This window comes from Bradyrhizobium sp. AZCC 2176 (assembly GCF_036924645.1).
Taxonomy (GTDB): Bacteria; Pseudomonadota; Alphaproteobacteria; order Rhizobiales; family Xanthobacteraceae; genus Bradyrhizobium.
Genome location: NZ_JAZHRX010000001.1, coordinates 3941321 through 3993491 on the forward strand (window position 1 = coordinate 3941321; position 52171 = coordinate 3993491).

General features: G+C 59.8%; 79 protein-coding genes and 1 pseudogene (2 of these 80 cut by a window edge). 57 read left to right on the plus strand and 23 right to left on the minus strand.

Translation table 11 applies throughout. From position 1 onward, the window contains the following. The 13 genes from V1288_RS18490 to V1288_RS18550 all read left to right on the plus strand — a co-directional run. On the plus strand, positions 1-209 hold the 3' portion of the coding sequence (locus V1288_RS18490) for a hypothetical protein (protein WP_334358388.1). Its footprint begins 163 nt before the window's first position; the window shows 209 of its 372 coding nt (coding positions 164-372); the start codon falls outside the window, past its left edge; the stop codon is at positions 207-209. Continuing rightward, positions 206-436 (plus strand): hypothetical protein, encoded by a 231-nt coding sequence (locus tag V1288_RS18495; RefSeq protein WP_334358389.1) that lies wholly within the window; start codon positions 206-208, stop codon positions 434-436. The genes V1288_RS18490 and V1288_RS18495 overlap by 4 nt, the downstream gene beginning before the upstream one ends. Continuing rightward, a complete protein-coding gene (locus V1288_RS18500; RefSeq protein WP_334358390.1) occupies positions 426-617 on the plus strand; it encodes a hypothetical protein in 192 nt (63 codons plus the stop codon). The genes V1288_RS18495 and V1288_RS18500 overlap by 11 nt, the downstream gene beginning before the upstream one ends. Beyond that, positions 601-1107, plus strand: a complete 507-nt coding sequence (locus V1288_RS18505; protein ID WP_334358391.1) for a siphovirus Gp157 family protein — start codon at positions 601-603, stop codon at positions 1105-1107. Before V1288_RS18500 ends, V1288_RS18505 begins: the two co-directional genes overlap by 17 nt. After that, positions 1107-1817, plus strand: a complete 711-nt coding sequence (locus V1288_RS18510) for a Rad52/Rad22 family DNA repair protein (protein ID WP_334358392.1) — start codon at positions 1107-1109, stop codon at positions 1815-1817. The genes V1288_RS18505 and V1288_RS18510 overlap by 1 nt, the downstream gene beginning before the upstream one ends. Continuing rightward, on the plus strand, positions 1798-1998 hold the full coding sequence (locus V1288_RS18515; protein ID WP_334358393.1) for a hypothetical protein: 201 nt from the start codon (positions 1798-1800) through the stop codon (positions 1996-1998). Before V1288_RS18510 ends, V1288_RS18515 begins: the two co-directional genes overlap by 20 nt. 73 nt (positions 1999-2071) lie before the next feature. Next, on the plus strand, positions 2072-2446 hold the full coding sequence (locus tag V1288_RS18520) for a hypothetical protein (RefSeq protein WP_334358394.1): 375 nt from the start codon (positions 2072-2074) through the stop codon (positions 2444-2446). Further along, positions 2439-2765 carry a DUF968 domain-containing protein gene (locus tag V1288_RS18525; protein ID WP_334358395.1) on the plus strand — a complete coding sequence of 109 codons (327 nt, stop codon included), beginning with the start codon at positions 2439-2441 and terminating at the stop codon, positions 2763-2765. Before V1288_RS18520 ends, V1288_RS18525 begins: the two co-directional genes overlap by 8 nt. Then, positions 2749-2910 (plus strand): hypothetical protein, encoded by a 162-nt coding sequence (locus V1288_RS18530; protein WP_334358396.1) that lies wholly within the window; start codon positions 2749-2751, stop codon positions 2908-2910. The genes V1288_RS18525 and V1288_RS18530 overlap by 17 nt, the downstream gene beginning before the upstream one ends. Beyond that, positions 2907-3110, plus strand: a complete 204-nt coding sequence (locus tag V1288_RS18535) for a hypothetical protein (RefSeq protein ID WP_334358397.1) — start codon at positions 2907-2909, stop codon at positions 3108-3110. The genes V1288_RS18530 and V1288_RS18535 overlap by 4 nt, the downstream gene beginning before the upstream one ends. Positions 3111-3119: 9 nt before the next feature. Next, complete coding sequence (locus V1288_RS18540) at positions 3120-3437, plus strand: hypothetical protein (RefSeq protein WP_334358398.1); 318 nt, start codon at positions 3120-3122, stop codon at positions 3435-3437. Positions 3438-3440: 3 nt separating this feature from the next. Beyond that, positions 3441-3818 (plus strand): hypothetical protein, encoded by a 378-nt coding sequence (locus tag V1288_RS18545; RefSeq protein ID WP_334358399.1) that lies wholly within the window; start codon positions 3441-3443, stop codon positions 3816-3818. A gap of 202 nt (positions 3819-4020) precedes the next feature. After that, positions 4021-4542, plus strand: a complete 522-nt coding sequence (locus V1288_RS18550) for a hypothetical protein (protein WP_334358400.1) — start codon at positions 4021-4023, stop codon at positions 4540-4542. 211 nt (positions 4543-4753) lie between these two features. Here the strand turns inward: V1288_RS18550 and V1288_RS18555 are convergent, their stop codons facing one another. From V1288_RS18555 to V1288_RS18605, 11 genes are all read right to left on the minus strand, one after another. Continuing rightward, positions 4754-4942 carry a hypothetical protein gene (locus V1288_RS18555; protein WP_334358401.1) on the minus strand — a complete coding sequence of 63 codons (189 nt, stop codon included), beginning with the start codon at positions 4940-4942 and terminating at the stop codon, positions 4754-4756. Next, positions 4939-5190, minus strand: a complete 252-nt coding sequence (locus tag V1288_RS18560; RefSeq protein WP_334358402.1) for a hypothetical protein — start codon at positions 5188-5190, stop codon at positions 4939-4941. The genes V1288_RS18555 and V1288_RS18560 overlap by 4 nt, the downstream gene beginning before the upstream one ends. Further along, positions 5187-5840 (minus strand): recombinase family protein, encoded by a 654-nt coding sequence (locus V1288_RS18565; RefSeq protein WP_334358403.1) that lies wholly within the window; start codon positions 5838-5840, stop codon positions 5187-5189. Before V1288_RS18565 ends, V1288_RS18560 begins: the two co-directional genes overlap by 4 nt. Before the next feature lie 98 nt (positions 5841-5938). Beyond that, positions 5939-6343 (minus strand): hypothetical protein, encoded by a 405-nt coding sequence (locus V1288_RS18570; protein ID WP_334358404.1) that lies wholly within the window; start codon positions 6341-6343, stop codon positions 5939-5941. Positions 6344-6873: 530 nt separating this feature from the next. Further along, positions 6874-7089, minus strand: a complete 216-nt coding sequence (locus V1288_RS18575) for a hypothetical protein (protein WP_334358405.1) — start codon at positions 7087-7089, stop codon at positions 6874-6876. A gap of 258 nt (positions 7090-7347) precedes the next feature. Then, positions 7348-7710: a hypothetical protein gene (locus tag V1288_RS18580; RefSeq protein ID WP_334358406.1), complete on the minus strand. Its 363-nt coding sequence runs from the start codon at positions 7708-7710 to the stop codon at positions 7348-7350. 144 nt (positions 7711-7854) lie between these two features. Next, the gene (locus tag V1288_RS18585; protein ID WP_334358407.1) at positions 7855-8148 is read right to left on the minus strand and encodes a hypothetical protein; all 294 of its coding nucleotides are present in this window, start codon (positions 8146-8148) and stop codon (positions 7855-7857) included. A gap of 270 nt (positions 8149-8418) precedes the next feature. Next, the gene (locus V1288_RS18590) at positions 8419-9303 is read right to left on the minus strand and encodes an ArdC family protein (RefSeq protein ID WP_334358408.1); all 885 of its coding nucleotides are present in this window, start codon (positions 9301-9303) and stop codon (positions 8419-8421) included. A 630-nt stretch (positions 9304-9933) separates the two neighbouring features. Beyond that, positions 9934-10449, minus strand: a complete 516-nt coding sequence (locus tag V1288_RS18595; protein WP_334358409.1) for a hypothetical protein — start codon at positions 10447-10449, stop codon at positions 9934-9936. Between the two features lie 148 nt (positions 10450-10597). Beyond that, positions 10598-10870: a hypothetical protein gene (locus V1288_RS18600; RefSeq protein WP_334358410.1), complete on the minus strand. Its 273-nt coding sequence runs from the start codon at positions 10868-10870 to the stop codon at positions 10598-10600. A 94-nt stretch (positions 10871-10964) separates the two neighbouring features. Then, positions 10965-11189, minus strand: a complete 225-nt coding sequence (locus V1288_RS18605) for a hypothetical protein (protein ID WP_334358411.1) — start codon at positions 11187-11189, stop codon at positions 10965-10967. Positions 11190-11563: 374 nt separating this feature from the next. On the opposite strand from V1288_RS18605, the gene V1288_RS18610 reads away from it, so the two are divergent. The 34 genes from V1288_RS18610 (at position 11564) to V1288_RS18775 (ending at position 36107) form a co-directional block, all read left to right on the plus strand. Further along, positions 11564-12040 (plus strand): hypothetical protein, encoded by a 477-nt coding sequence (locus V1288_RS18610; protein ID WP_334358412.1) that lies wholly within the window; start codon positions 11564-11566, stop codon positions 12038-12040. A 703-nt stretch (positions 12041-12743) separates the two neighbouring features. Then, positions 12744-13046, plus strand: a complete 303-nt coding sequence (locus V1288_RS18615; RefSeq protein ID WP_334358413.1) for a hypothetical protein — start codon at positions 12744-12746, stop codon at positions 13044-13046. Next, complete coding sequence (locus V1288_RS18620; protein ID WP_334358414.1) at positions 13043-13285, plus strand: hypothetical protein; 243 nt, start codon at positions 13043-13045, stop codon at positions 13283-13285. Before V1288_RS18615 ends, V1288_RS18620 begins: the two co-directional genes overlap by 4 nt. Beyond that, complete coding sequence (locus V1288_RS18625) at positions 13272-13475, plus strand: hypothetical protein (protein ID WP_334358415.1); 204 nt, start codon at positions 13272-13274, stop codon at positions 13473-13475. The genes V1288_RS18620 and V1288_RS18625 overlap by 14 nt, the downstream gene beginning before the upstream one ends. Before the next feature lie 101 nt (positions 13476-13576). Further along, positions 13577-13900 (plus strand): hypothetical protein, encoded by a 324-nt coding sequence (locus V1288_RS18630; RefSeq protein ID WP_334358416.1) that lies wholly within the window; start codon positions 13577-13579, stop codon positions 13898-13900. A 50-nt stretch (positions 13901-13950) separates the two neighbouring features. Further along, positions 13951-14268 (plus strand): hypothetical protein, encoded by a 318-nt coding sequence (locus V1288_RS18635; RefSeq protein ID WP_334358417.1) that lies wholly within the window; start codon positions 13951-13953, stop codon positions 14266-14268. 94 nt (positions 14269-14362) lie between these two features. Next, positions 14363-14569 carry a hypothetical protein gene (locus V1288_RS18640; RefSeq protein WP_334358418.1) on the plus strand — a complete coding sequence of 69 codons (207 nt, stop codon included), beginning with the start codon at positions 14363-14365 and terminating at the stop codon, positions 14567-14569. Further along, complete coding sequence (locus V1288_RS18645) at positions 14532-14780, plus strand: hypothetical protein (protein WP_334358419.1); 249 nt, start codon at positions 14532-14534, stop codon at positions 14778-14780. The genes V1288_RS18640 and V1288_RS18645 overlap by 38 nt, the downstream gene beginning before the upstream one ends. A gap of 8 nt (positions 14781-14788) precedes the next feature. Then, positions 14789-14968, plus strand: a complete 180-nt coding sequence (locus V1288_RS18650; protein WP_334358420.1) for a hypothetical protein — start codon at positions 14789-14791, stop codon at positions 14966-14968. A gap of 117 nt (positions 14969-15085) precedes the next feature. Beyond that, on the plus strand, positions 15086-16414 hold the full coding sequence (gene terL, locus V1288_RS18655) for a phage terminase large subunit (RefSeq protein WP_334358421.1): 1329 nt from the start codon (positions 15086-15088) through the stop codon (positions 16412-16414). Then, positions 16411-18432, plus strand: coding sequence for a portal protein (locus V1288_RS18660; protein ID WP_334358422.1), 2022 nt, complete (start codon positions 16411-16413; stop codon positions 18430-18432). Before terL ends, V1288_RS18660 begins: the two co-directional genes overlap by 4 nt. A gap of 145 nt (positions 18433-18577) precedes the next feature. Continuing rightward, positions 18578-19450 (plus strand): hypothetical protein, encoded by an 873-nt coding sequence (locus V1288_RS18665; protein ID WP_334358423.1) that lies wholly within the window; start codon positions 18578-18580, stop codon positions 19448-19450. Between the two features lie 35 nt (positions 19451-19485). Further along, positions 19486-20670: a phage capsid family protein gene (locus V1288_RS18670; protein WP_334358424.1), complete on the plus strand. Its 1185-nt coding sequence runs from the start codon at positions 19486-19488 to the stop codon at positions 20668-20670. A 62-nt stretch (positions 20671-20732) separates the two neighbouring features. Next, on the plus strand, positions 20733-21149 hold the full coding sequence (locus V1288_RS18675; RefSeq protein WP_334358425.1) for a hypothetical protein: 417 nt from the start codon (positions 20733-20735) through the stop codon (positions 21147-21149). A 51-nt stretch (positions 21150-21200) separates the two neighbouring features. Continuing rightward, positions 21201-21398: a hypothetical protein gene (locus V1288_RS18680; RefSeq protein ID WP_334358426.1), complete on the plus strand. Its 198-nt coding sequence runs from the start codon at positions 21201-21203 to the stop codon at positions 21396-21398. A 48-nt stretch (positions 21399-21446) separates the two neighbouring features. Next, entirely contained in the window at positions 21447-21788 is a 342-nt protein-coding gene (locus tag V1288_RS18685; protein WP_334358427.1) for a hypothetical protein, read from the plus strand. After that, complete coding sequence (locus V1288_RS18690) at positions 21788-23203, plus strand: hypothetical protein (RefSeq protein ID WP_334358428.1); 1416 nt, start codon at positions 21788-21790, stop codon at positions 23201-23203. Before V1288_RS18685 ends, V1288_RS18690 begins: the two co-directional genes overlap by 1 nt. Beyond that, positions 23200-23394: a hypothetical protein gene (locus tag V1288_RS18695; protein ID WP_334358429.1), complete on the plus strand. Its 195-nt coding sequence runs from the start codon at positions 23200-23202 to the stop codon at positions 23392-23394. The genes V1288_RS18690 and V1288_RS18695 overlap by 4 nt, the downstream gene beginning before the upstream one ends. Positions 23395-23397: 3 nt before the next feature. Then, entirely contained in the window at positions 23398-24150 is a 753-nt protein-coding gene (locus V1288_RS18700) for a hypothetical protein (RefSeq protein ID WP_334358430.1), read from the plus strand. Between the two features lie 3 nt (positions 24151-24153). Continuing rightward, on the plus strand, positions 24154-25605 hold the full coding sequence (locus tag V1288_RS18705) for a hypothetical protein (protein ID WP_334358431.1): 1452 nt from the start codon (positions 24154-24156) through the stop codon (positions 25603-25605). Continuing rightward, positions 25605-27761 carry a hypothetical protein gene (locus V1288_RS18710; RefSeq protein WP_334358432.1) on the plus strand — a complete coding sequence of 719 codons (2157 nt, stop codon included), beginning with the start codon at positions 25605-25607 and terminating at the stop codon, positions 27759-27761. The genes V1288_RS18705 and V1288_RS18710 overlap by 1 nt, the downstream gene beginning before the upstream one ends. Before the next feature lie 191 nt (positions 27762-27952). Next, a complete protein-coding gene (locus V1288_RS18715; RefSeq protein ID WP_334358433.1) occupies positions 27953-28933 on the plus strand; it encodes a hypothetical protein in 981 nt (326 codons plus the stop codon). Between the two features lie 3 nt (positions 28934-28936). After that, entirely contained in the window at positions 28937-29281 is a 345-nt protein-coding gene (locus V1288_RS18720) for a hypothetical protein (RefSeq protein ID WP_334358434.1), read from the plus strand. Next, on the plus strand, positions 29278-30552 hold the full coding sequence (locus tag V1288_RS18725) for a hypothetical protein (RefSeq protein WP_334358435.1): 1275 nt from the start codon (positions 29278-29280) through the stop codon (positions 30550-30552). The genes V1288_RS18720 and V1288_RS18725 overlap by 4 nt, the downstream gene beginning before the upstream one ends. Further along, on the plus strand, positions 30549-31109 hold the full coding sequence (locus V1288_RS18730; protein WP_334358436.1) for a hypothetical protein: 561 nt from the start codon (positions 30549-30551) through the stop codon (positions 31107-31109). The genes V1288_RS18725 and V1288_RS18730 overlap by 4 nt, the downstream gene beginning before the upstream one ends. A gap of 410 nt (positions 31110-31519) precedes the next feature. Continuing rightward, positions 31520-31870 (plus strand): hypothetical protein, encoded by a 351-nt coding sequence (locus tag V1288_RS18735; protein WP_334358437.1) that lies wholly within the window; start codon positions 31520-31522, stop codon positions 31868-31870. Between the two features lie 129 nt (positions 31871-31999). Beyond that, complete coding sequence (locus tag V1288_RS18740) at positions 32000-32266, plus strand: hypothetical protein (RefSeq protein ID WP_334358438.1); 267 nt, start codon at positions 32000-32002, stop codon at positions 32264-32266. A gap of 63 nt (positions 32267-32329) precedes the next feature. Further along, on the plus strand, positions 32330-32623 hold the full coding sequence (locus tag V1288_RS18745; protein WP_334358439.1) for a hypothetical protein: 294 nt from the start codon (positions 32330-32332) through the stop codon (positions 32621-32623). Positions 32624-32626: 3 nt separating this feature from the next. Next, positions 32627-33058 carry a hypothetical protein gene (locus V1288_RS18750; protein WP_334358440.1) on the plus strand — a complete coding sequence of 144 codons (432 nt, stop codon included), beginning with the start codon at positions 32627-32629 and terminating at the stop codon, positions 33056-33058. Positions 33059-33064: 6 nt separating this feature from the next. Then, complete coding sequence (locus V1288_RS18755; protein WP_334358441.1) at positions 33065-34099, plus strand: endo-1,4-beta-xylanase; 1035 nt, start codon at positions 33065-33067, stop codon at positions 34097-34099. A 9-nt stretch (positions 34100-34108) separates the two neighbouring features. Further along, positions 34109-34324 (plus strand): hypothetical protein, encoded by a 216-nt coding sequence (locus V1288_RS18760; RefSeq protein WP_334358442.1) that lies wholly within the window; start codon positions 34109-34111, stop codon positions 34322-34324. Next, positions 34321-34545 (plus strand): hypothetical protein, encoded by a 225-nt coding sequence (locus V1288_RS18765; RefSeq protein WP_334358443.1) that lies wholly within the window; start codon positions 34321-34323, stop codon positions 34543-34545. The genes V1288_RS18760 and V1288_RS18765 overlap by 4 nt, the downstream gene beginning before the upstream one ends. Positions 34546-34569: 24 nt before the next feature. Further along, positions 34570-34800, plus strand: coding sequence for a hypothetical protein (locus tag V1288_RS18770; protein ID WP_334358444.1), 231 nt, complete (start codon positions 34570-34572; stop codon positions 34798-34800). A 200-nt stretch (positions 34801-35000) separates the two neighbouring features. Beyond that, positions 35001-36107, plus strand: coding sequence for an SGNH/GDSL hydrolase family protein (locus V1288_RS18775; protein WP_334358445.1), 1107 nt, complete (start codon positions 35001-35003; stop codon positions 36105-36107). Here V1288_RS18775 and V1288_RS18780 read toward each other — a convergent pair whose 3' ends face one another. Genes V1288_RS18780 through V1288_RS18800 form a run of 5 tightly spaced genes read right to left on the minus strand, consistent with a single transcriptional unit; the run spans position 36108 to position 37578 of the window. Continuing rightward, positions 36108-36596, minus strand: coding sequence for a hypothetical protein (locus tag V1288_RS18780; protein WP_334358446.1), 489 nt, complete (start codon positions 36594-36596; stop codon positions 36108-36110). Between the two features lie 4 nt (positions 36597-36600). Further along, the gene (locus tag V1288_RS18785; protein WP_334358447.1) at positions 36601-36783 is read right to left on the minus strand and encodes a hypothetical protein; all 183 of its coding nucleotides are present in this window, start codon (positions 36781-36783) and stop codon (positions 36601-36603) included. Continuing rightward, positions 36780-37037 carry a hypothetical protein gene (locus V1288_RS18790; protein WP_334358448.1) on the minus strand — a complete coding sequence of 86 codons (258 nt, stop codon included), beginning with the start codon at positions 37035-37037 and terminating at the stop codon, positions 36780-36782. The genes V1288_RS18785 and V1288_RS18790 overlap by 4 nt, the downstream gene beginning before the upstream one ends. Then, positions 37034-37282 (minus strand): hypothetical protein, encoded by a 249-nt coding sequence (locus V1288_RS18795; RefSeq protein ID WP_334358449.1) that lies wholly within the window; start codon positions 37280-37282, stop codon positions 37034-37036. The genes V1288_RS18790 and V1288_RS18795 overlap by 4 nt, the downstream gene beginning before the upstream one ends. Further along, positions 37279-37578 (minus strand): hypothetical protein, encoded by a 300-nt coding sequence (locus tag V1288_RS18800; protein ID WP_334358450.1) that lies wholly within the window; start codon positions 37576-37578, stop codon positions 37279-37281. Before V1288_RS18800 ends, V1288_RS18795 begins: the two co-directional genes overlap by 4 nt. 62 nt (positions 37579-37640) lie before the next feature. Between V1288_RS18800 and V1288_RS18805 the strand changes: the two genes are divergently transcribed. Continuing rightward, the gene (locus tag V1288_RS18805; RefSeq protein ID WP_334358451.1) at positions 37641-37874 is read left to right on the plus strand and encodes a hypothetical protein; all 234 of its coding nucleotides are present in this window, start codon (positions 37641-37643) and stop codon (positions 37872-37874) included. Between the two features lie 41 nt (positions 37875-37915). Here V1288_RS18805 and V1288_RS18810 read toward each other — a convergent pair whose 3' ends face one another. The 5 genes from V1288_RS18810 to V1288_RS18830 form a co-directional block, all read right to left on the minus strand. Then, a complete protein-coding gene (locus V1288_RS18810) occupies positions 37916-38188 on the minus strand; it encodes a hypothetical protein (protein ID WP_334358452.1) in 273 nt (90 codons plus the stop codon). Positions 38189-38362: 174 nt separating this feature from the next. Beyond that, positions 38363-38995, minus strand: coding sequence for a hypothetical protein (locus tag V1288_RS18815; RefSeq protein ID WP_334358453.1), 633 nt, complete (start codon positions 38993-38995; stop codon positions 38363-38365). Positions 38996-39031: 36 nt separating this feature from the next. Next, complete coding sequence (locus V1288_RS18820) at positions 39032-39418, minus strand: helix-turn-helix domain-containing protein (protein ID WP_334358454.1); 387 nt, start codon at positions 39416-39418, stop codon at positions 39032-39034. A gap of 8 nt (positions 39419-39426) precedes the next feature. Then, a complete protein-coding gene (locus tag V1288_RS18825; protein ID WP_334358455.1) occupies positions 39427-39765 on the minus strand; it encodes a hypothetical protein in 339 nt (112 codons plus the stop codon). Beyond that, positions 39758-40309: a hypothetical protein gene (locus tag V1288_RS18830; RefSeq protein ID WP_334358456.1), complete on the minus strand. Its 552-nt coding sequence runs from the start codon at positions 40307-40309 to the stop codon at positions 39758-39760. Before V1288_RS18830 ends, V1288_RS18825 begins: the two co-directional genes overlap by 8 nt. 310 nt (positions 40310-40619) lie before the next feature. On the opposite strand from V1288_RS18830, the pseudogene V1288_RS18835 reads away from it, so the two are divergent. Next, a pseudogene (locus V1288_RS18835) lies at positions 40620-41108 on the plus strand (flavin reductase family protein); the annotation flags it as partial. Positions 41109-41259: 151 nt separating this feature from the next. Here the strand turns inward: V1288_RS18835 and V1288_RS18840 are convergent. Further along, positions 41260-41682 (minus strand): GFA family protein, encoded by a 423-nt coding sequence (locus tag V1288_RS18840; protein WP_334358457.1) that lies wholly within the window; start codon positions 41680-41682, stop codon positions 41260-41262. An 83-nt stretch (positions 41683-41765) separates the two neighbouring features. Continuing rightward, positions 41766-42464 carry a winged helix-turn-helix transcriptional regulator gene (locus tag V1288_RS18845; RefSeq protein ID WP_334358458.1) on the minus strand — a complete coding sequence of 233 codons (699 nt, stop codon included), beginning with the start codon at positions 42462-42464 and terminating at the stop codon, positions 41766-41768. Positions 42465-42696: 232 nt separating this feature from the next. Here V1288_RS18845 and V1288_RS18850 point away from each other — a divergent pair, with 232 nt between their 5' ends. The 8 genes from V1288_RS18850 to V1288_RS18885 all read left to right on the plus strand — a co-directional run. Next, positions 42697-43212, plus strand: a complete 516-nt coding sequence (locus tag V1288_RS18850; RefSeq protein ID WP_334358459.1) for an SRPBCC family protein — start codon at positions 42697-42699, stop codon at positions 43210-43212. 193 nt (positions 43213-43405) lie between these two features. After that, positions 43406-44398, plus strand: coding sequence for a L,D-transpeptidase family protein (locus V1288_RS18855; RefSeq protein ID WP_334358460.1), 993 nt, complete (start codon positions 43406-43408; stop codon positions 44396-44398). Positions 44399-44813: 415 nt separating this feature from the next. After that, the gene (locus V1288_RS18860) at positions 44814-46067 is read left to right on the plus strand and encodes an SMP-30/gluconolactonase/LRE family protein (protein WP_334358461.1); all 1254 of its coding nucleotides are present in this window, start codon (positions 44814-44816) and stop codon (positions 46065-46067) included. A gap of 281 nt (positions 46068-46348) precedes the next feature. Next, on the plus strand, positions 46349-47383 hold the full coding sequence (locus V1288_RS18865; RefSeq protein WP_334358462.1) for a helix-turn-helix transcriptional regulator: 1035 nt from the start codon (positions 46349-46351) through the stop codon (positions 47381-47383). Positions 47384-47449: 66 nt separating this feature from the next. Further along, on the plus strand, positions 47450-47869 hold the full coding sequence (locus V1288_RS18870; protein ID WP_334358463.1) for a hypothetical protein: 420 nt from the start codon (positions 47450-47452) through the stop codon (positions 47867-47869). Between the two features lie 241 nt (positions 47870-48110). Continuing rightward, positions 48111-50378, plus strand: a complete 2268-nt coding sequence (locus tag V1288_RS18875) for an acyl-CoA dehydrogenase (protein WP_334358464.1) — start codon at positions 48111-48113, stop codon at positions 50376-50378. Next, entirely contained in the window at positions 50378-51661 is a 1284-nt protein-coding gene (locus V1288_RS18880; protein WP_334358465.1) for an acetyl-CoA C-acetyltransferase, read from the plus strand. The genes V1288_RS18875 and V1288_RS18880 overlap by 1 nt, the downstream gene beginning before the upstream one ends. Before the next feature lie 2 nt (positions 51662-51663). Beyond that, positions 51664-52171, plus strand: partial view of a 3-hydroxyacyl-CoA dehydrogenase NAD-binding domain-containing protein gene (locus V1288_RS18885; protein WP_334358466.1) — the beginning only. 1586 nt of this gene lie beyond the right edge of the window; only the first 508 of its 2094 coding nucleotides appear in the window; it begins with the start codon at positions 51664-51666; its stop codon lies beyond the right edge, outside the window.

Consider the following 52171-nt stretch of genomic DNA (forward strand, 5'->3'; position numbering starts at 1 on the left):
ATTGCTTCTTTGCGGAACGTTGGTCGCGGGAGCCGTGCGCGGCGATCGGCGCCATGGTCGGGATGACTCATCGGGAGGTGGCGCGGGTGGCCGAACGCGTCGCCTATCTGAGCCCGGAGGATCATCTTTTGCGCGACGACATGGATTTGCTGACCGTCAGCATTGCGGAGCGCGTTCTTCGCCGCAAGCGCGGCGGGGGTCACCGATGACCAAGTTGACGCTCCAAGAATGGGACGAACTGATTGGGCGTCACCTGCACATGATCGAGGCGGGCGCGGAAATCTGCGAACGCCACGCCCAACATCTATTTGGCGTGCCGGATTGGCCAACCCGCGCTGCGGATCAAATGGCGCGTGTCGAGTCCACCTTGGGCGTAGCTCTAACCCGGATTTGCAAAGCCCGGCAGGAAATGGAGCGGAAACCCCGTGTCGGTTGAACTGATCCATAGCGAATTGAGCGACGCTGATTGCAAGCGCGTCATCCGCATGATGGCCGACGCGCGGGCGCTACATAACGAACTGACGCGGGCGCAGATCAGGGGCGTCTATCAGAACATCGAAATTATTCGCGACATCCTGTCTCTCATGCTGGACCGGGCCGATGGCAAAACCAAATGAACAGACCGCGATCAATCTAACCCAGCAAATCGAGGCATTGCTGCGGGAATATCCCGACCTCGCCGACGACGAAATTTTGCTCGCCGATATGCTGGAAGGTCAGACCGATCTGGCCAATGTGCTGACCTCGCTGATTGTCGCCCTGGACGACGCCAAGGCCTTGCGCGACGGCACCGCCGGGCGCCTGGAAGAATTGACCGCGCGGAAAGCCCGGTTCGGCCGGCGCATGGAATTTGTGCGTAGCCTGATCCTGCGGATTATGGAAGCCGCGCAACTGCCCAAGGTCGAACTGCCCGAAGCGACGCTATCGCTGCGCAAAAATCAGCAAGCCCTGATCGGCGAGGGGGACGGTGATCTGCCCGACGAGCTTTGCAAGATCAAGCGCGAGCCGGACCGCAAGAAAATCAAGGAAGCCATCCAGGGCGGGCGCGAGGTGCCGGGCTTCACTCTCAACAACGCGCCGCCGTCGCTCACTGTGCGGGTGAAGTAATGCGGGACATCATTGAAATCTGCGACCAATTGGCAGCGCCGTTCCCGATCGAGGAAATTTCCTGGCGCGTTGGGCCGACCAACGAGAAAAGCCGCAAGCAGGATGAACCGTTGCGCGGGCAGGCGCTCTGTTATGTAGATGCGCGCACCGTGATGGAGCGGTTTGATAGCGTCGTGGGGGTCAACGGCTGGGCATGCCACTACACGCCGGGCGTCGGCACGTCGATCGTGTGCAACATCGCCATTAAGTTTCCGGTCTACAACGGCGAAAATCTGGTTGGCTTCGATTGGGTGTCCAAGGCGGACGGCGCCGGGCCTTCCGACATGGAAGCGGAAAAGGGCGCGCTGTCGGACGCCTTCAAGCGCGCTGCCGTGCGCTGGGGCGTTGGCCGGTATCTGTACGATGTCAAAGCGCCGTGGCTTGAACTGGACAAGCGCGGCAACAGCGCATTCATCCGCCCGGCAGATCACGGCCGACTCGCCCAACTTCACGAAGAATTCGCCCGCAGGGCCGGTTGGGGCAGTCATGAGGGCGTGGCGGCCTATCGCGTGTTGCTCGCCGATATCAAGCAACTGACAGCACAGAGCGCCGCCAACTTTAGCGCCGAACATCGCGCCCTGATTGAGCAGATGCCGGTTTCGATGCGTCAGCATTTGCTGCGGGAAATCCAAAAGAAAGCGGAAGGGACCAATGGCCGAAAAACCGACTAAGGGCGTGTTGTTCTTTTCCGATCGGGAGCCGCACATAACCGGCTATCTCGTCATCGGCAATGAGCATTTCGAACTCGTTGGCTGGCATTCGACCAAAATCCGCGCCGATCTATCCGTGAAGAAAACCGGCGAAAGACAAGAGGATTTGTTCGATGGGGATCGAAGCGGCGAAGGCGGTTGAAAACGCCATAACGTTCGAAGCCAAAAAGGACGGGCTGCAACAGCGGCAGTCCGGCGATTGGACCTTGCGGCTTGTGATCGCTGGCGCCGACATGGACGATCGTGTCTCAAAGGCGCCGATGGGCACGCGCTACCAATGCGTGATTGTCGAAATCAACGACGACGAAACGCCGCGCGATCACAAGGCCGAAGAACGCGACAAGTGGCGAGCGCTGGGCGCTACAAAGCAGGCCGGCATTCGCTGCAAAGAGCCGACGTTCTGGGCGTTTCTCGTGGAGGAAATGAACTGTTGCGCCTGGAGCGAAGCCGAAGCGGCCGAAGCGGTGCGCGACATCTGCCGCGTTGCCTCGCGCGCCGATCTGGACAAGCCCGGCCATTCGTTGGAACGCGTGCGCTGGTTCGATCTGGATAATCAATATCAGGCGTGGAGGATCAGGGAAAATGGTTGAACCAAATTTCCGCGATCCGCGCCAGCATGATGACGACTATCTGGATTACATCCGGCGGCAACCCTGTTGCATCTGCGGCGAGAACACCACGGTAGAAGCCGCACATTTGCGCGTCGGTTCGATCAATGACGGCAAGCGCTATACCGGCATGGCCGAAAAATCTTCGGACAAATGGGCGCTGCCGCTGTGCGGCAAGCACCACCGCGAACAGCACTCAATGAACGAGCGCGAATTTTGGGCGAGCTATGGGCTCGATCCCTTTGCGCTGGCGATGACCTATCACAAGCCAGCGAGGGGGCGCGATGAAGGTGGAGCTTGACCGGAGGACCAGTGACGGCTTGCGAATGGTAACGCTCACGGCCAACGACAGCGCGAAGCTGCCGGAAACAATTCGCGCCTGGATCAAGATGCTGCAAATCGCAGAACGCTGGCTGCAAGAGGGAAAGCGGAAGGACAACCCATGAAACGCCGCTATTCGATTTTTGGCCGTGAATATGGCTCGGACCGCGATGTCGAACTGGCGCAGTGCGACAACAATCCGCAGGCCGTTATGGATGGCCTGATGCGCAAGACGCTGACGATTAAGCACTCGGTTTTGGAGACTTCCAAAAAGCAAAGCCGGGTTCGGAAATATACGTGGCTGCGGATCGTAGAAAATTCGTGAGGGCCGCCAATGGCCGGAATGAAAGACAAGCTAGGCGATATGCCTTTTGCGCCGCCGCCCGTGCGGGCGTTTGACGGGAGCACCTATCACCCAGGCGCCGACTACGTTCGCCTAAACGGCCAATTGCAACGCGTCGCCGCGCTGATGGAGGACGGCAGATTCCGCACATTGCGAGAGATTGCGGACGAAGCCGGCGGCACGGAAGCCAGCGTTAGCGCGCGGCTGCGGGATTTCCGGAAACCGAAATATGGCGCTCGCGAGGTGCAGCGGGAGCGCGTTGCAGGGGGGCTTTACCGGTATCGGCTCGTGCCAATCGAACGGCGGTAGACCGTGCGCGAAAAGCCGAAGCTTGGCTATTTCCCTTTCCCGTTGCTGGCGTGGCTCGATATCGTCGCCGATCTGGACGCGGAACATGAGCGCGCGTTGATGCGCCTTGTCATCCGCTACTGCGTCAAGGGCTTCCTTCCGAACGATGACAACGCGCTGGCGGCGATCGTCGGCGTTCGGCCGCGCGTGTGGCTGCGGATGCGCCAGCGGCTTGCAATCAAGTTTCCCCAGGACGGTTGGCGGTGGCCGGAAATCGACACGCGAATCGCCGACGCGCAAAAAATATCGGGGATAAGATCGGAACTCGGAAAGGTCGGAAGAACGAAACAATTACTTCCGAAACATGGCTTTTCGCTGCCGTCAAAAGCACGGCGAAATTGACTCAAGCATTTGAAATCATTCGAAGCGGCTCGGGCTATTGCCCAGGCAATTGCTCGGGCTGTAGCCGTGGCATGCCTGGGCAATTGCCTGGGCTAATATAGTACCTAAAACAATTACCAGTCTTTCCTACTGCCGCGCGCGAACGGCTTGGCAATTTGGCGGTTGAAGCGTAGTCGTAACCATTACGCCGCTGGATTTGCTGATGCCGCAAAAGTACGACGACACGGCAGGCCCGACCATTGAACGTATCGCCCGCGCTGGCGCGTTTTTCACCGTGGCCGGCCGCTCACGTTCCGCCCGAAAAATCACCATGCTGGACGACGCTCTGGGGCGGGCCTGGATGCGTCGAAATATTTCGGCCGAAGAGTACAGCGCTCTAAAGAAATACGCCCTGCACTGGCTCGCTGGCGGCTTGCAGGGCCATTTGGGCAGCGTCGATCTAAACCGAATTCTCGCATTCGATCCCGGCAGCATGTCCGGGCTAGCCAAAACGGAACGGCAAGCAGATCACAGGCGGCTCTATTGGGCCGCGCACGATCAGTTAGGCGCCCGGCCGGCATTCGTCGCCGATCATATCGCTTGCATGGATAGTTCCGTTCCCCAGGTGGCCGCGATGCTGGGCTACCGTTCCCCGTCACGCGGTCGCGCCAAGGTGATCGAGATTTTGAGCGATGCCGGGTTTCGATTGATGAAATTTTGGGACGATATCGCAAGGGGGCATTGACAAAGGGACGTTTTGCGCGATGTTTGGATTAGTTTCGCGTCGTGCGGCCGAAAGGCAGCCCTGGTAGTCCTTAGTCCCCTTTGGCGTTACCTAGCGCGAAATTAAAAAGGCCGGGAGCGATCCCGGCCTTTTGCATTCGTGGGTAAACTTCTCCCGAAAAACTGAGGGCGGCGCTCGGGCCTTCGCCGCCCTCTTTTTCATGACAGAACAGTCAGTCCTCTTCGATGTAGCCGGGCGGCGGTTCGATCCGCTGTAGCAGGGTGGCATCTTTGAGATCGATGCTAAAATCTGCGCCGATAAGCCAAATTTCTTCGCCGGATTTTTGAACTACCGTGACTTTGCGCTGCTCTTTGAACACGAGAGCCCAATAGTAGCCGTCAGGCGGGGCGGGGTGGGTCATGACAAATCCGCCGCCGCTATCTTGTGCTTGACCATGAGGCGGACCAGAAGCGCGACGACTTTGGGCACGGGATATTCGCCGCTAGCCCAACTGCGCACGGTGCGACCGCGCACGGCAAGCAGGCGGCCAAAGCCTTCTTGGGAAATTTTCAGTTTGCCGTTGATATCGACAGCGGCGCGAAATTCGTCCGTTGTCATGTGGATGACTTCCGGCTTTTTGGGCGCGGCCTTCTTTTTCGCTTTCTTCATTCCGGTTTCCTTTCTTTGAGGCGATCAATCAGGCGCAGAACGCTCTGTGAATGCCATTTGCCGCCGGTTGGCGTGGCGATGTCGCGCGCGTTCAAAATGCTGGCGATACGGCGCGATGACAGGTTGATGAAGGGCCAAACGACTTCGCGCAGGCCTTCCGCGAATTCGGCCGCCATGTCCGAGTTAGCCTTGGCTTGCGCGGCATTGCCCAGGACAGTGCCGCGCGCCTTGGCGGCGGCTAGCGCGTCGCGGGTGCGCTCGGCGATCTGGGCGCGCTCCTTTTCCGCCATAGCGGCGTAAATGTGCAGCATGAACGGGTCAACGTTTAGGCCTAGCTGCGTCACGATAAACGGAACGCGCTTTTCCATCAGCGTCGAAATAAAAGCGACGTTGCGCGACAAGCGGCAAAGCTTGGCAACGATAACCGGGCATTTGGCTTTCTTGGCCGCCTTCATTGCAGCGGCCAACTCCGGGCGTCGCTCCAAGGCATCAAAGCCTTTCGCGGTTTCGACTTCGATATGAGTCGCGCGGATGTCAAAGCCTTCCGCCGCGCAAAACCGCGTCACGGCGGCTTGCTGGGCTTCCAGGCCTAGGCCGGATCGGCCTTGGCGCTCGCGTGACACGCGGTAATAGGCAACGGCGGAATGCATTTGGTCCCCTTTAGTTTAGCTGGCTTGGTTTAGGCTGGTATAGCCTAGGCTGTCAAGGTCTAGGCAAGAAAAAACCCGGCCTAAGCCGGGTTGTTAGATCAGATGCCCCAGGGCGCGGCGTCATAGCCGGGGAGTCGGCGAATAGCCTCTTTCCGGATTTGGTTGACGATTTCAGCGGCTAGCGTGTCCTCGTAATCGTCGGACTCGCAGGCCTGATAGTCGAAGCAATCGCAAAGCTTGAGGATGACAAGCGCGTCGGGCAGCGGGTTAACCTGCTTGAACCGCAGGGCCTCGCCGATGTCGCCGAAATGCTCCTTTGTGCGCTCGCGGTAGCGCTCGCCGACGCCGCGCGCGTTTTCATCGATCAGGATGTTAGCGATTGCCTCGGCATTGTTGAGGACGACGCGGACGGCGTTGCCGTTGACGCGGTAATGAACGCCATGGCGGACGGCATAGGAAACCAACGTGTTGATATGCAGATCGCTGCAAAGATAGGCCGACATTCCAAAAATTCCCCTTGGCTTTGCGCTGAATTGCGCAAGGCCTAATATAGGCTGTAAAAACCTAGGCTGTCAAATCCTAAATCAGGAGGGCTGACAAAATGGCTTGCTTGTCGCTTGGCTTTCTACAGCAACTCCTGATTTGGCTTGTGATCGCCGCTGCGATTATCGCCATTATCAAGCTTGCCGTTCCAGCGCTAACCAACCTAATCGGGCTGCCATGGGTTGGGCAAATCGTCATGATTATTTGCTGGGCCATAGTCGCCATCATGGTGATCTATTTCATTTTCGCTTTGCTCGGCTGTCTAGTCGGGAGCGGTCCCCCCTTTCGACTCCGGTAGCCAAGTCGAAGATTTGCCGCCCTATCCGCCGCCGCCGCCGCCGATCTGTACGGGTTGCTAATGCCCTGGCTTAAAGACCCTGAAACCGCGCCAGTGTTCTGGATGATAGCGGCGGGTTGCCTGCTATTGCTGGCGCTCGCGTTCCTGATCCGCTGAAAAGAAAAAGCCCGGCTCTAAGGCCGGGCTTTGTGCTTAGGAGTAGGAGAGAATTCGCGCCACCTTGTGCCGGTTATAGGTGTGGTTTCGGCCGATGTCGCGGCGGGTTTGCTTTCCGGTCCCGCCGCAGGAAAAGCAGGTGCCGGTTTTGCTGCACTTGCCGTTGATGACCGGTCCCCAGGAATAGGTGCCGGTCCCCCGGCATTTGCAGCAGGTGCCGGGCTTGGAATTCGGTTGAGCCAGATCGTACATTTGCGTTCCCCTTGTGTGATCGAATAAGCCGGTTATAGGAGATTACCGCCTAGGCTGTCAACCCCTAGCAAGGGGAAAGCGCAAAAAAATAGCCCGGCATTTCTGCCGGGCTTTTTGTTGGATCGATCTGCTAGCAGCGGTCGCCATACCATTGCAGCCGGGACGAAATCGACATGAACGGGTAATCCCTGGCATCTGCCGTTCGCAAGCGCCAAAGGTAATAGGCGTGTATGTGATGAAAGTGATACATGGCAGAACTCACGGGACGTAACGGTAAACGCGACAATCGACGAGGGCATAAACCCCGTTATGGGCGCGGCGCTCGTTGTGATGAAAGAACCATACCGGACCGGGTTTGATTTCATCGGTCGGGACCAATCGAGACTTGAGCAAGGCCGGGTCTAATCCGCCGCTATAGTCCATATAGCCGGTCCCGAAATAGAATGAACCGCTGGCGCCCTTGCATGTGGTTTGGATGTCGGCGCCCCAATCATGGGTAAACCGGCGATATTCGCCGTCCGGCATGATGACGTAATCGCCGACGCGCGGTCCCTGGACGCCTTCCCAGGCGGTCACGCGCGCGGCCAGAATGTTTTGGTCGCGTTGGTCTAACTGGCTCATAGGTCTAATTCCCCTTGTTTATGGCTGTCGCCGAAAAGGCCGAATTCGATCGGCTGTTGTGGTTGGTTGGCTTTGAGCGGAGCGGCAGCCCTGCGCTTAAGCAGGGCGCCGACATCGGGCGCCGTTTCCGGCAGATCGGGCTGATTAGAACGGAATGTTTGCGATGGCATATCGCGCCGCGTCCCGTTGTTCGCACTTGCGCAAATCGAACTCGTTTCCGGCCATGCGAAAATCGGAAATCGCGAATTGGCAGGATTGCTTGAAGCGCTCGCGAGCTTCAAACGCCGCGCGCTGGAACGCTGACATCTCGCGATAACCGCGCGCGTCGTAATAGGCCTTGGTTGACGTGGCCACCTTGAAGGCGCCACCGCCGCCGTTGCGCTGGTATTGATCGGCCTTGACATAGGCCAATTCCCGCATGGCGTTGTGATCGAACATTGAACTTTCCCCTTTGGCGTGATTGCCAAGACGAATATAGGCAATTACAGCCTAGGCTGTCAAGGCCTATAGAGGGGATTAGGCATAAAAAAATCCCCGGCAAAAACCGGGGATTTGTCGCGCGCGGCGCGGCGCGCTTTAGAAATACCGCGCCACTAATGAACCGTGGCGTTAGGCGGTCGCTTTAGGAACGCTTCGATTAGTTTCCGCATGCGTTCCAGATCGGCAAGGCGCCGTTGGATGGCTTCCTTTTCGCTCATTGCGTCCCCCTTAAGCGGCAATGGCGAGCGGAGCGGCGAGCGCTTGCGAGCGGAGATAATCCGCCGCCTTCTGCGCTGCGCTCGCGGCGGTCATGAACGCCTTTGCGTCGTCTTTGAGAAGCGCAATCCAATTGCCAATGTAGCCGGAATGCCGCAATTCGCCATCGATCGAAAATTCAGCGCAAAGGAACGCGGCGGTTAGTTCGGCAACGAGTTCTTCCGCCGCATAGGCGCGATCCCCGAACCGCTTTCCGAAAGTGCGATCTAGGCGCGACTCGGCGCCCGTCCAATGGCCCAATTCGTGGAACGCGGTCGCATAGTAGGACGCGGCGGTTTTGAAGCTTTCGAACGTCGGCATGCAAACCCGATCATGCGAGGGCGAGTAAAACGCGCGATCCCCGCCGGTTTCGGAATAGTTCGCGCCGGTCGCGGCAATGAACTCTTCTATCGTGGCGTCGCGCTCGTTGGCGTTGCGCGATTTGATCGGCGCCGGGTTGGTGATCTTTTCCGGCAGGCCTTCGCACTGATCGACATTGAAAACGGTGTAGTAGCGCAGAACGGTATAAGTCTTACCGTCAACGGTTTCCGCTTCCTCGCCCTTTGGCTTGGAAAAGCAGGTTTTGACGAAAACCACCTGAAAGCCGTGCTCGCCCTTGCGAACGTGGCCGCCCAATTCCTGCGCTTGCTTGAACGTCAGGAAGCGCGGCGAAGCGAAGCGACCATGTGACAGCCAAAGCAGAACGGTGTTGACGCCTGAATAAGGACGACCGGTCGCGGCGTTGTGCGGGATGTTCTGCCCAGGCGTTGCGGACCATGGCTTAACCCAGGGCGCGGCGCCGTTTTCCAGATCGGCGAGAATGCGAGCGGTAACGTTTGCGTACAGTTGATTTGCCATTTTGTTTTCCCCTTTGGCATCAGTGAAGCTAACGGGAATACAATAGGCAATTACCGCCTAGGCCGTCAAGGCCGTATCGTAATAATTACGAAAAATATTTTCAGGCGTATTAGACCAAAGAAAACTTGACGCAATAGGAAGGCCGCTGAGAGGCGATTTTTTCCGCCATACCAGACATCAAAAATCAAAAAATAACGCACCAGTGACTCGCTAATAGAACCGACATTTTCGAAAAGATTTGGATCTGATTTCAGCAACAAAGTTGCAAATCAGAGCGCTCGGCGATTGTCAGATATCGCCTAGGCTGTCAAAGCCTATTTGTGGAATTGCACAAAAGAAAATGATTGACGCAATAGGAGAGTCACAGAGAGGCGTATTTTTCGGCCATGTCCTAGGTCGGAATTCGAAAAATAACGCACCAGCGGCGTTCTAATTGAGCCTAACTTTTGCGAAGTTTTTTCGACGCAAACGAATCTTTATTTCAATACCTGGCTGCCGCGGCTTGCCGATATCGCCTAGGCTGTCAAGGCCTAAAGGCTGTTAGCTGCAAAGTATTTCGATTGACGCGTTTTCGCGCAACAAAAAGCCCGGCACAATGGCCGGGCTTGCTGCGATCGATCGGAGATCGGGTTAGGCTAGGGCGCGTCGCTCGTTTGCGCTGCGCTCATAGTCCGCGCCATTCGGAACGCCGCGACACATGCGAGCGGAGTTATTGGCACAAACCGAAACGTCGAATTCCCAGGTTTTGCGCCCAGCCTTGTTGCGAACGTGCAAGTAAAGGATATCGGCATGCAAGCCGGCAGCGGCGACATATCCGTTTGTGTGGCCGTCCGGATAGAAGCTAAACGTCAATTCGTCGCCAGCCTTTAGCGTCTTGAGAATGCTGGAAACGGGCGAGCGCTGGGAATGATAGATGCCGGCCATTGCGAAGAACGATGCAACGCCGCGTTCCAATGCGTCACGCGCGGATGTCGTTTCGACAGTGACGTGACAGGGCAGGATGTATTCCTGATCTGTTTCGAATGGTTGCGCGTTCCAGCCTTTGCGCTTGATAAGCCGGACAAGGCCTTGCGCGTGGTTGGCGCCCAGGTGGATTGTGATGTCATCCGCCTTCCGAATTGCAGCAATGTCAGTTTTGGTAAGCATGCCAGTTTCCCCTTTGGCTTTGCCCGGAATTGGGCAATGGCTGTTTATAGGTTGGTATAGCCTAGGCTGTCAAGGCCTAGCAGGAATATTTTTAGGCAACAAAAAACCCGGCATCGCTGCCGGGTTGATTGATCGGAGTCGGGTTAGGTTAGGCAATCGCCCGTTGTGCGTTGCGCGGCAGTGAACGCACAAACGAATTGTGCTGATAGTTTTCGCGGAATTCGGGCTGGCGACCATGCTTCGCTTTCCAAACGGAAATGAACTTGAAGGCGTCGCAGTCCTCTTCAAGGTAGAACGTTCCGCCGTCCCGGCTCACGTATGAATAGCCGCTGAAATGCGCGGCAGTCATACCCAGGGCAGCCAGATCAGCGGCGGAAACTTCAAGCCAGCCATGGCCGGCATCAACGTGGAATGTAAACATTTGCTTTTCCCCTTTGGCGCGGCGTGATTGCCGTTCCTACTGGCTTAAGCCGGGTAGCCTTTCGGCGCCCGGCATAAGCTGATTTTGCGTTGCGTTATTCGATCCAGGGCGCTCGCATGGCGAGATAGGAGCGCGCGATGCAATAAGCTTCGGGCAGGTTTGCCAGCCAAGCGCCAGCCATTTCAGAGCGGAGAGTGTTGCAATCCTGATTGTGCCACCATGCCTGGGCGCGCGCGGCAAAGCCGGCATCCAGCTTCGCGACATTGGCCCAATGCTGGGCGAGTTGTTCGGTTGAGAGAATGGCGTTCCAGCCGGTCATTTGTGCTTTCCCCTTTGGCCGCTCGGTATTGAGCGATGGCTAACCATAGGCGGATAGAGCCTAGGCTGTCAAGGCCTATAGTAAAGGAACAGAGAAAAAATGTCTGGGAACTTTCGCCCGAAAGCGAAGCGGGAACGCGCGGCTTATTACCGTGACGTTTCGCAGCGCAGCGATAGGAGGGCGCGGACCTCGCGGCGCCTTTATCGTCGGGAACTAGAACGAGCGATGGCGGAACTTGCGAAGCATCTGGAAGCGCGCAAGCCTTGCGGCGAATGTCACCTAAAGCCGGGCGAGGTTTGCGACATCTGCCGCGCCGTTGCCACGTCCAACGCATTGCCAAGCCAGCCAGTGCATCAACGAGCGGAGCGGTAGTTATGGCGCCTTTCCAGCAAAAGCGCGTCCCTGCCCATTACCGTGACCCGAACTATACGACCGGCCGGCCATCGGAGTATCGGCCGGAATACTGTCAGTTGGTTCAAGATGTCATGAGCGAGGGATTTAGCCTCACGGCATTTGCTGGGCAGATCAGGGTTGCGAAGGAAACGGTTTATGAATGGATTAGGCGCCACAGCGAGTTCTCTGACGCTGTGTCCCGCGCGCGCGTCGCACGCGTTCGCGCGCTTGAAGCCAAGCTATTGCGTTCCCGAAAGGGCGCCGAAACCACCGCAGCTATATTCGCTTTGCGGAATGCTGATCCGACCGAATGGCGTGACATCAAGCATACGACGCACGACCATAACCATAAGATCGAACAACTGACAGACGCGCAACTATTTGCAATTGCTAGCGGAAAACAGCCTGTTGACGGGCAGGTGATAGACGGGGAATGCGAGCGAGTTGACACAGGTTGACGACCGTCAGCATGTGGCACGCGCGATAGTGTGTTGTTCTTGTTCTGATTTCTCGGCGCGATCGAACGAGGGGGAGGGCGCGGCGCCTGGGCGAGGGCGGGGGGCGGGAAAAATTTCGGGAAAAAGCATGCTTATTGGCGCACACCCCCCTACAAAATCGCCACCCCGAAAAACTTCGCATGTCCGCTATGCGCAGATCGCCCAAAATTCGCGCGCTTAACCATTGCGACCGCCACAAGCCTGTCGCATTTACCAGTCTCAAATAGTCTCAAGTCACATGGACAAGGAAGCGACCCTGCGGGCGATGCGTGAACGCCGAATGATGGCGATCAGGCAGCAGGAACGGGATCATCAGTTGTCACCGCCGCCCGGTGATGAGGGAAGGCCCCGCCGGCCCCATAATCTTCCAGCCCCACGGCGGGGCCGACCTCTCGACAGTCAACGGCACAACAGCCTCGCAACCCTAAAGCCCTGGAAGGCGGAAGGGATGTCGCGGGCGACGTGGTTTCGGAGGCGGCGTGAGAGAAACGCGGATCAGGGCTAGGTGCTGTTCCTGCTATCGCACCGCCACCGTGGCGGTCGATCGCGACGGGAACGAGCGGCCCTATTCCGGCGACATCGCGATTTGCCGGGGCTGCGGCACGCCCCAGGTATTTGATTTTTCCAGGCGCGCGAATGTGCTGCGCAGGGCAACACCGTTTGAATGGACGAGGATCGAAACCAACCCGCATTACCTTCGGGTCAAAGCGCGGTGGATGCAGCAAAAGGTGGCGTCATGAGTTGCCCGTTTTGTCTCGGCGAGATGGCGGCGCGAACCGCCCGACAATTGCGGCATCGCCGCGAATTGGTGCAATCGTGCCCGACCATTTCGGTGGCGCCATGCCCGCGCTGCGGCGGGATCGATTGGGCGACGACCGATGAAATGATCGACCCGCGCAGGAGGATCGATCCGCCCGGCCGCCGCTCGCGCTTTCGGATGTTTCTGTTTGACTGGTTTGGCATATGACGCGCGGCGAATTTTCAGTGGTGCAGTTTTTCCGCGATGACTCCTATGAGTACGTCCGGCGCTTCGTCAGCGCGGAGGAAGCGGTTCAGACCGCGAAGCACTACACCGATAATGTCGCAACCAAACTCGGCTTCGTTAATCGCGTCATCATCACCGATGGCGGCGATCATACCGTGTTTGAATGGAAGCGCGGCAAGGGCGTGACGTTTCCGGAAAGGGGGCAGCATGAGCGCCAGTGAAATGTTGGTGTTGGCGGCGCGGGTGGAGCGCAGCGAGGTTTTCGCACCCAACGATCACGAAATAAAGCTGATCGCCCAGGCGCTGCGCACCGCTGCCGAAGTGTCCTTGGCGGAGGATATGTTCGTCAGGCTCAGAGAGAACGAATTCGAGACTTTCCGCAAAATTGAGCAAGCACAAAAGGAACAGTGACCTCCCCGAAGGCGGCGGGGGATCACAGCCGCCAAAACTGAAAGGCCCTCGACATGAGGAACGTTCAACCGCAAGAACTGCTCAATCCGATTCCTGTTGCGATGACCCGCCGGGAGAAATTACTTCGACTGGCGGAATTGGTTCGTTCTCACCCAGGGCCGCTGGCGCTCTATCACGGCCTGGAATACATCCACATCGATGATCTGTACCGCTTCATCATTTGCAACGATATCAGCGCGTTCGGCTTGGCGGCGCGGGATGAAGTATTCAGGCAGCAGGGCATGCAAGAGAACGCGACGATCGGCAACGTCAAGCAGTTCTTGGAATTGAACCAGAACGAGTTGCACGAATTCTCCTGTGATTGCGGTGGCCGAATCTCCAACGAGACAATGGCGCAGCGGATCGAAGGATTGGCGGCGCGATAACGAACATCGGCGCGGGCATCACCCCCGCGTCGTGTCGCAGGAGTCTCGGAATGAACCCAATGCGCGATCTTCGACTAACCTACGAGCAGGCCCTTCACGGCATCCAGTCCGCAATCCGGTTTGAAATGAGCCGGAGTGGCATTCCGGACGATGAACACAATCCGACTTCCCGAATGATGAAACACCTTCGCGTCGGGATCGACATGCGCGCCGCAGATCACGCCGCCGTCGCCGGATTGCTGATCGAAAAAGGGATCATCACGGAAGAAGAATATTTGGAGCGAATGCGGCTCGCGGCCAACGAGGAATTGGCGCGCTATGAGGAATACGTTCGCGACACCTACGACATCAACGCGAGTTTCCGCTGATGAAGGGCCTAGCAAACTATCTGGTCTATCTTTCCTTCGGTGTGGCGATCTTCTTCGCTTCATATTTCTGGATCACAAGAGTTATCGACCCGCAATGAGCCTCGCCGAACAAATTTGGAAGTTGCTAGCCGGTCAACGCACGGCGCACGCGCAATCGTCGCTCGGCCATGTGCTGATCCACATTTGCATGACGCAGGGCTGGGAAAAGCAGGGCATGATCGAAGCGCTCTCTGAGCAGTGGGATATGTACGAGAAGCAATTCAATGAAGCCCGACAAGCCGATCAAGGCGCGCGACATTGAATTGTTCGTCAGGCATCTGCGGACCTATGCGCGACAGCGCAAGCTAGGCAAGCCCGACGTGATCCTGAATCACAATGCGGCAGATCGCGCGCCATTTCGGCCGTGGGGGTTCATGCTGCAATGGGGCGAGCACAAGCGCGCCTGGAATGTTGGTGGCAATTGGAGCCCTGACGATTTCGACCGGCTGATTAAGCGGCTGCGGCGGTGGTAACCGAAATTTTGGCGACGATCGATGCGCCGCATTTCAATGCGGGCATTGTGCTTTGGGACGACAGGGTTGTCGAAGCCGCGCCAATCGTTGGCTACATGAAAAAGCAGAAATGGACCCGCGATCGGGTGCGCGACTACTGCCGGGAAATGGGCTGGCAGATCAGCGTCGTTTGGGAAATGAAGCGATAGAAAATGTATTCTGCGGAGCATGCTGCGACGGAAATCATCCGGCGCAAGCAAATCCGCGCGTCCCTAGACAGGTGGGCCGAACACAACGGATTTAAGCCCGCTCGCCATCATCGGCTGTTGAACACAAAGCTGGAAGCGGTGTTGCGCGGGGAAATCCCTCGCCTCGCGGTGTTCATGCCGCCCGGCTCGGCGAAATCGACCTATAGCTCGATCCTGTTTCCGCCCTACGTGATGGCGAACGATCCGAAGGCGATGTTTCTGGCAGCGTCGCACACTAGCGAGCTAGCCGAACGCTGGGGCCGGCGAGTCCGCAATCTGATCGCAGAAAATTCGACGATCCTGGGCGTCAGTCTGAAAGACGACAACCAGGCCGCCGGCCGCTGGGCGATCAGCGGTGGCGGCGAGTATCTGGCGGCCGGTGCCGGCGTCGGCATCGCCGGCTTTCGCGCCAAGTATGGCCTGATTGACGATCCGATCCGGTCGCGTCAGGACGCCGACAGCTTGGCGGTCCGTGACAAGCTTTGGGAATGGTATCTGTACGATTTCCGGCCTCGCTTAATTCCCGATGCCCGGCAGATTTTGATCCAGACTCGCTGGCATGACGACGATCTGGCCGGCCGTGCGCTCAATCATGAGCCCTGGGAAGTGTTGGAGCTTCCCGCGCTCGCCAAAATGAACGACGCGCTGGGCCGCGAAGTCGATCAGCCGCTGTGGACGGACGACGATTACGGTTATGGCGCGCAACTCTTGGCGCTGCGCGAAACGACGCCGCCGCGCGTGTGGTCCGCGCTCTATCAGCAGAGCCCGACGCCCGATGAAGGCGATTATTTCAAGGAAGAATGGTTGAAGCCGCGCGACATCCTTCCGTCGCCGCAGGTGCTGCGTTGCTATGGCGGATCAGACTACGCGGTGACCGCGGATGGCGGCGACTACACCGTTCACGTTGTCGTCGGCATCGATCATTTGAACAATATGTATCTGTTGGACGTGTGGCGCGGCCAAAAATCGTCCGATGTCTGGATCGAAGCGTTCTGCGATCTGGTCGCGAAATATCGCCCGCTAGAGTGGGCGGAAGAACAAGGGCAGATCAAGTCAGGCGTTGGTCCGTTTCTCGAAAAGCGGATGCGGCAGCGCCGGGTTTACGTCACGCGGCGACCATTCCCGACGCGCGGCGACAAGAGCGTGCGCGCTCGCTCGATCCAGGGCCGCATGGCGCTCGATGGGCTGTACTACCCGAAGCATGCGCCCTGGGTGCCGGAATGGCTGGCTGAATTGCTGAATTTCCCGGCATCGAAGCACGACGATCAGGTCGATGCCATGGGTTTGGTCGGGCAGTTGCTCGACATCATGGTGACCGGGCGCGTTGGAAAACCGCAAGACATGAAGCTTCCCGATGACGGCTATCGGCGCCGTGAACGCAACACGATCGACCATATGACCCTATGATTGATGTAGACAACGGCAACGAGCAGCCACGCTATCAGGCACCATCCGCCGACCGGGACAGCGCGCTTATTCGCAGGCGGCAGGAATTCGAAGATTATGCGACCTCGAAGCCGCGCGAAATCGATGAACAGCGCATGTCATGGCGCTACTACCACATAGATCAGTGGAGCGCCGAACAGATCAAGGTGCTGAAAAAGCGCCATCAGCCAATCATCACGTTCGACCGCACCGCGCGCAAAATCGATAGCCTCGCCGGCACTATTCGCCGGCTGCGCACCGACCCGAAGGCCTATCCCAACACGCCAAAGGGCGAACAGGGCGCCGAAGTCGCGACCCAGGTTATCCGAACAATTTGTGATGGCTCGTTTGTCGAAGATATCGAAGTTGAATGCTGCAAAGACGCGCTGATCCACGGCATCGGCGTTGACGAGCTGGTGATGGAAACGGGCGACAAGGGCGACCCTGATCTGCGCTTCGAATATGTCGATCCGCGAACTTTTTTCTATGACCCGCGATCGATGCGGCACAACTTTCAGGACGTGAAATTCCACGGCGTCTACAAATGGGCCGACATTGACGAGTTGGATTTGCTGGTCGAAGGCGCGTCCGAAAAGGTCAAGGAAGTTCTCGACAATGACGGCGGCTATTGGACTGCGTTCGATACCGACCGCGAAACCATGTGGGTGGACAGCCGCAATCGCGTTCGCCTGATCGATCACTGGTACAAGTCCGGCTCGATCTGGAAGTGGTGCCTGCACACGGGCAACGTCGAATTGATGTCGGGAGACAGCCCGTTCCGCAACGAGCGCGGCATGTCGATTTCGAAATATCACGCGTTCGCCGCCATGATCGATATCGATGGCGATCACTACGGATTTATCCGGCGCTTGCGCGGTCCGCAGGATGCGATGAACCAGCATCGTTCCAAGGCGATGCATCTGATGAATACCCGCCAAGTCAAATTGAAGGAAGGCGCGGTTGACGACGTGGAAGTGACCCGCAGGGAAGCGGCGCGGCCTGACGGCACGCTGGTTTATCGCGGCGACAAGAACGATTTGGAAATCCTGCAACCCGATCAGGAGTTCTTGCAGCAAACCAACTATTACAACGACGCCAAGACCGAAATCGACACGTTCGGACCGAACCAGCAGTTGATCCAAGAATTCGGCCAGAACGTTTCCGGTCGCGCTGCCAACATGCTGCAACAGGCGGGCCTCGCGGAGTTGGGGCCGGTGTTGAAAAATTTTCGCATGTGGAAGCTGGGCCGCTATCGCGCCGCCTGGGTAGCTGCACAGACCCATTGGACGGCGGAACGCATGCTGCGCGTGTCCGGTGACGAGAACGCTTTCGCATTCATGCAGATCAACGGCGTTGGTTTGAACGAATTCGGCATGCCGGTTCTGGTCAACATGCTCGGCAACATCGATGTCGAAATCAAAGTTGATGAAGGTCCGGATACCGAAACCATCATGGGCGACATCTTCGATCTGTTGATGGCGCTGTCGCAGAACAACGTCCCGGTGCCGCCGGCTGCGATTATCGAGGCGTCCTATCTGCCGCTGTCGGAGAAGAAGAAGCTTATCCAAATGGTTTCGCAGCCCGACCCGGCGCGCGTTGCCGCGATGGAAGCGCAGATCGGCAAGACCCAGGCAGAAGCGCAGAAGCTTGGCGCCGAAGCCGGCAAGGCGCAGACCGCCGCATTGCTCAATATCGCCAAGGCGCAGACCGAAGGCATGCCCGATGGGCCGCCGCCACCCAAGACGCCGCTCGATGTCGCCGAACAGATTGCGAATATCAACGAAAAGAATGCGACGGCGGCGCACAAGACCGCCACGGCAGAAAACATCCGCCGGCAAGCAATGATTTCGCCTTTGAAGTTGCTTGCTGAGAATGCGCAGAAGAACGCCGATCGCATGGTGAATAGCGCGCACAAGAACGCCGATCGGATCACGGAAAGCCGCCACCGCAATGCCGATCGCACCGCGCAGCGGCAGCAGCGCAACGCGACGCCTGTTTAGGTTCGTCCGTCGTGAACGAAATCACGACACGTTTGCTCGGAGCGTCATCCGAGTTCGTTTGCCCGACACGATAGGCGGGTTCGTCTGCTCGGCACGATAGCGCGAGTTCGTAAGCCGGAAACGATAGCTCCGGGGAGTCCTCAAAATGACTGACGTTACCCAGGGCGCTGATGCGCCCGACGACAATGCTTTGTTTCAGGAAGCCGTAACTTCCCTGGACAGCTTCGAAAACCCCAAAGAAGCCCCTCGGGCCGAACCATCGGGCGAAAAGCCGCCCGCTGATCCGCCTGAGAAGCAACCCGATCGACCGACCGACAAGCCAACCGACCAAGACGCGCAAGTCCCTGCAATGCGACTGCGCGAGGAAAGCGAGGCGCGACGGCGGTTAGAGCGGGAGCGTGACGAGTTGCGCGGCCGGTTGGATGCGCTTGAACGCATGCAGCGCCCGCAGCAGCAGCAGCAGCAGGAGCAACCGAAGGCCGATCTGTTCGATAATCCGTCAGGATTTATCCGGCAGGAAATCGGCCCGGTTTTCGAAGAATTCCGTTCCGAAATGATGCGCATGCGCGAAAACTTTTCGCTAGATAACGCCATCCGCTCTTTCGGGGAAGAGAAGGTTTATGCCGCTCGGCAAAGCCTAGAACAGAGCATGCAGCGCGGTGATCCCAACGCATGGGCCACCTATAACCGATCGATGCAAAGCCACGACCCCTATGGCGTCATCACGCGATGGCACCAAGAGCGTGAAACCTTGAATTCGATCGGCGGTGACCTCGATGCCTACAAGAGCCGCATGCTTGAAGAGGCAATGAAAGACCCGGAATTCCAGAAGCGGGTCATTGAAGCCGCAAAGGGTAACGGCAGCGCGAGTCATGTTGCTCGCCCTGCACAAGTCTCACCGAAGGCCTCCGTCTCACCATCGCTCTCGAACATTGGAGCGGGGAGCACGGATACCCAAGTCGTGGAGCCCTCCGACGCCGAATTGTTCAGAGCCGTCACCACCGCAAAGCGGCGCTGATCGGATCGCGCCGCTAACCCGTAGGGGTTACGGCAATGCTTACGAGCAACCATGTCAACAATGAAGTCATAAAGTTTCGTCGTCAGGTTATCTCTGATTTCCTGCGACGGTCCCGCTTCGATCCCTTCATGGGCGAGGCATCCACCAACATCATCGTTCGTCTCGCTGACCTCGAAAGCGATGGCAAGCAGATCAACGTCCCGCTGGTCAACCAGTTGACCGGTGACGGCGTTGGCGCTGGTACGCTGCGCGGCAACGAGGAAATTATCGACAGCTACGGCTTTCCGCTGTGGGCAGACTGGGCTCGCAACGCTGTTGCGAACAACCGGGCTTCCAACAAGGAAAGTTCGTTCAACGTCCGCTCGACCGCGCGTGAGTTGCTGCGCGGCTGGGCACGCCGGATCGTCCGTGACGATCTGACGGACATGCTGTTGTCGATCCCGACCGCCAGCATCCAGGCGGGGCGTCTCACGACGCCGGGCAACCGGGTGAACGGTGTGCGGTGGAAGGACGCCAGCACGGCCCAGAAGAATTCTTGGACCGTGGCGAACTACGATCGCGTGCTGTTCGGCGCGGCGCTGGGCAACTATTCGTCCACGTTCGCAACCGCTGTCGGCAACGTCGATACGGCGGCCGATCGCATGTCGGCAGCGATCGGCTCGCTGGCGAAGCAGTTGGCGAAGCAGTCTGGCGTCGATCCAGCCAACCCCGGCGCCTACAACGGCCGGCCCAAGATTACCCCTTGGGAAATCGAGGAACTGGACGAGGAAATGTATGTCTGCTTCGTCGGCGATCGGGCGTTCAAAGACTTGCAGAACGATCCGCCAATGTCGCTGGCCAACCGCGACGCGCGTCCGCGCGACGTGGCCGCCAACCCGATCTTCACGGGTGGCGCTTTGCAGTTTGACGGGGTGATCTACAAGAACATCCCTGAAATCACGCAGCGCTTGCTGTTGAAGGGCATTGGCGGCGCCTCGGTCGATGTCGAACCGTTCTTCCTGTGCGGTCAGGCAGCATACGCCTATGCCACCGGCCAGATGCCGCGACCGACGACCCTGGAAGATGGCGACTACGATTTCGTCACCGGCCTGGGTATCGAGTCGCAGTACGGCGTCGCAAAGGTCGCCAAGGCGCCACTGACGACCGCAAACGCCACGGCCGGCGATCTGGTCGATTGGGGTGTCGTGACCGGCTTCGTTGCCGCGCCGCCCGCAGCGTAACCCATAGGCCCCGGCTGACCGCCGGGGCCGTCCTTTTTCTCTCAACACTGAGGATCACGACAATGCCAATTCGTAGGGCTTACAGGCAGCCGCAGGCGGGCGCCCAGGGCTTCGCGCGCACCAAGAAGGTGTTGGGCGGCGCCTATTCCATCCTAGCCTCTGATGTCGTCGCTGGCGGTCAGGTGGCCATCTGCATGGTGCCGAAGGACTTCGTGGTGCAATCGATTTCGGGGACGTTCCCCGACCTCGACACGGGCGCCACGCTGACTGTCTCCGTTGGAGATGGATCGTCCAACAACCGCCTCGTGAACGCGTCCAACGCGGCGCAGACCGGCGCGGCGGTGCCGGCGATCATCGCTGGCGCTGTCGGCTATCAGTTCCCGGCCGACACGGAAATCCTGCTCACGTTCCCGGCCGGTCCGGCTGGCGCCCAGGCCGGCAATGGAACGTTCTGGATGGAGGGCTATATCGCCCCGTAATCAGTGCGACGTTTCACATGAAACGCGTAACCAGTACGACAGGAGAGTTCCATGAAAAAGGTTAGCGTCACTTATCGGGCGCCGAAGGGCGACAACAAGGTGGTCGAAGCCTTCGGCCATACCTTCCACGACGGCAAGGCCGAACAGATCGAGGTGGAGGATGCCACGCTGAAAAAGTTGCAGAGCAACCGGCACTTCGAAGTGGGCGAGTCCGGCCCCAGGCCCGAACCCGCCAAGCACCGCGAATAAGTGAAGAAGGGCCGGTTAATCCGGCCCTTCGCTTTTTGGGAGTGCGGTATGCCGCTCGATCACTCAAGCGAAGAACTCATTAACAAGGCGGCTTCGATCCTGGGCAAATATGTCCCAGGCGAAGCGCTCGGCGACGTGGAGCATGAAACCATCGATCGCTGCGTCGATAGCGTGCTTGCCGAAATCTCTAAAATCGTGGTGGTGCCCGACCGCAACGAAATTCCGGACGCGCTGTTCGAAACCATCGCCCGGCTGGTCGCCGTCCATGCGGCAGCGGAATTTTCCAGCACGCCGCCCGATCTGCTCGCGATCGAACAGCACGAAATGCGGCTGCGCTATCTGGTCGCGCGAACCCCGACCTATGAAGTTCTCGCAACGAATTACTTCTGATGGACGTACCCTTCCCGCTGCTCTCAGCCCCAGGTGGACAACGACCGCAAGTCGCGGGCGGACGGCTGATTAATTGCTATCCAGAAACGCTGCCGGCGACCGCTGGCAAGCCTTACGCCTACTGGCGGGTGCCGGGCCTGGGCGTGTGGGCAACCGCTCCTAGTGGCCGCTATCGCGGCGGGCTGTTGGTTGCTGGCACGTTCTACGCCGTCTTTGGCACCACCGTTTACAGCTATACCGCTGCCGGCGGCGAGGGCGTGGCGATTGCCGGCTCGGTCCCCGGCACGGGCTGGGTTTCGATGGCGGCCAACATGGCCTCACCGGCCAACGTCGTGCTGGTTTCTCCCGGTATCGGCGCCTTCATCATCAACGCCACGCCAGCGGTTGCGAACTATCCCGACGCGAATATCGGGCAACCGAACTATGTGCTCTATCATCAAAGCTTTTTCGTTTTTACCTATGGCAACGGCCAGACCCGAACCAGCAATCCGCAATCGACCGTTATCAACACCCAGAACGTTGCCACCGCTGAAAACAAGGCGGACACGCTTTATCGGCCTATTCCGCTCGGTAACGGGCAATTGTTGCTGGCCGGCGCCAACACGATCGAAGTCTGGGGCGGCTTAAACGATACCGGCTATCCGTTCTCCTATGTTGCGACGATCCCGCGCGGCATTGCTGGGCCGCAGGCGATTGCCGGCAATGAAGATGGCTGGGGCAAGGGCCTGTTCATCGTCGGCGACGACAACAAGGTATCGACGCTTTCAGGCTACACGCCAACGCCGATTTCCACGCCCGATCTGGATCGGCTGATCGAGAAAGAGGCTGACAAAACCAAGATCAGCATTGGCGTCTATGTGTCGCGCGGGCATGGCTTTGTCGTGGTGCAGGGGCCAACGTGGTGTTGGGAGTACGATACGACCCTAACCTCATGGCACGAGCGCCGCTCGCACCTCAAGGAATACTGGCGCGGCTATCAGCCGATCTACGTGTTCGGCAAGTGGCTGTGTGGCGATACCGATAGCGCTTCGCTCGCCGTGATCGATGGCAACCTGCACAAGGAATTCGGTCAGCCGCTGCGGATGCGGATCGAGACGGGACCGCTCGGCGCCTTCCCCAATGCGGTGCGCGTCAACACGATCGAACTTTACATGACCAAGGGCGCGTCCAATGCGCTTGGCGCCGTGGACGAAATCGACGCGATGCTTGAAGTGGCGATTTCGCGCGACGGCGGCCAATCCTTCACCAAGCCGCGCCAACTCAAGATTGGTCAACAGTCCCTAACCAATCGGCGTGCGCGTGCATCGATCTGGGGACAGGCCGAAATCCAGGGCGTGCGCTGGCGCTTCGATGAAAGCGCCGGGGTCAATTTCGGCTTCATGGGTGCCGATATGCTGGCGGACAAGCTGCGATGACGAAAATTCTTTTCCCTGCGCAAAACGTCAAGGTCGATACGCCGGAGGGCGTTGATCCCGACTGGTACGGGAAGCTGAAACAACTCGAAAGCTTCATCAACCTGTTTTCGGAAGTGAACCCGAAAGCGCTGACCGCCAATCAAACGCTGCGCTGGGACGCCACCAAAAAGAAGTTTGTACCGGGAGCCTAACTGATGGCAGGCTTTTTTGACACGCTATTCGGCGGCGGCGCCGAAAAGGAAGCAGCGGAGAAAAACCGCGCGCTCACGGGTGCCTATGGTCAAGAGGCGCAGGGCTATCTCACGTCCGGCTACAACACCGGCACCGAAGCGCTCAATAAGGCGATCGGCGCCTATGATCCGCTCGCCGCGCTCGGCAGCAAGTATTCTGGCGCGTCCGATATTCTCCTGGGCGCGCTCGGCGTCGGCGGTCCGGAAGCGATAGCAAAATCGCGAGCGGCGTTCACCAATGCGCCGGGCTACGAGGGCGCAATCGATGCCGGCCTGGATGTCATCAACCGGCGGCGCGGCGTTGGCGGCATGTACTATTCCGGCAATGCCGATCAGGATGCGCAGACCTTCGGCCAAAACTTGCAAAATCAACAGTACAATACCTGGCTGTCCAATCTGGCGAACGCCGGCCAGACCGGCGCCAGCATCATGGGCTCGGCGGCTGCCGGGCAGGCGGGCGGCTATGGCTCGCTGGCCAATCTGGCGCAGACCTATTCGCAAAATCAGACCGGCGTCGCCGGCAACGTGCTTTCCGGCAACGTAAACGCCAACAACTTGCAGGCCGCAGGCGAGGCGGCGGGCGCCAAAAACCTGCTCGGCGCTGGTCTATCGCTGGCATCGTTGGCCCTGGGTGGCGGCGGCGGCGGGCTCGGCTCGTCGCTGTTCAAGGGTGCCGGCAACCTATTCTTCGGCGGTGGCAGCCCGTCAGGATATTGAGCCATGGCTATCGCACCGATCCACTATCAGCAACAGCAGGCTTTCAGCGGCGGCATCGATTGGTCGCCACTGTCGAACCTTGGCAACGTCTATCGCGAGGCGCAAAACCGCGATCGGCTGTCCGACCTCGGCAAGAAACTATCGACCGGCGAAATCAGCTATCGCGAGGCGGCGGGTAAGGTTGCCGATATGGGCGACATCAATTCGACGCTGAAATTTCTGGCGCTGGGCGAACAGCAGCGAAAGGAAGGCCTCGCCCGTCAGGCTGCCGCCGAATTCAACAGCAGCGTTGGCGGCATGCTGGGCGGTCAGCCATCGGCAGCCCGCACGATCGCGGCGCCGCCCGAAGTCGCGGTTAACCCAACGCCTGGATTGGTCCCCAATGCGGCGGCCGACGAACCGCCGCCGCCTCGGCGCGTCGCGGCATTGCCGCCAGAACCCGATACCGGGATCATCCGGACCAATCCCGATGGTACGATCGCGGGCAACCTGACTGCGCCCGCAGCGCCGCCCGTGCCCGCAGCAGCGCCCGGAGCCCCGGCGCCCGCTGCGGAGTCGGCGCCCAGCTTCGACCAACGGTTTGCGGCGTCGCGTCCGTCCGGCGTGGCGCCGGCCCAGCAGACCATTGCGCAGGCATCTTCCCAGGGGCCGACGCTAGCGCATGTTCCGGTCCTGTTGCGGGCGCTGACCAATCCTGATCTGCCGGAAGATCAAAAGGGCATCGCCAAGGAATTGTTCAAGCGTGCGCTCGATGATGCCAAGCCACCGGAGCGAATTCAGTTTCTCAATCAGTTGGCGGCGCAGAGCGGGTTCAAGGGCACGCCGCTTGAACTAGAAATGATGCTGCGGAAATCCGGCGCCACCAATGTCAATGTTGGCACAGAGGGGCAGACGGCCTTTGCCAAGGAAGGCGGTCAGGTTCTTGCGAAACGATTTGGAAAGATCAGCGAGGAAGGCGAAAGCGCTACCGCCGATCTGGCGATGCTTGAGCAGATGCGCGACTTGCGCCAAGTCATCAAGACCGGCGGCACAGCGGCAACGCAGGCATGGCTCGCCGAACACGGTATCAAGGTCGGCAAGAACGTGGGCGCAATCGAAGCCTATACCTCCATCGTCAACAAGATGACGCCGACCCAGCGCGTCCCCGGTTCGGGCACCACTTCGGATTTCGACGCCAAGATGTTCAAGAGCGGATTGACCCGGCTCATCAACACCCCGGAGGGCAACGCTATCATCGATGCGACCTTGACCGGGCTTGCAGAGCATAAGGTTGAACGCGCGCGAATTGCCGAATTGGCGCTTGCGGGCGAGATTGATGTTAAGGAAGCCAACCGGCGCTTCCAGGCGCTGCCGAACCCCTATGAGCGCTTCAAGGCGTTTGCAAAAGCGGGGTTCAAGCCGCCAGCAGCAGCGCCGGCAGCGTCAGATGGCTGGTCCGTTGAACGGGTGCCGTAATGCCTAGCTATATCGTTACCGGGCCGGATGGCGCGAAGTATCGAGTCAACGCCCCAGAAGGCGCGAGCGAAGCCGACGCGATCAGCTACGCGCAAAAAAATCTTGCTGCGCCGGCGCCAACCGGGCCGACCGGGGGACTGAAACGCGTCTACATCACTGGCGAGCCGCCAGCGGCCGAAGCGGGCGGTGACGACCTCATGAGCATTGCCGCTGACGCGGTGAAGTCGTTGGGGATTGGCACGGTCAAGGGCGGTATCGGCCTCGTCGGCGCGGCGGGCGACGTTCGCGGCTTGGCGTCGAAGGGGCTCGACGCTGCCGGCGAATATCTCGGCGTTTCTCCCGAAACGATTTCGAGGGGGAAGGAAGCCGCCTATAACGCGGCGCAGTATTTTCCGACAGGGCAGGTATTGTCGCGGGCGCCGTCATCTGGCGACATTCAGCAGCGGATCGAACAGACGACCGGTGAATTCTATCAGCCGCAAACCAAGGTCGGCGAGTATGCGCAGACCGTTGGCGAATTCCTGCCAGCCGCCGTTGGTGGCCAAGCTGGACTAGCCGGCCGCGCCGCGCGCGTGCTCGCCCCAGCGCTTACCAGTGAAACCTTTGGGCAGGTTACCAAGGGCGAGCCGATTGAACCGCTGGCGCGCTTCCTGGGCGCGCTGACGGGCGGCGGCGCGCAAGCGCTTCTGTCGCGGCCGAACACCACGCGGGCTGTGCTTGAAAACCAATTGCCGCGCGGTGTCACGCCGCAAATGGTCGATCAGGCCGACGTGCTGATGCAGGATGCCGCCCAGCGCGGCGTGCAATTGACGTGGCCGGAAGCCTTGAGCCAAGTTGCCGGCCGTCCGGTGCTAACTGATCTGCAACGCCACCTTGAAGCGTCGGCGCGATCGGCACCGCAGATGCAGGATTTCTTTGCCGGGCGTCCGCAGCAGGTGCAGCGTGCGGTCGAAGCCGAAGCGGCCAATCTGTCGCCTGGGCCGCCGCCGGTTGCGCCGTCCACCATTGGGCCGGCAGTGCGGGACGCTGCCGGCGAAACGGTGCAGGGCGTGCGCAATGCCATCACGACGGCGACAAGGCCGCTCTATGACGCGGCCGGACAGCATTTGGTGCCGCCTCGGGTTCATGCGGCGATGATGGATGACGCGTTGTTTGCGGAAACCGTCAACGAAATTCGCAACACGCCCGCGCTCAATGCCGTGGTCCGTGCGGCCAGCGATCGATCGGTGGCAATGTATGATGCCGTCGCCAAGCGGTTGGAAGAGCGCGCCCGTGCAGCGGCGTCGCCGCTCAATCCCGATGCCAGCCAGTTGGTTTCTTCGACTACGGGCAGCCTGGGCGGCGGCATCAAGGACGTGGCGATTGCGGCCGAACGTGCCGCGACGCAGGGGCCAAGCGCTTATGAGGCAGCGCTGGCGCGTCAGACTGAACTGCGCGAACGCTATCTCAATCCGCTACTGGAAGGCCATCCATTGGGCCGGCTGGCGAAAGAGAACACGACGACCAAGAAGGCGATTGAAATCCTGTTTCCCAGGCAGCCCGTAGCGCGGACCGAACAAGAGGTTAGCGAGGCGGTGCGCGCGGTGGCGAACCGAAGTCCAAAAGCCGCGTCCGATCTGGTTCGCGCCCATGTCGAAACCGCATTCGATCAGGCGGCGAGGGATTTGCAGAGCGGGCCTAATCAAGCCGGCGGCGCCAAATTCCGCGCGCTGATCGCCGGCAGCGGCCAGCAGCGCGCCAATTTGCAGGCGGCGGTTGAAGCGTTGCCAAACGGTGCGGACCGCTGGCGCGGCTTTAATCGCTTGCTCGATGTTTTGGAAGCGACCGGGACGCGGCAGAACATCGGATCGAGAACCGCCTACAATCAGGAAATCCAGCAGGCGATGGGAACGGCGGGCGGCGTGGTGCCGACGCTGGCAAAGAGCGGCGGCAGTCCAACCCAATTCTTCAAGCCGCTCGTTGACAAATATGAGCTATGGCGATCGGGCCGGCAGCTAGGGCAACTCGCGACGGCGATCACCGATCGGAATACCGGGGGGATGCTTCGGGAGTTGGCGCGGCTCAATCCAACCTCGCGGCGTGCTGCCGATGTCTCGCGGCGGTTGGTCGCTTACCTCAATGCGTCGCGCCCACAAGCGGAGCAACCAACTCAATAGCAGCGTAGCGAACAGCGCTGCGCCCATTGAGACTAGCGCCGGGGCCATGCCGAACTGTCTGACATCGGCCCAGGTACTGATCCACCAAAAGGTCAGCCCGGCCACGGTGATCTGAAACAGCAACCAAAGAAACTGCATTCGAAATCCTTTCGAAACCCGCCCTCGTGGCGGGTTTTTTCGTGAGGGGAGCTATGTCCGGTACAATACCCCTAAGCCTAACACAACAATTCGATGAATTCGCGCAACCGCTTTCGGGTGGCCAGCTTTACATCATCCAGGCCGGAACCGTCGCGACGCCGCAGAACGCCTATGCGGATAGCGCGCTGACGATCCCGTTGCCAAACCCGATCCCGCTGGATGCGGCCGGGCGCATTCCGCAATTCTTTCTCGCCGATGGCCAGATCAAGGTCCGGCTGCAAGACAAGAACGGCTTGGTGCAACTCGCAGCCGACAACATTCTCGTCATCGGCCCTTCGGGCGGCGGCGGCGGTGGTGGCGGCGTCGATCCCACGACGGTTTGGGGGACTGGCGACCTCAAGGTGCGCTATGACATCGCCGTCATCGCCGGCTTTGTCCGCGCTAACGGGCGAACCATTGGCTCGTCCTTTTCCGGTGCGACCGAATTGGCCGACGCCACGGCGCAGGCGCTGTTTCAACATCTTTGGCTGGTCGATAGCACGCTGCCGGTGATCCCGTCGCGCGGCGCGACCGCAGCGGCGGATTGGGCGGCGAACAAGCAGATCACGCTGCCGGACTGGCGCGGCTGCGCGCTAGCTGCGCTGGACGATATGGGCAACGCGGCGTCCGGGCGCCTGACATCAACTTATTTCGGCGTGGCGCCAACCGTGCTCGGTGCGCGTGGCGGCCTGGAAAACAACGTCCTGACGACCGATAAAATGCCGGCGCACTATCACAGTGCCGGCATCTACGATCCGACACATAACCACAGCGTCAACAATCATTCTTATTGGACGACTGCTTCCGGCTCGGGTGTTGGCGGCGGCGGCGCTTTCGGCGTGGCCGGTACTACCAGCATTTCCATTAATGCCGCAGCAACGGGCGTTCGCGTCAACAGTAGCAACGGCCTCGACACGACCTACAGCACGGGCGGCGGCGGCGCACATGCCAACGTGCAGCCAACCAAACTTGCCACCATCTACATCAAGTTGTGACGCATGGCCTACGCTGTCTCCTTCGAACAATCGAACACGGCGGATTGGAATTTCCAGTTTAGCGCAACCGATCTGGACACGAACGAGGTGATCGATTTTTCGGGCGCGACCGACATTTTGTTTGTGGTGGCCGATGACAATGGGGAGCGACTTAGAGCATCGCTCGCCAACGGCAAGATCACGCTTGAGTCGCCAACCGTGCTGGACGTTCGCATTCCTTTCGGCGAGATGGGCGGCCTTTGCGCCGGCAGTTACCAGATCGGCGCGGTTTATAAGGACGCGGCGGGCGACGTGAACCAACTGTTGACCGGGCGCCTGTCGGTCTACAACGGGATAGCGAAGCTATGACGTTCAAGGTCGCCGTCACGCGCAGGCCCAGGCTTCAACTGGACGTTCTGCGCAAACCAACCTTGATGGCCAAAACCATCCCGACGACCCCCAGGCTCAATCTGGATGTTCTGCGCAAGCCGACCCTAAAGGCCAAAATTATCCCGACGATCGCGGCCGAAGCAGTCGCGAGAAACTTCCTGAAAATCACCAAGGCCAATGGCCGCTATACGTTTGATGTCGATTATTCGCTCCTTCAACAGGAAGCGATCGTTGACGCGGCGCTGGCCACTCTCGCGATCAGGGATCGCTCGGTTGGCTACTATAAGGAAGTCTCGGTATCGTCCTTGCTGGTAAGCAGTCTCGACGCCGATCTGCAAGCGATTGCCGCGTTATCAGGAACAGGCCTTGCGCGCCGCACAGGTGCAAATGCGTGGTCGCTCGGGGCTGCGGTGACCAATGTTGAACTGGCGCAGATGCCCGCCTGGACGTTCAAGGCGAACGCAACAGCAGGCAGTGCCGCGCCGACCGACATCGCGATTGGCGGCCTCGCGAACAAGCCAGCGCCCACGACAGCCGATCTAGTCCTGATCCAAGATCAAGCGGCGGGTGGCGAGTGGAAGCAGACAACGTTGGGGCAACTCACTTCTGGCGTGATTTCCGGCGTTGCCAGCATCGGCGCCCAAACCGGAGCGCTCACGCTCAATGGTGGTAATCTGGCGTCAACGCTGTTGCCAGTCGTTCGATATGATGTCGCCCAGACGCTGACGGCAGGCGAAAAGACGCAAGCGCAGAGCAACATCGGCGCGCAGCCCGCCGGCAACTACCAAGCGGCGCTGGGATATACCCCGGTCAACAAGGCTGGCGACACGGTGACCGGATCGCTCACGATTTCCAGCGGCCACCTATCGGCCACCAACGGCGTCGTTCATGCTGGCCCAATCGTGAGCGGCACTCCGGGCGACCTCAGTTCTGTGCGCGTCAGCGCTCCAACGACAGGCGTCATCTTCCTTGGCAACACAGGCAGCCGTTACCTCTATTGGGACGGCTCCAATTACAACCTGCCGGGTGGTCCGTTGATCGCTAACGGGTACTACCAAGCGGTTGCCGTCCGTCTGGCCTACGCGGCCGACTACACGCATGCGCGCAATGCCGGATTAGCGGAGCCTTACGGCGGCTGTGTCCACACGGGCGCGTCAGGCCCCGACTTCTCCGGCAACATCGTTTTCCGCTATCGCTATCTGCAATACCAACTCAACAACGGCGGTTGGTACACAGCGAGCTATGTATGACGATCATCAACCACGGCTCATGGGTGCGCTACGTTCCTGACGTGTGGCCGGAAGGCCTTCCACCCAACATCATGTTCTGCAAGCGCGAAAGCGATGGCGTGGACTGGTACGACTTCATGCAGGGCGATGCCATGGCGGCCGGATCGATCAAGGCCACCGTCTACAATGGCAAGGTGGGCGCCGCGACCCGCGATATCACTCTGCTATTTCCTCAAGCCGCTGTGTTGCTTGAAATCACGGACGATGATGTCGCGGACCCGCAAGCCTTTTATGGCGGCCTCATGTACGACCCCGTGGCCAACACGCTTACGGTGCCGCCGCCCATCGTCCCGCCGTTCGTCTCGCCCAAGCAAGCGCGCCTCGCGCTGTTGGCTGCCGGCTTGCTGGATCAGGTCGAAGCGGCTGTAGCGGCCGAAGGCCGCGCCACCCAGATCACTTGGGAATACGCCACGGAAGTCAATCGCACTGATCCGCTCATTGCGACGCTCGGCCAATCGCTCGGACTGACCGATGAAGCGATTGACCAACTATTTCGGGACGCTTCCCAAATTCCCTAAAGGATTAAAGATGGCAGTCAGCCTTGCAAAGCTGCGAGATGCCAACTCGCGGCGTTGGACGGCGGCCACCCTAACCGCGGGCATCGGAGTTTGTGCCCGTAGCAAGGCGATTGGTCGCAGCGAAAGCGAGATATGAGGCGGTATCGGCGCGAACCGGCGTCCCGTGGCCGTTTATCGCCGTGACCCATCAACGGGAAAGTTCGCAAAGCTGGTCGCGCAGTCTAGCGCAGGGTGATCCGTGGGACCAAGTTTCAACGCATGTCCCGAAAGGGCGGGGACCGTTCAAGTCGTGGGAAGATGCGGCCTATGACGCACTGGTTAATTGCCCGCCCTATGCCGCGCGCAACAAGGATTGGAGCATCGCCGGCACGCTGACCAAGCTGGAAGAATACAATGGCCTTGGTTACGCGATGCGGGGCATTCCATCGCCCTATCTCTGGTCGGGGACCGATCAATATAAATCCGGCAAGTATGTTCGCGACGGCGTGTTTGATGCCAACACGGTAGACAAACAACTTGGCTGCGCCGGTCTACTCATGGCGATGGTGCAGCTTGATCCCTCCATCAAATTTGGCACCGCACCGCCAACGGTCGCGCAAAACACCGCAACGGGCGCCATCGTCGCCGGGGCTGTCGTCGGCGCGCAACAGGCGCACGCGTCGGGATTTTCGCTTGGCATCGCCATCCTGATCGCCGCGATTGGCATTGGCGTTGCCGGCATCGTTTGGCTGCTCTGGCAAACCTACAGGAATAGAGCATGAGGAAGCCTGATGCCGATTAATGTTCACGTCCATCTTCACGGACCCCTGGACCGGGAGGGGGAAATCCTGGGTCACCTCGTAGAGATCAGGGCGGGGCTCGTCCGTCTCGAAAAAATGGAGAGAAGGCAGATGCGAACACTCGATGAAACGCTTGCGTCGGTGCAGGGACAAAGCACGCAGATCGACAGCCTTGTGGCCTACAACGCGGGCTTGCGCCAGCAACTCGCCGATATCATCAGCGGCGCGCTGCCGCCTGACGTGCAGGCCAAGGTCGATCAACTGTTCGATGCCGTCGAACAGAATGCGACGAAGCTTGCGGCTGCGCTCAATACCGACAACGCCGGTCAGCCGGTGCCGGTCGGCGATAGCACCGTTCCGCCTCCTGTTTCGGGGTGAGCCGACAAAAGCCGGCGGGCGGCGCGGGGTAACATCCGCGCCGCCTCATGCGGAGGTTTAGCCATGTGGCAGCAATGGAAACTCAAGTTCTGGAATTGGGTGCGCAACAGCGGCACGATCGCCTGGGCGCGCTTGCAAATCCTTGTCGGGTGCATCTGGGTTGCGTTGCAGGCAACCGATCTGTCGCCGCTGTTGCCGCCGAAATATTTCACGGCTTGGCTGATTATAAGCGGCTTCATCACTGAATACATTCGTCGGCGCGGGACCGAAGTTGTTTCGACGGACGCCTATGTCCCCGATGTCGGTCATGTCGAAGTGGTGAAGCTGGTTGATACCAGCGCCGCACCGAAAGGCTGACCAATGTTGAGTTGGTTGACGGCAATTCCTTCCCTGATTACTGGCGCGTTCGGCACCATCAACAATCTCACAGCCGCGATTTCTAACGAGAAAATCAACGCACGGAATGCGCAGACGCAGGAAGAGAAGATTGCGGCCGAAGAACGCATAAGGACGCTGGAAGCGCGCCGCGATCTGATGATTAAGGAAGCCGGCGTATCGCGCGCCAATATCTTCGTCCGCTCTGCGCTTGCTGTGCCCGTGGTGATTGTGTTCTGGAAATTGCTGGTATGGGACAAGGTTGTCGGTTCGCTGGCCGGTTGCTCGGCGGCCCCGCCGGGAACGTGCGGCATCTTCACGACTGATCCCCTGGACGATAATCAGTGGAAGTTCATCGCTGCCGTGACCGGATTTTATTTCCTGTATGAAGCGGCGAACATCTTCCGCAGGAAGTGATGGCAAATGAACCTCAATGCGACAGCGCGCGCAAAGGGAATGATGTTCGGCGCGGCGGCGGCGGGGGCCGTGCTGACTGATCCAGACTATGCCGCGCTCTATCGGCAGCATTGCGGAATCATCACGACCGACACGCCGATGAAGTGGAGCACGCTGCATCCAACGCTTGAAGCGATGGAAACCCCGGTATGGTCGCAGACCGATGATCTGCTTGCCTGGGCCGAAGCAAATTCGATCAGGGTCAAAGGCCACTGCCTGATCTGGAACGAATACAACCCGGCATGGCTTTGGACCAACAGCACCATGGCGCCGAATTTCGGAGCGTTGACCGCGCCTGTAACGGTCGATGACGCGAAGCGCTATTTCGATCAGCACATCACCGAAACGATGGAGCGCTACGCTGGGCGTATCCACATTTGGGATGTCGTCAACGAACCGATCGAACTATCACATGGTCGCGCCGATGGCATGCGGGCCAAGCTTTGGATGACGGTATGGGGTCCGAAGTATGTTGAGCGCGCTTTCGTGCGGGCACATGCGGCCGATCCATCGGCGAAGCTATTCCTCAATGAGCAATCTATTGAGCGCTTCAACTACGAGAACAATCGCGTCAAGTTTCTCGCGCTGATCGACCGCCTTCTCGACGCTGGCGTGCCCCTTCATGGCGTCGGCATCGAAAGCCATCTCATCATGTGGGCAATGGTTTCGCATGAAGGCGTTCTGTGGCTGCTCGGCGAGCTATATAAGCGCGGCCTGGAAGTTCACGTTTCCGAATTGGATATCGCGCACGTCGGCGGTAGCGGGCTCGCGCTGCCGTCTACAGCGGATGCCGCAACCGTTGACGCTGCCGTGGCCGCGTTCGCCCGTTCCTATCTCGATGACGTGCTTTCGTTTCCGAACGTGAAGGCAGTCATGACTTGGCAATTGGTCGATAAATATTCGTGGCTGTACGCGAACCACAAGCGACCGCTGCCGTTCGATATGAACTATCAGCCGAAGCCGCTCGCATATGCGATTGAGCAAGCGTTGGCTGGCAAATGAGGATCAGCCGTGTCGCTCATCGATTTGCTCGAATATGTGAAAACGGCGGGCGGGCTGGCGGCGCCGTTGTTTGCCATCTTGTTTTGGCTTGAACGCAACGAGCGGCAGGATGCCCAAAAAGAGTTGAAGGATGTCGCGGAAAATTCCGCAGCCGCGTTGGAGGAACTAAAAATCGTGATCGCGCAATTGAGCACGATCTTCGATATCAAGCGGAGCCGACGATGACGGTGCTTGTCCGGTTGCTCGAAAAACTCACTGGCCGGCCGCACCAGCACCGTCATGCGCGCTGGGTGGCGAATATCGCCTCCGATCTGCGGCGCGATATCAGCGAATTGCAAGCGACGTTGCGCCCCTATGCCGAAGCGGAAGAACCGCTCGTTGCGCTGATGACCGACATATTCAACGATCGCCAGATGCGCAGCAATGGGCACGATCGGACCCATTGACCTCTCAAAGAAAGGAAAGAAACGATGGCACGTCTCCCCGTCGATAGCGGCCCGTCGGGCTCGATCGTGAAGGTGACAAGCGGTCAGAGCATGTCGCTATGTCGTGCGCTCTTGGTCGGCGTCGCCGGCACCGCGACGTTGATTAATGAGGACGGTAGCACGGCCAGCAATGTTCCGCTGCAAGCTGGCTATAATCCGCTGAGTGTCAGCAGGGTGACGTTCGGCTCTTGTGATGACGTGTGGGCGCTGTACTGATGTCACCAATCGATCTTGGTTTCGGACTCGGCGTCTCGGGAATTCGTGGCGGTGCGGGCGGGGCGCCGCCAGTCAAGCCGCTCCTGCTTGCTGCCAACCGTGGTATCACGCCGAACAATTTTCGTATCGCCGCCACGGAAAATTTTCGGATTAGCGAAACCCGCATGTCCATGAGGACCGGTGGCGCGGCGCTATCGGAAATGCGCTTCGTCTATGCGGGCTTTTATATCCTCAACAACAGCGGCGTCGAAACCAACCCAGGCAACGATCAGCCAATCGAGATTGCCGTCGAATGGCCGGGCGTCGGCACGGTGCAGGTGACGTTCGGCGGGCAGAACGTTGGCAACATCACGAATGGTTTGGCCGAACTGGTATCGGACCCGATCTATCCGTCAGCATTCGGGCTGCCCAGCTTCCCCGCCAATACGCAATTCTGGCTACGTCGGCGCAGCACGTTGCTACTCAATGAGCGCAACACCAAGCACGGCGGCGCGGGCGGCTCGGGCGAGTCTACATTCTATTCGGACCCTGCGGGCGGCTATGCCTCGCAGCTTCTCGGGACCGGTGCCATGGTGCAGCGGGCGGGCGGCGCCACGGCATCGGCCGAACTCGGCCCTGCGGCGATCATCGGCCGTGCTGTAGGATCGCCTGACATCGCCGTGGGCGTCATTGGGGACAGCCTCGCGGACGGCAACAACGACACCAACATTGCCGGCGACGGCTCGGCGGGCGGCGGCTGGATCGCTCGCGGCCTATGGAATGTCAACGGTCGCCCCGTGCCATGGCAGAAGCAGACTTGTGGCGGCTCTACCGTGCGGAACCTCGTCCTGGGCTACGCCAAGCGGGCGGTCTACTGGAAATATTGGACGCACTGCTTTCTGGCCTATGGCACGAATGACATGGCGGTCGCCGGGCGCAGCGGGGCGGAAGCGCTGGCGGACCTCATGACGGCAACGGCGGCGCTCAAGGCCGCAGGGCTGCGGCGCGTCGAAATCCCGCTGATCCCGCCCAGGGTGACCAGCACGGACAGCTATGCCACGACTGCCAACCAGACTCCGGTCACCAACTACCAGACCGGCGGGACGCGCCGCGATGCGCTCAACGACGGGATCATTGCGAGCGTCGGGACCGGTGGCCTGGACGACTATTTCAACCCGAACCCGGTGTTTGCCGATAGCGTCGCGCTCGATCGGTGGGCGGTGAACGGCTCGGCGAACTACTGGACCAATGATGGCGTCCACCTTACGGCTGCGGCTTGCGCGGCCGGCGCCGTGCCGCTCAACGCTCGAATAGGGACGTGGGTTTAGTTACAGCCGCGCCGTCTTTTCAGCTTTTTGCCCGCGTTCGGCTTCGGCCGGGCGCGGGCCTTTTTTGCGTTTCGGGCGTGGCGCATAGCGCGAGATTCCTTCCTCTCGCGCGGTCTTGGACACGTAGGCTTGTGACACGTCATGCGCGGCGGCGATCTGTGCCACGCTCATTTTCCCGGCCTTGTAGTCGGCAATCACTGCCGCGCGGACATCGGTATCGAAGTGCTTCGGCCGCTTTGGTAGCTCGGCGAGGCGGGCATAGCGCAGCACCGTCGATCGGCTGCATCCATACTTGTCCTCGATGACTTGAACCGGGGCGCCGGCACGATAGGCGCGGGTGATCGCGACGTATCGCAGCAATCGATTCGCGCGCTCCTGGGTGAACGAAACGATCCGCTTCACCGTCAAGATGAAGCTTAGGAAGGCTGCCGGCGCCTTTGCGGTGCGCACATATTTGGCGGCGGCGGCAAGCGTCAGATCGGGCTTCATGATTTTAGTCCGCGAACAACATTCCATGGCGAAGGTAGAACCACAGGTAGCCGAACCATACGGCCACGCCAATCGTCACCATCAACGTCAATTCAAGAAAGGCTTTCTTTGATCGTGGCAAACTCGCGCCGATAATCACAATCGCCAGCAAGCCAAACGCCGCCCATAGATAGGTGTTATTGCTCACGCGTCCCCCGCGCCTTCGTGAACGGCCTTGGGCACCCTCTGATCGCGAAGCATTTCGTTGATGTCGGAAAGCCGAACCGGAATCTCCGATAGCATGCCCATGCGCGCCGCGTCTGGCAGCGCAGAGCGGCAAATGTCGAACGCGCGGTCTTTGTGGAAGTGGCCGGCTTCACGCAGGCCTGGGGAATACCCCCAGCCATCGGCCTTCCACCATCCCTGATGTTCATTAGACCAGATCAGATAGGTTTCGATCATGCGTTCCCCGCTACATCGCTGGCGAAAAAGGTTGGATCAACCGACGACATCAGTTTTGCAGCCATCTGCACCATAGAGGCGGCGTTGCGCATGTCCTCTTCATTGGACCCGGCATATAGCGGCATCGGATTGCAGCCGCACCAAACAACCAGAGCGAAACGCATTTCGTCGCATCCTTCGTCGCCCAGGCGCCGATCCAGATCGTTCATGATTTTTTGCATATCGAGTTGCTTTTCTTCGGTCATGCGCTGCCTTTCACTTCGGGCTGACCTTCGAACCGTGCAATCATTTCCTTCATCAGCGTCACGACATCGTTGCGATCGGCGCCGTTGGAGATGTAGTTGCATCGGCCGGGTTCGTCACCATAACGGAAAACCATTAGGACAAAACCCGTATGTCGTTCTTGTCCCCGCAAGTCACCGTTAAATAGGTGATCGAGTTGCCGGGCGAGAAATTCCATTTTTCCGCGATAGGAATCCTCGATTGGGGCGTCGCCCAGGCGCTCGGTGGCTCTTGCTTTGCGGCGTTCTTTTCGGTTCATCGGCGACACTTCCAATAGCGGTGACGGTTGACGGTGTAATAAACGCGACGACAGGTGATGCGATGTCGAACTTTCTTCCTCGATGGCTTTATCGTTTGGCTTTCCGCCTTCCCCCGTGGCAGTTCCGCCTGATCTTCCGGCTGTGGTGGAACTGGCACCATCGCCTTTGCGCGCCACTCGTCGGACGGCGGACCAATCAGGATCGGGAAGCGCTCGGCGAACTCGATTCCGGTCTCGATCGGCTCGCGCGCGACTACCGGGGCGACCGGTCGGCTGCGCTCGCTCGCCGCGATTAGGATCACGGAAGCCGCTGTAGCGCCCAGGGTGATCTTGAGAGCTAAAGCCATGTCTCGATAATCTTCGGATCATCTTCCTCATTGCGCATTAGGCAGACCATGCCGCAATGCTGGAAGCCGATGCGTATGATTGATAATTCGCCTTGCACAATATCGCCGGTTGGCGTGGCGCTGCCATTGCTGATTTCGAAGCGCCGCGCCACGTAGCTATGCGGGAAATCTGCCGGGTGATCGTAGACCGTCCACATGCTCAAGGCGCCGCGCGCTAGTGCAGCGTCGTTGGCCGCGAAAATTTTTCGGATATCGATGTCCACAACTCCCCTCCTTGCAGATTTTTATGTCGCTCAAGTTCAACGCGAAGCGCCCGACACTCCATCAAAAGCTGGCTATAGGTGCGGTGGTTCCGGCGCAGCAAAAAATACAGATAGCCTTGCAGGAAAAAGGCGATGCCTAGCAGCACGCCAAACATGAACGCGCCCATGGCCGCCTCACGCAGGAATCAGCGTCATTGCGCGATCGATCTGCGCCTGTAGCTCGGGCATGGCGTTTTCCTCCGCCGCCATCTGACGCAAGATCGGCAGGCCTTTATCGATCGCTGCCAGAATCTCGTCGCGGGTAGCGGTGCGGCCCTCGCGATAGAAATAGGTTTCCAGGGGATCGCCGATTTCGAACAGCACGCCGCCGTTCGCGCGAAACGGACGATAGCCTTTGGTGATCCAAAGCAGGGTGACGCCTGGATTGTGCGCGACGCCGACGCCGGCCGGTCCAACCGGCTCGAAATCGAAGTTCTTGTTGCGTCGCATATTCGGCTTGCTTAGGAACGGGCAAGCCTTGACGGCATATTCGGCGCAATCGCGATGCGATGGCGGTTCGCTCGACGCCCGATTGATCGCGCACATGGGGCCGATCACGAAGCACAGATATTGCCCCAGCGGCTCGCCGCACAGCCAGCACAGCCCGCGCTTAACAGCCTGGGGAAGCTTCGGGGTATCGACAACCCTGAAATCCCATTGGCCGTCTACCTTGGCGACGAACCACGGGACCGGGAAACCTTTGTCGGAGATTGGCCGCCGCGCCATGCGCGGCGGCATCGGGATATCCTTGATAGACGCATTCAACATTTAAGCGCTCCGGACTTCCAGCCCCGGACAACGCTCCTACTCGTAGTCCCTGATGATCGTATTAATCAGGTTGCGGAAAGGCGGCAGCAGATCGGGCGGCAGCCGTTCAAAGGTCCGTGACAGCCGATAGGCCTCAAGGTTGAACGTCTTGCCGTCCGCCGCCAGTGAGCCGTTCTCTTCCCAACCAACGAGTTCGTTGGGGGTGGTGTGAAGCGCTTTCGCGATCTTCACAAGCCGCCCGCCCGAAACCCGGTTGGTGCCTTTCTCGTATTTCTGGATTTGTTGGAAGCTGACCCCCAGCAGCTTCCCCAAATCCTCCTGCGACATCTTCTGATCGTCGCGAAGCGCGCGGATGCGAATACCGATTTCCTGATCGATATTGCTGCCGCGCCTCGCGCTGACCTTTACGCCCCGACGTGCCATATGTTGCCTCACTTCGCCCTTGCCGCTTCGATTTCCTTCCGGGCCTTGGCAATCTCTCGCTCGAAATCGACCTTTTTCGATTTGACGAATTCTTGCTTGTAGCCAAGAGAAGAAGTGACGGCTGCGATCGTCGCATATTGCGGTCGCTTGGTTTCACCCTCGAACCAGTTGTGCAGCGTCGTGGCTGAGACGCCGCTGATGACGTGGATTTCTCTGTTATCCAGGCCCTCATCTTCAACGATTGTTCGAATGCGATCGATCACGGGGTCTTTGTCCACGAAATTGTAGGAGCGATACAAAATCTCGCCGCGACGCTTCTGTCCGTTCTTGTGCCCGTTCTTAGCCATGCTGGCGCTCCACTCCTACAGCCTGATCCTTTCCGTTGCCGTTGGGCTTTGCTTTGCCCTTAGTGGCCTTGTCGCTCTTGGGCGCCTCGGCAATCGCAACGCCGCGCCGCGCACACTCGCGCAAGCCTTCGGCGGTCAACTTGTACTGAGCGGCGCCCAGGCGGACGGCCCAGCCATTCTTGACGCAAGTATACATTTGCGAATGATGGGTAGCCGGGCTAGTCAGGCCGGCGTTGTGAAGCGCCGTCTTGATGCTGTTCAGATCGGAAATGTAGGCCGGCCTTTGAGCCAGATGCTTGAGGACGACGGTCATAGATTTGATCGGCTGACCGTTCTCATCGATGCCCGTACCGCGCTGGGCGTTGCTGGGCCTGGGGCCTTCTAACAGGCCGGCGTGGGCGTTCTGAGTAAGAGCCTTGGGCAGCGCCTTGGTCTTATCACTCCCGTACACGTCAACTCGCATGCCGGCATTTCCTGCCGCGACTAACGCGAGTAGATTCTCGATCGGGATATCGAACGAGAACGTCACTTTCTTAATTGCCATCTTATCCCCTTTTAACGGGCGGGTTATGTGATGCCCGGACAGCCTAATAGTTGTGACGGGGGTTGGTCAAATCGTGGCGTAATCTTTTCGACAGGGGCGAGAACACGACTTTTTTAGTGCGTGTTGCAGGGGTGCAATTTTTGGGCAGGGGAGATTCGCTCTCGGGCAAGCTAATTTCCCTTTTGGGCAATTGTTCCCTAAAAAAATTGGGCCGCCCTCCTGATCCCAGGAGGGCGGCCTAGGGGAGGGGGGCGTTAGGCGGCCAGCCGCCAAATTCCTAATGAAATCAGGCTTTCGCTATTAAGCTGCCGCTCCGTATGGTTTCTTCAATGCCTTCTGCTATCATCCGCCGATCATCGGCTTCTCCTCGACGAACTGGAAAGACAGCGCCGGCAATATCCAGGATACCGGCGAATTCGTCTGGAATCTCGCCACCATGGATCTGGCGAATCAGATGAACGCGACGGCGGCCCACGTTGCCCGCGATGTCGATGAGTTCAAGGTCGCGGGGCTGACGGCCGCGCCCTGCAAGCTCGTCAACGTGCCCCGCGTGGCGGAAAGCCCGGTCGCCTTCGAGTGCAAGCTGACGCAGATCCTCCAGTTGCAGGGCAAGGACGGCGAAAAGGCGCAGGCCTGGCTGACGCTGGGCGAAGTCGTCGCCGTGCACATCGACAAGGCGTTCATCAAGGACGGCGTCTACCAGACCGGGTTGGCTCATCCGATCGTCCGCGCTGGCCGCCGCGGCGACTATTTCGAGATCAAGCCGGAAAATATGTTCGAGATGATCCGGCCGGATTGAGCGTCGAATGTAGCGCGTAGACGGGGTAACGGGCCCGGATGAGCGAAGCGAAATCCGGGGTCTCTTCTCCAGGCGAACCATCCCGGATTGTGCTTCGCTCCATCCGGGCTATGGCGCTGAAAGGCTATCCGCCTTTCTTCTTACGGCCTGATCATTCTGCGATGACTTCTCCGGAGCCACCCAGTTCGGCGGGAAAATCCTTGAGCTTGGGAAGGCCGTCGCGCATGCGCAGGACCGTTTCGGCGTAGTTGACGTGAACGCCCGGCTTGAAATCCAGGGTCGGAATCGTCGCAGCAAACACGTCCACCAGTCCGAACGTTGGATGATTGGTCATCAAGTGGCCGCCGCACATTCGGCAGTATTGACGCTCGCTCTGCGGCGTCTTCTGAAAAGTCGCAATATGCTCGCTTCCCGACTTAATCTCGACCGCTTCCGGCTGCCACAGGCTGAAGGCGTTGACCGGCCCGCCAGACCACGAGCGACAGGAACGGCAGTGACAATAACCCATGGCCTCGGGCGTCCCCCTGACCACAAGCCTGACGGCTCCGCAAAAACAGCTTCCGGCGTGATCCATTTGTCTTCCTTTCGAAGTTGAACACGTCATTCAACTATCCAGGAAGTTTTGGGCTGCCTCCAGTTCCGGAACTGTACTGGCAGTCAGCTCGCGAGTTTCTTCTCTTTTGCAAACGGACTGAGCCCGAGCCATGTCTGCATGGCAGCAGCGATGCGGCGGTCGCCGGTCAGAATCATGCGCTTGCTTGCAACGGCGGCGCGGACCGTATCCAACCCCATCCAGATCGCGGTCATGGTTCGCAAGTCGACGGACACATAGAGCTCGACGTCGAATCCGGGATCGACTGAACAGAGATCGACGTCGTCCTTGGGGTCGACGATAAGCCACCAGGACCGCTGCGCGGCGGTCAGTTCGGGATAGAGGAACTGAATGACGTTTCGCCCCTGCGGCATCGGCGTCGTGTTCAGATTCCGCCGCATGTCCCACATCAGGAGTTGAACGTCGAGGTGCTGGAGCGACAAATCCGCGTCGATGCGGCGCTGGCCCCAGATTCCGAATGCCTCGACGATCGGTCCAAGTTCTCGCCCCGACGCAGTCAGACGATACTCGAATGCACCGGACTCCGAGTGCGACGCCTCGCGAGCGACAATCCCTGCGGCTTCAAGATCCTTGAGCCGCCGTGACAGCAACGCCGGTGACATCCGCGGCACGCCGCGACGCAGTTCGTTGAAGCGCGTCGAGCCGGCGACGAGCTCGCGAAGCAAGACAACGGTCCAGCGCGTGCAGAGCACTTCTGCAGCCATCGCAACCGGGCAGAACTGCCTGTAGCTACCTTCGGCCATGCTTCTCTCCATTTCGCTGATGCGCGAACCCTACTGAGGAAAGGTCGCCGTATCCAGTTCAGTTTCTGTACCGGACCCGATTCATTTCGTGAACTGGCCGCCCGCAACGCCGCTTGGTAACTCGCCGCAATGCGGACTCGGGCGCGCCTGGACCTAGCTCTTCCTCCTCGTTGCCACCAGCGCCGACCGGAGTCGAGCCGCAGAATAAACTCCCAAATGATAAGGACCTTCCATGAGAAAATTTCAGAGTGATCCGACTGTTCTGTTGACGTGCTCTGCGGCGCTTGGCGCAGCGGCGCTTCTAAGCGTCGGCATCGCACCCGCTTTTGCGGCTACGATTTCACGCAGCGCCGACGTGAAAGCATCCGTCACCGCTGTATGGTCAGTGATCGGACCGTTCTGCGCAATCAAGAATTGGTTGCCGCCAGTAGGCGAATGCATCGAGGACGGCAAGGCGCCGCCGACCCGCGTTCTCGTGACCAGGGACGGCAAGGCTGCGTTTGTGGAAACGCAAACCGCGCGGAACGACGATGAACACAGTTACTCCTATGCGTTCGTTTCGAGCCCGCTACCGGTCTCGAACTACAAGGCGACGATCAAGGTAACGGCCAGAGGTGATGGGTCTTCGACGATCACATGGAGCGGTTCCTATACCCCCGATGAGGGAAAGGAAAAGGCAGCCAGCGAGGCGCTGATTGGCGTCTACGAAGCCGGCTTGACCGAGATCAAGGCCAGACTCGCGAAGTAAAGATGACTGCCTCTTCCGCTTTGGAGTTGTGCCGGCCGGCCGCGAATGTCGCGTTCGCGGCCGGCCGGACACCTGAAAACGTCCAACCACAGAGATGCTTGAGCTGCGCCGGCGGGAATTTCGCCTGTCCGCGGCAGACGCGGAACTTCGATCCGTCCAAATCTTTATCAGACGTTGTTTTGGAGATTTCCCGATGGTCGGCTTGTTTGCCGGGGTGATACTGCTGGTCTGTCTCGCCCCTCCAGCCTTCGCGAGCCTCGATGCGGCGGCAATCAACAACGCCGAATTCAAGGGCAAGTTGCCGGGCGACGACAAGATCGATCCCGCAATCGTCAGGGCGCAAGTGCTGCTTGACCGCGCCAGCTTCTCGCCCGGCGAGATCGACGGCAAGCTGGGCGAGAACGCCCAAAAAGCCCTGAAGGCATTTGCCGAATCCAAAGGCCTGGCCGTGAGCAAGCAGCCGCTGACGTCCGAAATATGGGGCGCCCTGCTGGCCACCGGATCGGATCCGATCGTCGTCGACTACAAGATCACGGAGAAGGACGTCAAAGGGCCGTTTCTGAAGAAGCTGCCTGCGAAGATGGAAGACTTGAAAGGCCTGAATTCGCTGGACTACACCAGCCCGCGCGAGGCCATCGCCGAAAGGTTTCACATGAGCGAGGCTTTGCTCGCGGCTCTCAACCCCGGCAAGAAATTCGACGAGGCCGGCCAAACGATCGCGGTGATGAACGTTGCGGTGAAGGAGAGCAAGTCAGCCGTGACGCGTGTCGAAGTCGACAAGATATCCCAAACCGTCAAGGCGTTCGCCAATTCCGAACTGATCGCGTTCTTTCCCGCGACCGTGGGAAGCGAGGAGAAGCCGAGCCCTAGTGGCATCCTCAAGGTGATCTCGATCGATGCAAATCCGTATTATCGCTACAACCCGGATTACAAGTTCAAGGGAGTTAAGTCCAAACGAGCCTTCAAAATCAAGCCCGGCCCCAACAATCCCGTGGGATCGCAATGGATCGGACTTTCGGCGGAAGGATATGGCATTCACGGGACTCCCAACCCATCGAAAGTCAGCAAGGCGGAGTCGAATGGCTGCGTGCGCCTCACTAACTGGGACGCCGACAGGCTGGCAAGGCTCCTGAAGAAGGGCGTAGAGGTCGCCTTTATCGAGCGCGAGGCCGCCAACAAGAAGTGATGGTTGACGCGGCATTGTGAAATGAATCGTCATCATCGACGCGAAGCATCATTTCATTCCTGGCGCCGCTCGCGGGAGAAGCTGGCGGGTTTCTCCGTATCTTGCGAACCTTGCGGCGGACTGCGGCGCCCATGACAGCGATGCGGCTCACTGCAAGGCGTGTGGCACGTACTCCCCACGAAGGTTTGATGTAACGCGGCGGCCGGCGTATTTCGGTGGGCAAGCGCCCAAACCGCTCGCCGCGCGTGCAGAGCCTCCCGATCGACATGAGTTGGACGAGGTAATGCCATCTTGCATTGCAAGCCTCACGCGCGGGAAAAAAGTCGAAAGCAGCTCTCGCCACCGGCGACGGAGCAGAATAACCTTGAGTTGCCAGGCCGGGATCAACGGTCGGCGTACACATTGGGAGGATGGGATGACACGCCAAGAGCGCCGCGATCCACAACGGCAGCGCGATCCAGAAGGTTCGATATCACGGCGAACGCTTGTCCACGGCCTGGCCGCCTGTGCCGGCGCCACCGTGGTGGGGGTCAGCGGCGCGCTGGCCCAAGGTAGTCCTCAAGGCGGCCCGGTAGCGCCGCCGTCGACGATCACCAGCCCGCCGCGCGATTTCAGTCCGCGCGGTGCCCCGACCACCTATTTCTGGGATCCCGACATCATTGCCGTCGATCCGTCCTTCAACAACCTCGCCCAGCCCAACACGGCGATCAAGCGCCTGCACACCGGGCTGTTGTGGGCCGAAGGCCCCGCCTGGAGTGCGCAGGGCCGTTATCTCCTGTGGAGCGACATTCCCAACAACAGGCAGATGCGATGGTCTGAAGACGACGGTCACGTCAGCGTCTTCCGCACGCCCTCCAACAACTCAAACGGCAACTCGTTCGATTTCCAGGGCCGCCAGCTCTCATGCGAACATCTCACCCGCCGCGTCGTGCGCTATGAGCATGACGGCACCGCGACCGTGCTGGCCGATTCCTACAACGGCAAGAAGCTCAACTCGCCGAACGACGTCGTCGCGCATCCGGATGGCAGCTACTGGTTCACCGATCCGCCCTATGGCGGTCAGCTCTATGAGGGCGAGCCTGACGTCGCGGGCGGCCCGAGCAATTCTGCCGGCAAGCTCAATCCGCGGATCGGCCAGCCGGCCGGCTTCGTGCCGGGCAAGCGCGAACTGCCGACCAACTGCTATCGCATCGATCCTTCCGGCCGGATCGACCTCGTGGTGACCGAGGAGCAGGTACCCGATCCCAACGGCCTCTGCTTCTCGCCCGACTACAAGAAGCTGTACGTTGCCTCTACCGGCAAAGGGCCGGGCGATACCGGTGCGGGCGGCAAGGGCGATGTGTTCGTGTTCGATGTCGGCAGCGACAACAAGCTCACCAACCACAAACGGTTCAGCGATTTCATGGTCGATGGCGTGAAATGCGGACCGGACGGCGTGCGCTGCGACGTCAACGGCAATGTCTGGTGTTCGAGCAACGCCGGCCGCGCCGTCGGCTATAGCGGCGTGACGGTGTGGTCGGCTGACGGCAAGTTGATCGGCCGCATCCGGCTGCCCGAAGTGTGCGGCAACATCTGCTTCGGCGGACCCAAGCGAAACCGCCTGTTCATGGCCGCGAGCCAGTCGCTCTATGCCGTGTACACCGCCACGCAGGGGGCAGGGCCGGGCTGACGCTTCGCTCTGCAGATATTTCGATACGGCCATTGAGCGCCGACGCAACCCGCCGGCGCCAGTCTGCTGGCGCGGCGGTGTTTCAGTACCGTAGGATTTTCTGTGCGTTTTCTGGGCGTGCGCTTTTCCAGCCGCAAAACAAGGCTCGGCGCTTGCTCCTTCGCTAAACTCAAGCAGACTGGTTCGACTGGTCGACAGGGTTTGTGAGGGTGGGGAATTTGTTCGACGTTCGAAAGCTCGAGGAAGCCGGCAAACGCCTCGGCGATGCCGTCCTGGACCCATTGGTCTGGACCGAATTGATGGAGGACATATGCCAGGCCGCCGATGCCAAGGGCGCGGCGATGCTCCAAAGCGACGTGCGAACCGAGGATATTCCAAGGACCGAAGCCGTCTCCGATTTTTTCGACAACTACTTCCATCATAAACTCCACGTGGCCGATGTAAGAGCCGCGCGGGGCGTTCCGCTTCTTCAGGCCGGCGCCGACGTGATTATGGATGCCGATCTGTTCAAGTCGGAAGCCGAGATGCTGCGCGATCCGCTCTATGCAAATCTCGCCGGATATGGATTGAAGTGGTTTGCGGCGATCGGCTTCCGGGCCGGCCCGGCGCTATGGGGATTGACGATTCAGCGCACCCCCAAGCAAGGGATGTTCGAACGCGACGAGGTGCAGGCGCTGTCGCAGCTTTCCCAGAGGCTGACCGAAGCCGCCACGCTTTCGACCGCGGTTGGACGGGCCGCAATCCTGAGCGTGACGAACGCCCTTGACCTCATGCAACGACCTGGATTGGCAATTGACCGTCATGGACGATTGCTTGGCGTAAACCGCCAGATGGAGGCTTATGTCGGCCGCGAAATCCTCGTCCGAAACAATCGGCTCGTGCTTCATGACAGCCGCGCCGATTCCGAACTGTCCGAAGTCATCGATCGACTTAAGGAGACGTCGGACGTGCAAGCTTGTCGCCTCGATCCGATCATCGTCAGGAGAGAAGGCAAGCGGCCTCTGGTGCTAAAGGCGCTACCCGTTCCGCCGGCGGCGCGAAGCCCGTTTCTCGGGGCGCGCGCCGTGCTCGTCCTGAACGATCTCGAAGGCACTATTGCCGTCAATCCGGATATGTTCGGGAAAGTCTTTGAGCTGACGCCGGCGCAAGCCAAGCTCGCCGGAAAGCTCGCGACCGGCAGTTCCATGGAAACTGCTGCGGCCGAAATGGGCGTCACCGTCGAAACAGCCCGAAGTCATCTCAAGGCAATTTTCAACAGAACCGGCACGCATCGCCAGGGCGAGCTCGTGGCGCTTCTTAGCAGGCTGTCTCGTTAGTCCATTTTTCAATCTGGTTTTTCGTCAGCTTCGGCTGGATTCGAAGGGAATTTCCGTTCAGACCCGATGTCCACGGTCATCGGCGGCGGTTCATTAAAATTCGTCTCAAATCGGCAACCGGCAGCCAACCCTTTGGGCAAAAGCTGGGCGCGTCTAAACCCGGCTTTTATGGCGCGTGGTGCACCCTCCTTTTCAAGAAAGGGAGAGGCTCGTGTACCAATGCCCATATTCAAATATTTTACTGTCGTAGGATCGACGCTGCTTGTTTTCCTGTTTATTTCGAATGCTTATCTCACCGACGACGAGAGTAATTTGCGGTTCGACGGATCGCTGTACGAGAGCGCCCTTTACGCGCCTCGCGTGGAGGAAACCCGGACGACCGCGGAGCTTCGCTTTACCCGCGATGTCACGCCTGCCGTTCGCGTCAGAGAGGTGTTCGCCGTGTTCGTTCCCAACGAGCGGCGGCGCGGCAAGCGTTACTCGTAAGGCTTGCGCCGTCGGTGCGGGCCGGCGGGCACTCCAGACGGCAACCTCGCCAGCCTCCAACCGGCGGACAATACCGCCGTTTGGGAACGAGCCCGGGCCTCCACCGTTATCTCCCGGTTTATCAATTTCGTTTCATTCTCAATGCGAAGCGTCCCCGAAACCCGTGCGTTTCAGCTAGAATGGGCCGTCGTTTGGCACAGGTGGGGCGCGATGTCGCGCCGCAGACCAGGGAGAGTTCGCCATGAGCTTCCGCCGCGATTTCATCAGCAAGCCGATCTTCGCTTTCGCGCGTGGCGCAATGCCGGCGATGTCCGACACCGAGCGCGAGGCGCTCGAAGCCGGTGACGTCTGGTGGGACGCCGATCTCTTCACCGGCAATCCCGACTGGTCGAAATTGCTGGCGACCGCGCCGGCGACGCTGACCGCGGAAGAGCAGGCCTTCCTCAATGGTCCGGTCGACGAGCTCTGCGCCATGCTTGACGAATGGAAGATCAATTGGGAATGGCGCGATCTGCCGCCCGAAGCATGGGCCTTCATCAGGCGACACAAATTCTTCGGCATGATCATCCCAAAGGAATTTGGCGGGCTGGGTTTCTCGCCCTATGGGCACTCGGAAGTGGTGCGAAAACTTTCCTCGCGCTCGCTGACCGCGGCCGTCACCGTGATGGTGCCGAACTCGCTCGGGCCGGGCGAACTATTGATGCGCTTCGGCACCGGGGAGCAGCAGCAGAAATGGTTGCCACGGCTCGCCGAGGGCGCTGATATTCCCTGCTTCGGCCTGACCAGCCCGGAAGCCGGCTCCGATGCGGCGTCGATGGTCGACACCGGCATCATCTGCAAGGGCACTTTCGAAGGCCGCGAGGTAATCGGCCTGCGGCTGAACTGGCACAAGCGCTACATCACGCTGGGGCCGGTCGCCACGCTGCTCGGTCTCGCTTTCAAGGCCTATGATCCCGATCATCTCGTGGGAGATCAGGAAGATCTCGGCATTACCGTCGCCCTGATCCCGACTGATCTGCCCGGTGTCGAGATCGGCCGCAGGCATCTGCCGGCGATGCAGGTGTTCCAGAACGGCCCGAACTGGGGCCGCGACGTGTTCATTCCGATGGACTGCATCATCGGCGGGCAAGAGCGGCTCGGGCAGGGCTGGAAGATGCTGATGACGGCGCTGGCCGCCGGCCGCGGCATCTCGCTGCCGTCACTCTCCGCCGCGGGCGCGGCCTATGCGGCGCGCACCACCGGGGCCTATGCGCGCATCCGCGAGCAGTTCGGAATCTCTATCAGCAAGTTCGAAGGCATCGAGGAGCCGCTCGCCCGCATCGCCGGCACAGCCTATCTGCTCGACGCTGCGCGGCGCCTCACATGCGCAGCGCTCAATCAGGGGCATCATCCCGCCGTCATTTCCGGCATCATGAAGCTGCACGCCACCGAGCGGATGCGGGTCGTGATTGACGATGCCATGGACATCCATGGCGGCAAGGCCGTGATCGACGGGCCGCAGAATTACATGGGCAACCTCTATCGCGCGGTGCCGGTCGGCATCACCGTGGAGGGCGCCAATATCCTGACCCGCAACCTGATCGTATTCGGGCAGGGAGCAATCCGCGCGCATCCCTATCTGCTCGAGGAGATGAACGCGCTCGGCGACGCCGATCGCGCCAAGGGACTCGACGCCTTCGACAAGGCGTTGTGGAAACATCTCGGCCACAGCTTTAAAACCATGTTCCGCGCCTGGGGACGAAGCTGGAGCGGCGGCCTGTTTGCACCGGCACCCGACGCCGGGGAAGCAACGCGGTTCTATCGTCAGCTCTCGCGCTATTCTTCGGCGTTTGCGCTGTGCGCAGACATGGCGCTGCTCACACTCGGCGGCGCACTCAAGCGCAAGGAAATGCTCTCCGCCCGATTCGGCGATATTCTTTCCGAACTCTATCTATTGTCGGCCGCACTGAAACGCTGGCAGGATGAGGGACGGCAGAAGGAAGATTTCGCGGCGCTCGAATGGTGCATGGCGAGCGGTTTCAAAACCATCGAGAACCGCTTTGCTGAAATCTTCGCCAACCTGCCGAACCGGCTCGTGGCAGTCATCCTGAAATTCCTGATCCAGCCGCTCGGTGCAAGGGTGACCGGCCCGTCCGACCGCGTTGTGCATCAATGCGCGCAGCTCGTGCTGGAGCCGTCGGCGGCGCGCGACCGGCTGACATCAGATCTTTCTGCGGTCGATGACGACGGCGGCATCGCCCGGCTCGAAAAAGCGTTCCTCCTGGTCACCGCGGCAGAAGAAGTTTCCAAGCAGATGCGCGCCGCACGCCTGCATGACTGGAAGGAGGCGGTAAAGAAGGGCGTCATTACGCAAGCCCAAGGCGAGAAGCTGCAGGCTGCGCGTGAAGCCGTGGCGAAGGTGATCGAGGTCGACGATTTCGCAGCCGAAGCGTTGTCGCCGATTTACAGGAAGGGCGCCGACGTGCATCAATTCTTCCAGGAACTGGGTGAGCAGAGGGCAGCGAGCTGATGGCGCGACCGGTCTTTATCGTTGACGGCAGCCGGACGCCGTTCCTGAAAGCGCGCTCCGGCCCCGGCCCGTTCACCCCGGTCGATCTCGCCGTGCAGTGCGGCCGGCCGCTGCTGGCGCGGCAGCCTTTTGCGCCCGACGCCTTCGATCAGGTCATCCTCGGCTGCGTCAACGTCATCGCCGACGAAATGAACCCTGCCCGCGTCGCCGCGCTGCGGCTCGGCATGGGCGAGAAGATGGTCGCCTTCACCGTGCAGATCAATTGCGGCTCCGGCATGCAATCGATCGACACGGCTTACCGCTACATCCGTGAAGGCGTCTCAGACCTGATTCTTGCGGGTGGCGCCGAAGCGCTGAGCCACGCGCCGCTGGTGTGGTCGCAACAGGGCGTGCGCTGGTTTGCGGGCCTTGCGGGAGCCAAGGGTATCGGCGCAAAGATCATGGCCGCGCTGAAGGTGAAGCCGAGCTATTTCAAGCCGATCATCGGACTGGAGCGCGGTCTCACCGATCCCATCACCGAGCTCAACATGGGCCAGACCGCCGAGGTGGTCGGGCACCTCTTTGGCATCACCCGCGTGCAGTCGGACACTTACGCCGCCGAAAGCCACAAGCGGCTAGCGAAAGCGCAATCGGAAGGCTGGCTCAAGGGCGAGGTCGAGACGGCGTTCGCACGTGATGGAAGGTTCTACGAACATGACGACGGCGTGCGGCCGGACTCGACGCCGGAGTCGCTTGCAAAACTGAAGCCGGTGTTCGAGCGTCCCTGGGGCAAGGTCACCGCCGGCAATTCCTCGCAGATCACCGACGGCGCGTCCTGGGTGATCCTCGCGTCCGAAGAGGCGGTCGTCAAACATAGCCTGACGCCGAAGGCGGTCATTCTCGACAGCCAATGGTCGGCGCTCGATCCCGGCATCATGGGTCTCGGCCCGGTGCTGTCGGCAACCGAGCTGTTGAAGCGCAACGAGCTGACGCTCTCAGATGTCGAGACCTGGGAATTGAACGAGGCGTTTGCAACGCAGGTGCTGGGCTGCCTTGCCGCCTGGAACGACGAGAAATTCTGCAAGGAGATTCTCGGCCTTGACGGCGCGGCCGGTGAACTCGACCAGAGCAGATTGAACGTCGATGGCGGGGCGATCAGTCTCGGCCATCCCGTCGGCTGCAGCGGCAACCGTATCGTGCTGCATCTCGTCAATGCCATGAAGCGGTTGGGCACACGGCGCGGCATAGCCACCGAATGTATCGGCGGCGGGCAGGGCGGCGCGATGCTGATAGAGACGGTGTGATCATGGACTCACAGATCATGAACGTTCTCGGCGATCGCGTGCTCGAACTCGGGCCGAAGCCCGGTGCCGGTGGTCCGTACAGGAATTTCAAGCTGACCCGCGATGCAGACGGCGTCGCCTGGCTCTTGTTCGATCGCGAGGGCACCAGCGCGAACACGCTCTCGGCGGATCTGATCGAGGAACTCGACAAGGTTTTGTCCGAGCTCGAAAGCCAGCGCCCTACCGGTCTCGTCATCCGTTCCTCTAAAAAGTCCGGCTTCATCGCGGGCGCTGACGTCAACGCGTTTCGCGGCGCGACCGATGTGGCGGCGGTCGAGACTGAGATCGGCCGCGCGCATGCCGTGATCGACCGGCTGGAAGCCCTGCGGGTTCCGAGCGTGGCCGTAATCCACGGCTTCTGCCTCGGCGGCGGCCTCGAAGTAGCGCTGGCCTGCCAGATGCGGATCGCGATCGAGGACGCGCGGTTCGGTTTCCCCGAGGTGATGCTCGGCCTGCATCCTGGCCTTGGCG

Coding starts and splice junctions, on each gene's coding strand:
- V1288_RS18525 (WP_334358395.1), top strand. CDS start 2,439: ATGGTTGAACCAAATTTCCGCGATCCGCGCCAGCATGATGACGACTAT.
- V1288_RS18880 (WP_334358465.1), top strand. CDS start 50,378: ATGGCGCGACCGGTCTTTATCGTTGACGGCAGCCGGACGCCGTTCCTG.
- V1288_RS18765 (WP_334358443.1), top strand. CDS start 34,321: ATGACGGTGCTTGTCCGGTTGCTCGAAAAACTCACTGGCCGGCCGCAC.
- V1288_RS18800 (WP_334358450.1), bottom strand. CDS start 37,578: ATGAACCGAAAAGAACGCCGCAAAGCAAGAGCCACCGAGCGCCTGGGC.
- V1288_RS18845 (WP_334358458.1), bottom strand. CDS start 42,464: ATGGCCGAAGGTAGCTACAGGCAGTTCTGCCCGGTTGCGATGGCTGCA.
- V1288_RS18855 (WP_334358460.1), top strand. CDS start 43,406: ATGGTCGGCTTGTTTGCCGGGGTGATACTGCTGGTCTGTCTCGCCCCT.
- V1288_RS18610 (WP_334358412.1), top strand. CDS start 11,564: ATGGCGCCTTTCCAGCAAAAGCGCGTCCCTGCCCATTACCGTGACCCG.
- V1288_RS18535 (WP_334358397.1), top strand. CDS start 2,907: ATGAAACGCCGCTATTCGATTTTTGGCCGTGAATATGGCTCGGACCGC.
- V1288_RS18580 (WP_334358406.1), bottom strand. CDS start 7,710: ATGAGCCAGTTAGACCAACGCGACCAAAACATTCTGGCCGCGCGCGTG.
- V1288_RS18840 (WP_334358457.1), bottom strand. CDS start 41,682: ATGGATCACGCCGGAAGCTGTTTTTGCGGAGCCGTCAGGCTTGTGGTC.
- V1288_RS18715 (WP_334358433.1), top strand. CDS start 27,953: ATGTCCGGTACAATACCCCTAAGCCTAACACAACAATTCGATGAATTC.
- V1288_RS18510 (WP_334358392.1), top strand. CDS start 1,107: ATGCGGGACATCATTGAAATCTGCGACCAATTGGCAGCGCCGTTCCCG.
- V1288_RS18860 (WP_334358461.1), top strand. CDS start 44,814: ATGACACGCCAAGAGCGCCGCGATCCACAACGGCAGCGCGATCCAGAA.
- V1288_RS18755 (WP_334358441.1), top strand. CDS start 33,065: ATGAACCTCAATGCGACAGCGCGCGCAAAGGGAATGATGTTCGGCGCG.
- V1288_RS18560 (WP_334358402.1), bottom strand. CDS start 5,190: ATGAAGAAAGCGAAAAAGAAGGCCGCGCCCAAAAAGCCGGAAGTCATC.
- V1288_RS18530 (WP_334358396.1), top strand. CDS start 2,749: ATGAAGGTGGAGCTTGACCGGAGGACCAGTGACGGCTTGCGAATGGTA.
- V1288_RS18790 (WP_334358448.1), bottom strand. CDS start 37,037: ATGATCGAAACCTATCTGATCTGGTCTAATGAACATCAGGGATGGTGG.
- V1288_RS18830 (WP_334358456.1), bottom strand. CDS start 40,309: ATGGCAATTAAGAAAGTGACGTTCTCGTTCGATATCCCGATCGAGAAT.
- V1288_RS18875 (WP_334358464.1), top strand. CDS start 48,111: ATGAGCTTCCGCCGCGATTTCATCAGCAAGCCGATCTTCGCTTTCGCG.
- V1288_RS18665 (WP_334358423.1), top strand. CDS start 18,578: ATGACTGACGTTACCCAGGGCGCTGATGCGCCCGACGACAATGCTTTG.
- V1288_RS18595 (WP_334358409.1), bottom strand. CDS start 10,449: ATGCTTACCAAAACTGACATTGCTGCAATTCGGAAGGCGGATGACATC.
- V1288_RS18550 (WP_334358400.1), top strand. CDS start 4,021: ATGCCGCAAAAGTACGACGACACGGCAGGCCCGACCATTGAACGTATC.
- V1288_RS18690 (WP_334358428.1), top strand. CDS start 21,788: ATGGACGTACCCTTCCCGCTGCTCTCAGCCCCAGGTGGACAACGACCG.
- V1288_RS18725 (WP_334358435.1), top strand. CDS start 29,278: ATGACGTTCAAGGTCGCCGTCACGCGCAGGCCCAGGCTTCAACTGGAC.
- V1288_RS18735 (WP_334358437.1), top strand. CDS start 31,520: ATGCGGGGCATTCCATCGCCCTATCTCTGGTCGGGGACCGATCAATAT.
- V1288_RS18565 (WP_334358403.1), bottom strand. CDS start 5,840: ATGCATTCCGCCGTTGCCTATTACCGCGTGTCACGCGAGCGCCAAGGC.
- V1288_RS18630 (WP_334358416.1), top strand. CDS start 13,577: ATGACCCGCCGGGAGAAATTACTTCGACTGGCGGAATTGGTTCGTTCT.
- V1288_RS18505 (WP_334358391.1), top strand. CDS start 601: ATGGCAAAACCAAATGAACAGACCGCGATCAATCTAACCCAGCAAATC.
- V1288_RS18575 (WP_334358405.1), bottom strand. CDS start 7,089: ATGTACGATCTGGCTCAACCGAATTCCAAGCCCGGCACCTGCTGCAAA.
- V1288_RS18870 (WP_334358463.1), top strand. CDS start 47,450: ATGTCCACGGTCATCGGCGGCGGTTCATTAAAATTCGTCTCAAATCGG.
- V1288_RS18700 (WP_334358430.1), top strand. CDS start 23,398: ATGGCAGGCTTTTTTGACACGCTATTCGGCGGCGGCGCCGAAAAGGAA.
- V1288_RS18620 (WP_334358414.1), top strand. CDS start 13,043: ATGACGCGCGGCGAATTTTCAGTGGTGCAGTTTTTCCGCGATGACTCC.
- V1288_RS18590 (WP_334358408.1), bottom strand. CDS start 9,303: ATGGCAAATCAACTGTACGCAAACGTTACCGCTCGCATTCTCGCCGAT.
- V1288_RS18775 (WP_334358445.1), top strand. CDS start 35,001: ATGCGCTTCGTCTATGCGGGCTTTTATATCCTCAACAACAGCGGCGTC.
- V1288_RS18805 (WP_334358451.1), top strand. CDS start 37,641: ATGTCGAACTTTCTTCCTCGATGGCTTTATCGTTTGGCTTTCCGCCTT.
- V1288_RS18730 (WP_334358436.1), top strand. CDS start 30,549: ATGACGATCATCAACCACGGCTCATGGGTGCGCTACGTTCCTGACGTG.
- V1288_RS18515 (WP_334358393.1), top strand. CDS start 1,798: ATGGCCGAAAAACCGACTAAGGGCGTGTTGTTCTTTTCCGATCGGGAG.
- V1288_RS18660 (WP_334358422.1), top strand. CDS start 16,411: ATGATTGATGTAGACAACGGCAACGAGCAGCCACGCTATCAGGCACCA.
- V1288_RS18705 (WP_334358431.1), top strand. CDS start 24,154: ATGGCTATCGCACCGATCCACTATCAGCAACAGCAGGCTTTCAGCGGC.
- V1288_RS18605 (WP_334358411.1), bottom strand. CDS start 11,189: ATGACCGGCTGGAACGCCATTCTCTCAACCGAACAACTCGCCCAGCAT.
- V1288_RS18615 (WP_334358413.1), top strand. CDS start 12,744: ATGGACGAGGATCGAAACCAACCCGCATTACCTTCGGGTCAAAGCGCG.
- V1288_RS18685 (WP_334358427.1), top strand. CDS start 21,447: ATGCCGCTCGATCACTCAAGCGAAGAACTCATTAACAAGGCGGCTTCG.
- V1288_RS18600 (WP_334358410.1), bottom strand. CDS start 10,870: ATGTTTACATTCCACGTTGATGCCGGCCATGGCTGGCTTGAAGTTTCC.
- V1288_RS18645 (WP_334358419.1), top strand. CDS start 14,532: ATGAAGCCCGACAAGCCGATCAAGGCGCGCGACATTGAATTGTTCGTC.
- V1288_RS18680 (WP_334358426.1), top strand. CDS start 21,201: ATGAAAAAGGTTAGCGTCACTTATCGGGCGCCGAAGGGCGACAACAAG.
- V1288_RS18750 (WP_334358440.1), top strand. CDS start 32,627: ATGTTGAGTTGGTTGACGGCAATTCCTTCCCTGATTACTGGCGCGTTC.
- V1288_RS18745 (WP_334358439.1), top strand. CDS start 32,330: ATGTGGCAGCAATGGAAACTCAAGTTCTGGAATTGGGTGCGCAACAGC.
- V1288_RS18710 (WP_334358432.1), top strand. CDS start 25,605: ATGCCTAGCTATATCGTTACCGGGCCGGATGGCGCGAAGTATCGAGTC.
- V1288_RS18675 (WP_334358425.1), top strand. CDS start 20,733: ATGCCAATTCGTAGGGCTTACAGGCAGCCGCAGGCGGGCGCCCAGGGC.
- V1288_RS18795 (WP_334358449.1), bottom strand. CDS start 37,282: ATGACCGAAGAAAAGCAACTCGATATGCAAAAAATCATGAACGATCTG.
- V1288_RS18825 (WP_334358455.1), bottom strand. CDS start 39,765: ATGGCTAAGAACGGGCACAAGAACGGACAGAAGCGTCGCGGCGAGATT.
- V1288_RS18815 (WP_334358453.1), bottom strand. CDS start 38,995: ATGTTGAATGCGTCTATCAAGGATATCCCGATGCCGCCGCGCATGGCG.
- V1288_RS18670 (WP_334358424.1), top strand. CDS start 19,486: ATGCTTACGAGCAACCATGTCAACAATGAAGTCATAAAGTTTCGTCGT.
- V1288_RS18625 (WP_334358415.1), top strand. CDS start 13,272: ATGAGCGCCAGTGAAATGTTGGTGTTGGCGGCGCGGGTGGAGCGCAGC.
- V1288_RS18780 (WP_334358446.1), bottom strand. CDS start 36,596: ATGAAGCCCGATCTGACGCTTGCCGCCGCCGCCAAATATGTGCGCACC.
- V1288_RS18635 (WP_334358417.1), top strand. CDS start 13,951: ATGAACCCAATGCGCGATCTTCGACTAACCTACGAGCAGGCCCTTCAC.
- V1288_RS18555 (WP_334358401.1), bottom strand. CDS start 4,942: ATGACCCACCCCGCCCCGCCTGACGGCTACTATTGGGCTCTCGTGTTC.
- V1288_RS18570 (WP_334358404.1), bottom strand. CDS start 6,343: ATGTCGGCCTATCTTTGCAGCGATCTGCATATCAACACGTTGGTTTCC.
- V1288_RS18585 (WP_334358407.1), bottom strand. CDS start 8,148: ATGTTCGATCACAACGCCATGCGGGAATTGGCCTATGTCAAGGCCGAT.
- V1288_RS18850 (WP_334358459.1), top strand. CDS start 42,697: ATGAGAAAATTTCAGAGTGATCCGACTGTTCTGTTGACGTGCTCTGCG.
- V1288_RS18540 (WP_334358398.1), top strand. CDS start 3,120: ATGGCCGGAATGAAAGACAAGCTAGGCGATATGCCTTTTGCGCCGCCG.
- V1288_RS18695 (WP_334358429.1), top strand. CDS start 23,200: ATGACGAAAATTCTTTTCCCTGCGCAAAACGTCAAGGTCGATACGCCG.
- V1288_RS18720 (WP_334358434.1), top strand. CDS start 28,937: ATGGCCTACGCTGTCTCCTTCGAACAATCGAACACGGCGGATTGGAAT.
- V1288_RS18740 (WP_334358438.1), top strand. CDS start 32,000: ATGCGAACACTCGATGAAACGCTTGCGTCGGTGCAGGGACAAAGCACG.
- V1288_RS18495 (WP_334358389.1), top strand. CDS start 206: ATGACCAAGTTGACGCTCCAAGAATGGGACGAACTGATTGGGCGTCAC.
- V1288_RS18770 (WP_334358444.1), top strand. CDS start 34,570: ATGGCACGTCTCCCCGTCGATAGCGGCCCGTCGGGCTCGATCGTGAAG.
- V1288_RS18640 (WP_334358418.1), top strand. CDS start 14,363: ATGAGCCTCGCCGAACAAATTTGGAAGTTGCTAGCCGGTCAACGCACG.
- V1288_RS18820 (WP_334358454.1), bottom strand. CDS start 39,418: ATGGCACGTCGGGGCGTAAAGGTCAGCGCGAGGCGCGGCAGCAATATC.